The sequence below is a fragment of the Achromobacter aegrifaciens genome (assembly GCF_902859735.1).
GTDB classification, from domain to species: Bacteria; Pseudomonadota; Gammaproteobacteria; order Burkholderiales; family Burkholderiaceae_B; genus Achromobacter; species Achromobacter aegrifaciens.
Map to the genome: position 1 here is coordinate 223,191 of NZ_CADIJY010000004.1, position 56,785 is coordinate 279,975.

The following is a 56,785-nucleotide window of genomic DNA, read 5'->3' on the forward strand; positions in this document are numbered from 1 at the left end:
CGGAGTATCTGCGCGCCTACGCCAAGGCGCGCAAGGACATGGCGGATTTCGGGGAGGAAGAAAAGGAGCTGACCTGCCAGCCCATGCGGGCCATGGCCGGCAAGGACTGAGCCCTCATTGCCATGCACCCGAAGTGGCTGCGCGGCGCCTTGAAACATGGCGCCGGCAAGCGTAGTCTGACACCGCTGATTCTTCCCCCACTGCCATAGCCGGGAGCGATTCATGGCGCAGAAAGAACGACATAAGGGCCGCTTGATAGATCACATCGGGCTGGTGGTGCGCGACCTGCCCGCGAGCAAGGCGTTCTACACGGCGGTCTTCAATGCGTTGAAGATTCCCATCGGCGGTTCCGACGGCCCGGACTTCTGGACGGACGAGCTGTTCATTTCCTCGCGCGGCAGCGCCGAGGTGCAGGGCGAACTGACCGGCCGCATCCATCTGGCGTTCCAGGCGGAAGACCGGGCCATGGTAGATGCCTTCTACCAGGCGGCGTTGGCGCATGGCGGCCGGGATAACGGTCCGCCGGGCGAGCGCGCAAACTACCATGCCGGCTACTACGCCGCGTTCGTGCTGGACCCGGACGGCAACAATATCGAAGCCGTCACGCGCGCGGGCGCCCAACGCAGCGCGGCCTCGGTGCGGATCACCTACTGAACGCGCCGCCAGCGCCCGGGGCTGGACGTCAGGCCGCGCCCCGCGGCGCCTGGATCATCTTCCAGCCATTGCCCGCCGGATCGCGAAAGCCCGCGTCCACGCTGCCGTAGCGTTCGATGGGTTCCTGCGTGAACTCGACGCCCAACGCCTGCAGCCGGGCATAGTCTGCGCGGCAGTCGGCCACATGCAGGACCAGAGGCGGCATCGCGCCTTTGGCGACCATGGCACGCAGCGTCTGCGCCGTGGCCTCGTCGTGGATGGGCGGGCCGGGCGAAAACAGGCCGAGCTGAAACGAGGGCTGGTCCGGATGCTGGACCGTCAGCCACCGGTACGGCCCGTTGCGCACGTCCGTATGGACGCGGAATCCGAGCTTGTCCACGTAGAACGCCAGCGCCGCGTCCTGATCGTCCACGTATATACCCGCCACGTTGATGCCTGAGTTCATGAGACCTCCTTGGTTGATGGCGGAAATTTACCGTCGGTCTCGCGGCGGCGCTTCTCCAAAACAGCGATGTTGAGGTCGGGGCGCTGCGCGGCCTTCGCTACGCAGCCGGGCATGCTGTCCAGTGGCGGCGTCCCCGCCCGCGCCTGTACCCGCATGGCGCTGGGGCTGAGCCCGGTGACGTCGCGGAAAATGCGGCTATAGGTGCCGAGGCTTTCCCACCCGGTCGCATAGGCGATTTCAGTGACGCTCTGCTCGGTGTCCCGCAGCATGGCCACGCTTTGTTCGATACGCCGCGTCAACAGGTAGCGGTGCGGCGGCAGGCCGAAGGCGCGCTTGAAGGAGTGCGCGAAATGGGCCTTGGAGATGCCGCTGACCTCGGCCAGGCGCTCCACCGACCAGGCTTCGTGCGAGGCCGCGTCCATGCGGTCCTTGACGCGCAGCAGGCGGCGCAGCAAGCCCGGATCCTGCTGCGGGCCTGCGCCTGGCGCGGCTTGCGCCAGCAGCGTTCCCAGCTTCAGCAAGGCGTCTTCCTGCACCGTGCTATAGCCCACCACCACACCCGCCGCCAGCTCCACCTTACGGCAGAAGTCCGCCACCGGCTGCATGCCCACGCCCGCGGCCCGCGCCGCCGCCACGGCCTGCGCCACATCCCAGCCCGGGGGCAGCCACCACAGCAGATGAAAGCCGGCGTGTTCGCCACCGACGCGCAATGCATCGCTGCCGACGGCCTGGCGCAAGGCGCGCAGCACGGCGTCGCGCCGGCGCGCGTACACGCCGCGCGCCTTGCGCACGTGGCGCGCGAAACTGCCGTCCTGCAGGAACGCGGCCAGCGTCATTTGCTCGATGATGCTGGGCGAGCGCCCCGCGCGGCGACGCGCCTGCACGAAAGCGGGCGCCAATTCCTTGGGCACCACCGCATAGCCGATGCGCAGCGCGTTGAACAAGGTCTTGTTGAAGCTGCCGCAATGGATGACGCGATCGGCCGTATCCAGGCTTTTCAGGGCGGCCAGCGGCGCGCCGTCGTAGCTGAATTCGCTGTCGTAGTCGTCCTCGACGATCCAGCAGCCGGCCTGCGCGGCCCAGTCCAGCAGCTCCAGGCGGCGGGACACGGGCATGGTGGCGCCGGTAGGCGCCTGGTGGGCGGGCGTGACGTGCACGAGCTTTACGCCGCGCTGGCGCCGCGCCTGCGCAACCGGAAAGCCGCCGGCATCGATGGCCAAGGGAACGATGTGCCGCGTGTACTGGCCGAAGATCGGTTCGGCATTCAGGTAGCCCGGATCCTCGATCAGCACCTTGTCCTGCGGCTGCAGCAGGAGATGGCCGCAGAGGTCCAGGCCGTCGCGGATGCCGCCCAGGACGATGACCTGCTCCGGATCGCAGCTGATGCCGCGCGCCGCGCCCAGATAGCGGGCGATCTGCTCGCGCAAGGGGCGCCAGCCTTGCGGTTCATCGTTGGCAAGCTGGGCCGGCGTGACGCGCCGCGCGCTGGCCATCAGCCCCTTGCGCCAGCGTTCCATGGGGAAGAGCGCGGCGTCGGCGCTGCGGGAGTAGAACTGGGAGTTGGGCTGCAACGGCGCGTAGATCGCGGCCATATGCGGCGCGGCCCCAGGCGGGCTGACAGCGGGCGCGGGCTGCGGCTCGCCTGCTTGCGTTGCCGGCCGCGGCTCCGGGGCCTTGGACGTTGCGGCACTCTCGCCCGGCAACCCCGCCCGGAAAAAGTTGTCCGGAATCACCGCCGCCACGTATGTGCCCGAACCCACCGTGCCCGCGGTATAGCCTTCGCTGCGCAATTGGTCGTAGGCAGCCTCGACCGTGGAGCGCGCAATGTGCCAGCGCGCGGCCAGGCTGCGCGTGGACGGCAGGCGCGCGCCGGACGGCAGCGCGCCCTTCAATATGCGTTCGCGGATCTCGCGGTAGACCCAGGCCTGCTTGGACTCCCCTGGCCGCGCGGCGTCCATCGGCAGGTCCAGGCTGGCTTCCTGGCGTTTCGCTCCTGGCTGCCCTGCGGAAAGTGGCTTGTTCATATTGAGAGAAATGGCTCTATTTCATGTAGCCATTCTATCGGTAGATTGGCTGCCTGAGCCCCATGCGGGGCAAATTTCCTGGAACCCGCCATGACCGCCACTGCGCCCTGCCACACCATCACCCTGGAGACCGGCCCCTTCTTCACGGACGGCACGACCTCGATCCTGGAGGCGGCACTGGCCCAGGGCATACCCGTACCCTTCTCCTGTCAGCGCGGGGCCTGCGGCTCATGCCGCGCCGTGGTCATGGATGGCAGCTATGAACGCATAGCGCCGCCCGCGGACGGCGGCTACCAGACGGCCAGCGACGAACTGCTGATGTGCCAGTGCCGCGCCGCCAGCGACCTGACGCTGCGCTTCCCGCATTGGCGCGCCCCCGAAGAACCCAGTCCGCCGCGCCGCGCCCGCGTCGCGTCGCGCCTGCCGCTGGCCCCCGACGTCACCCAGCTCATCGTCGAAATGCAGGGCGAGGACGACTACGGCTACCTGCCCGGCCAACATGCCCGACTGATCCTGGACGGCGGCGCCCGCCGCAACTTCTCGATTGCGAATGCGCCCGGCGCGGCGGGGCCTGCCCGACTGGAGTTCCACATCCGCCGCATGCCCGGCGGCGCCTTCACCGATGGCATCCTGCCCGGCCTCCAGCCCGGCGACATGCTGACCCTGGACGGCGCGCAAGGCAGTTGCACCTGGCCTGCGGCGATGCCTGCCGGCATCGACCACCTGGTGCTGCTGGCCACCGGCACGGGCTATGCGGGCGTGGCTCCCATCCTTATGGCAGCGCTGCAAAGCCGCGCGCTGAAGACGGTGACCTTGTACTGGGGCGGACGCACGCCGGACGATTGCTACGCCGGGCAGATGCTGGATGCCTTGCAGGGCAAGGGCGACGGGTTCCAGTGGCATGCGGTGCTGTCCCAGGCCGATCGCGCAGATGACCAGCCCCGCCACGTGCAGGACGCAGCCATCGCCGCGGACCACGACTGGTCACGCAGCCTGGTCTACGCCTGCGGCAATCCGGCAATGGTGCTGGCGGCCCGCGACCGGCTGCTGGCGGCCGGCCTGCCCGCCGACCGCTACCGGTCCGAGGCCTTCCACCCCGCGGCGGGAGGCACGGCCGGCGCCGCGCCGCAGCGCGAGGCGCATCCCTGGGAGCGCCTCAGTCCGCGCTACACGCTCGCAGGCATCCTCGACGCGCGCCAGCGCTCCATGCAGGCGGTGGCGGAAATCGCCGCGCTGATGCGCCCCGGCATGACCACGCGCGAGGCCATCGCCGTGGCGGACGAGCACTTGCGCCGGATGGGCGCGTCCAACAACTGGCACCCGACCTATGTGCGCTTCGGCCCAGATACGCAATCCCCGCCCATCCAGCGCACCGACTATGACCGCAAGCTGCAGGAACATGACATCTTCGTGCTGGACATCGGCCCGGTGTGGGACGGTCACGAGGGCGACTATGGCGACACCTTCGTGCTGGGCGCCGATGCAGACCGCCTGCGCTGCGCCGAAGCCGCGCGCGAGGTCTTCCGGCGCGCCCGCCTGGCGTGGCTGGAAGGCCTGACGGGCGCCGCCCTGTACGACCGCGCCTCGGAATATGCGCGCGAGCTGGGCTGCGAACTGGTGCGCGAGATTCCCGGGCACCGGGTATCGGATTTTCCGCATGCGCTGTACGGCAAACATCTGCTGGCGCAGGCGGACTTCGTACCCGCCGACGGCATCTGGGTACTGGAGATCCAGGTGCGGGATGCAGAGCGGCCGATGGGCGCGTTCTACGAGGACGTGTTGCTGCGGTAGCGCGGCGGGCGCGCAGCCCGCGCCCTAGCCCCGCTGGCTCAAGGCCCGGCTGATCCGGTGCTTCGACACGGTGGTCTTCGGCACATGGAACGGGAACCAACTGCGCACGTCCTGGTCCAGCCCGATGCCGTGCATGTAGTTGTAGATGGCCTTCTTCAGCGCACGGCCGAGCGCATCGTGATCCACGCCGGTAGGGTCATGGAAGCCGACGTCGTTCTTGGCGAAGGTGATCGGCGGCAGGGGCTTGAGGGTAACGCCGTATTCCTCGGGGTTCTGTCCCACTGGTGAATGCACCGTACAGGCGAACCGGTGGAAAAAGCCGCTCTGGATGCAGCCGTTGTCGAACAGTTGCCGCACGTACTCCAGCGCGTCCACGGTGTCCTGCACGGTCTGCGTGGGAAAGCCGTACATCAGGTAGGCATGCACCAGGATGCCGGCGTCCGTGAAGGCGCGCGTGACCCGTGCCACCTGGTCGACCGAGACGCCCTTCTTCATCAGGTTCAGCAGGCGGTCCGAGGCGACCTCAAGGCCGCCCGACACCGCAATGCAGCCGCTGTCGGCCAGCAGTTCGCAAAGCTCGGGGCTGAAGGTCTTTTCGAAACGGATGTTGCCCCACCACGAAATACCGGTATCGCGCGCGATCAGTTCGGTCGCAAGCGCCTTGAGCGACTTGGGCGGCGCGGCCTCGTCGACAAAGTGGAAACCGGTCTGCCCGGTTTCGCGCACGATGGCCTCGATGCGGTCGGCCAGCACCGCGGCGGACGCGCCTTCGTAGCGGCCGATGTAGTCCAGGCTGACGTCGCAGAAGCTGCATTTCTTCCAATAACAGCCATGCGCCACGGTCAGCTTGTTCCAGCGCCCGTCGCTCCACAGCCGGTTCATGGGATTCAGCATGTCCAGCAGCGACAGGTAGCGGTCCAGCGGCAGCCCATCCCAGGTGGGCGTGCCCACTTCGGCAAAGGCGATGTCGGGTTCGACCATGTTGACGTAGCGCACCGCGCCCGTGTCCGCGTCGCGCAGGAAGGTGCGCACCAGGCGCTGGCGCGAGCGCTTGCCCTGCAGGTGCTCCAGGAGCGACAGCAAGGGGCGCTCGCCCGCGTCCAGGGTCACATAGTCGAAATAATCGAAGACCCGCGGGTCTTTCAGTTCGCGCAGTTCGGTATTGACGAAGCCGCCGCCCAGCACGGTGACGATGCCGGGATCGTGCGCCTTGATGGTCTGGGCGATGCGGAATGCGGCATAGACCGCGCCGGGGAACGGCACGGACAGGAGCACCACGGTGGGCGTGTGGCGGGCCAGCGCTTCCGAAGTCAGGCTGCGCAGCATGTCGTCCACCAGCGTGGGCGGCGCCGCCAGCGCCTGGGCCAGCGGATCGAAGGTGGGCTGGCTGCCCGCCAGCGATTCGGCGTAGCGCACGAACTCGAAACGCGGATCCACCGCGTCCCGCAGCACATCGGCCAGGTCGTTCAGGTACAGCGTCGCCAGGTGCTTGGCGCGGTCATGCAGGCCCAGGGCGCCGAAGGCCCAGCCCAGCGGATCGCCGCCGTCTTCGTCCAGGTACACGTCCAGCGAACTGAAGCGCGGCCCCTCGGGCAGGAAATGGCGGCCGACGATGCGGTGCGCCAACGTCGAATCGCGGCCCTGCAGGAAGGCGATCACAGGCCCGATGGTCGCCAGGTAGCGCGCCTGCTGCGCCACGAAGGACTGGACCGCGGGACTGTGCTTGTTCGCCGGCAAGGCAGCAACGCGTTCCGCCACGGCGCGCAGGCCGTCGGCCGAAAGCAGGCGCAGCACCAGGGCCAGCGCCAGATCTTCCTGGAACGAGGTCACCTCGCGCGACCGCAGAAAGCCGGTCAGGTAGGCGGTGGACGGATACGGAGTATTGAGCTGCGTCATCGGCGGGATGACCGACAGCACGCGTAAAGGCGGAGAGGACATGAAGCACGGCAAGATTGCCGTCGAAGCGGGGATCGGGGCCATTATAGGCAGCGCGGCAGAACCAGACCCGCCGCCCGGCAACAACCGGCGGGTTGGGCCGGACGCAGGCGTCAAAGATCGCCGAGCACGCGGGGGTCGAATCGCCAGCGGTGGTTGCCATTCACGCAGCACACCGCCATTGTCTTCTTATCTCGCTTCGGACCGATTTCCCTGAGCTTCAATTCGCCATCGCATACCGGGCACTGGCCGCCAATCTCCGTATAGAAAACCTCGCCGGCGCGATTGGCCTCCAGGTTGCACATCATGAAAAACCGCGAATAACGCTTGCGTTTCAGGTCATTGCCGGTATCCAGGCTGATGAAACTCAGGAATATCAGGATGAACCACCACGCCGACATCCCCCAGGCGTAGACGCCCAGGGCGGTGATCGCCAAGCCCGCCGCGCCGGCAGCCAACAGCCAGACCGTCTTGACGGGCTTGCCGCGCAGTCGCAGGGGGACAATGTGGTAGCGCTGGAATGCTTCAGCCCAGCTGCCGCGAGAGGCCGCGGCGGCTGGCGGACTGGCGGCGGGCTGCGGATTCGTCACCGCCGGCGGTGTCTCGTTCGCCGCAAAACTGCCGGTGTCCGATGCGAATATGTTCTTGCTGGGCATGTTGCCCAGCACTCTTGCGCATTCGTCGCATACGCTGTTCTTGCCCTTGTGGGCGGCTCCGCATCTAGAGCAATGCACGCTATCCCCTCGCAGTCGAAACGTTAATCCGGCACCATTATTACCATTATTCTTGGGTTCCCGCCGCAACCCGTCCCGCCAGAAGTCACCCCATGCGCAACCGATCAGACCCATTCGCCCCGCCCCCCAAGCAACGGAACGTCCGCCTCAATTCGCTGCTCTGGATCCTGGAACCGCTGGAGCGCGATGCCGGCTACCTGCGCCGCAAGATGTTCGGCTGCGATGCAGCCTACCTGGACGGCCTGCTGTACCTGGTCGCCGCCGATCGCGAGGATCCCTGGAGCGGCCTGCTCGTCTGCACCTCGCAGGAGCGCCACGAGGCGCTGTTGGCGGAGTTCCCCGCCCTGCGCCCGCACCCCGTGCTGGGGAAATGGCTGTACCTGCCCCAGACCGACGAGGACTTCGAGACAATCGCGGCGCGGTTGGCGCAGCTTGCGCTGGCGCGTGATTCGCGGATGGGGGTGGCGCCCAGCCCGCGGTCGCGACGCCGGACCTGATCCGGGCCGGTCGCGGTCAGCAGTTCACCGCGCTTGCGGCGGCACCCGCCAGCTCCACCCGGTTCCCGCCCAGCGCCTTGGCCTGATACAGCGCCCGGTCGGCCGCGGCCAGCGCGTCGGCCAAGGGTGGAACCTTGTCCTCGAATTGCGCCAACCCGACGCTGACCGTGGCCGGTATGCCCAGACTGTCGTCCCGGCCGGACACCGTTACGGAAAAGCGTTGCGCCACGGCCGCGCCCAGCACCGTTGCGCGGCGCGCGTCGGGACCGGCCAAAAGGGCGGCGAACTCTTCGCCACCGATGCGCGCAAGCAACACGTCGTCGCCCAACACGCAACGCGCGCTGTCGGCGAAAAATTTCAACACCTGATCGCCCGTCTGATGGCCGTACCTGTCGTTGATGGCCTTGAACTGGTCCAGATCGAAGGCCAGCACCGCAACCGGCCCGCGCCCTGCCCCGCCCTCGATGATGCGCGCGCCCTGTTCGAAGAACCAGCGGCGGTTGCCCAGGCGGGTCAGATAGTCCGTCTGCGACTCGCGCAACAGCTGCCCGTGGGTCTCTTCGCGGATCAGCTTGAGCAGCGTCATCGGCAGCACGATGGAATACAGCACGCCTTCGTACATGGTAAGGGTGCTGGCGGTCAGGTGTATGGCCGGCCCGTGCTCCGCCACCCACCAGGGCAGGATGAAGGCGCGCGCGGCGTAGACCAGTGCGTGGAGGGTTACCGCCGCCGTTGCAATGCGCAGCGGCGTCAACGACCTGAGCGACTGGCACCGCAGCAGTTCCCAAGCGGTCACGCCGCTGACCAACGCGATCGGGAATGCGCTGATGTACTTCCAGACGAGATCCTCCCACTGTGCGCCGGCCGCCAGCCAGATCAGCGCCATGACGACCAGCAAGCCGATGGAAGCGCCCCGATGGCGCCTGCCGCTCAACGAGGCCGCGCCGTTCATGATGAGGAGATAGCCGCTGAGGACGATGAGATTGGCGACGGCCGAGCCCAACGGGCTGGGAAGCCTCGCGCGAAACAGCGCGACAGTGCAGCCCACGGCCAGCGTGGCGAAGCCCGCCGCCAGGATGCGCAATGATCCGCTGCGGCTGGGGTGGGTCCGATGCTCCCAGAACGTCAGGCCTGCACTGGCTAGCAGCGTTCCGATGATGATGAAGTAAAGGGTGAGGAGATCGACGTACATCTTCAACGCGTGGATATCGCGCCGCAGCAATCGCCGCAGCCAGCAAGGATTCTACGTGGGAAATGCGTCATGGAAACATAGCGTAACCCCTGTCACAACTTGGTTGCGCGTCATGCAACACCGGACCGCGCAGCCGTCTCTTCAAACGAAAGAATCCCGTGCAAGTGGCAAATTTGCCACTCATCTACAATCCGTGGCGGTGCCGGTTGCCAACTGCAATCGGGCAGTAGCTCACAGGTAGTAATGACGCGCGCGAAGACACCCGCTTCCAAGAAGAGAAGTCCCCCAAGCAGATCCAAGGCCCGGGCCGGTTCCCGATCCAGCGGCCGCTTCCCCCGATTCCTGAAGGCCCTGCTGTTCTCGTCGCTGGCGAGTTTCGGCGCGGCGACCTATATGCTGAATCCGCAGTGGCGGATCCCGGCGCCGGTGCAGGAAGTCATCACGCGCCTGGGATGGCCGCAGCAGCGCCAGACCGCGGCGCCCGCGGCGGTGCCGACCGCAGCGCGGACAGGGGCGCCTGTTCAAACAATGTTTGCCGAATGCCGGCAGTTCTTTCCGCATTCGCGCCCGCCGGAAGTCCCGGGCGGCCAGAAGCTGCGGGAGGTGTGCTTCTCGGCCTTCGCCATCCTGCACGACGGGCAGACCAAGACGCCGGTATTCGTGGCGGAACGCCTGAATCGCCAGATGCTGACCCAGGCCCAGGGGCAGCGCCGCACCGACAAGTTCTACGCCGAAGCGCGGCTGCCGCGAGCCGAACGGGCCGAGCTGGACGACTACCGCGGCTCCGGTTATTCGCGCGGCCACATGGCGCCGGCGGGCGACATGTCCACGCCCGAAGCCATGGCGCAGAGCTTCTCGCTGGCCAACATGGTGCCGCAGGATCAGATACACAACGGCGGCGCCTGGAGCAGCATCGAGCAGGACACGCGCAAGTACGTGATGCGCGCCGCCGGCGACGTCTACGTCTTCACCGGTCCCGTCTATGCCGACAAGCCCAAGACCATAGGCGCGGGCGTGGCCGTGCCCACGTACATCTACAAGGTCGTGTATGACGCGACCACCGGGCGCTCGTGGGTGCATTGGCAGGCCAACGCCGCCAGCACCAAGGCCGGGCCGCCGATCAGTTACGAGGAATTCGTCAAGCGCACGGGCATCCGGGTGCTGCCGGCAGGCAGCTGATGCGCGGACTGACGAGCCCGCTCATAGTTTGGACTCGTAGAACTCGACTTCGATGCGGTCCGCGCTCAGATAGCCGCAAAGATTGGCCGGAAAGCGGGCTCGGCTGCACGCGGTGTAGGCGTTTCCGTACAGCACCGCGGTCTGTAGGAAATTGCGGCTGAGCGCCGTGCTGTCGGAGTGGATGGAGCGCGTGAGTTCGGCTTGCAGCTGCTCGCTCGCCGCGCGCATCGGCCGCAGGATTTCTGATTCGAACTTGCGGGCTACGTTTGCTTCGGCTTCGCTCGCCGGCACGCTGGAATGCTGGGGATCATAAGCGTCCAGCAGCTCGTTCGGAGCGCGGCGCGCGCAATAGAACGCCTGATAGTACGAGCCCGTCGCAGGCCGTTTGAGGCGAGCTTGGGCCAGGTAGACCAAGGAAGGCACGGGGGAACTCCAGGAGATCAAGGTGCTGGTCGTGCCCGGCTTCACCGTGCTCACGTACGCGGGCAGGCAGGCGCCCAGTGGCTCACGCCTGGACCGCAGATCCGCCAGCCTTGCGGCGGCGTAGCGGTCTCCATAGCGCAGCACGTCCTCGTAATTGCCACTGAGATGGCTGCCTATGATTACCCCTTGCACCACCCAGACGCAGTAGCCCTCGACGGTCAGCCCGTCCTGGCAATACGTCGCCAGCGCGCGCTTCATGCTGGGTCCCATCGCCTGGAACCCCAAGTCCAGGGCAGCCGAATATGCCTTGAACAAGGCTTCGCTTCTCCCGTCACCCAAGCCCAGCGGGGCGCCGAGGGTCGAAGAGGCCAGCACCGCCGCCGCCACCGAAGCAAACAATGCCATATCACTTCTCCAGTTGGGTGGCCGACAGCCGGCTGCGGTCGCGCGCGCTCAGCACCGTATCGGGATAGCGGTACGCCCAACGTCCGTCCTTGCATTGATAGACCCGCCCGCCATAGACGACGGTCGAACCTTCGCTGTAGTAGTTCAGATGCGCGGCATCCGAGGGGCGGGTGAAATACTCGCAGGCCTGGCCGGCGTAATCGAGCCCAGGATCCTTGGCGGCGGTCTTGGATGAAGGGGATGGATCCGGCGCGCCGGCGGGGGCATTGCGCGGCTTGTCGCGGCTGGCGGCGTTGTTGCCCCAGGGGTTCAGGGCGGGATCGGTGCTGTAGCGCTCCTTGATCCGGTCGCGGTTGCGCAGGTAGTCGGCTTCCTGCTGTTTCGCCCGGGCCCTGGCCGCCGCGTTCTGCGCATCTTCATATTGCTGCCGCAGCCGGTCCTGCGTCTCCTGGTTCAGCAGCGCATCATCCTGCTGGCTGGAGTCTCGCAGGTAATCGCTCAGGGCGCGTTGCGCCGCATCGATGGCGGCGTCGGCATTGCCGCGCGAGGAAGTCGAGGAACGCGACTTCCCGGTGGCCTCAATGGCCTGCCCCGGTCCCGCGAACGCCGCGTGGCCGATGCCGGCCGACACGATGGCCGCCATAAGGCGGACCGCAAGCGTGGCCATAGGAAAGCTCCCCGAGGATGATCGCGCAAACGCCGCCGCCTCCAGGGACTGGCCGTGCAGATGGCCGGCCCGCGTGCGGTGTATCCATGATAGATCGCGCCATTGCCGCGGGAATCAGCCAAAAGGAGGAATCCTCCCCTACCCCCGCCGCGCAGCCTCGATCGCCGCGATATCGATCTTGCCCATCGTCATCATCGCGTCGAACGCGCGCTTGGCTGTGGCGGGATCGGGGTCCGAGATCGCTTCGATCAGCACGCGCGGCGTGATCTGCCACGACAGGCCCCACTTGTCCCGGCACCAGCCGCATTCGCTGGCCTGGCCGCCGTTGCCGATGATGGCGTCCCAGAGGCGGTCGGTCTCGGCCTGGTCTTCGGTCGAAATCTGGAAGGAAAAGGCCTCGCTGTGCTTGAAGGCCGGGCCGCCGTTCAGGCCCACGCAGGGTATGCCCGCGACCGTGAACTCGACGGTCAGCACATCGCCCTGCTTGCCCGAAGGATAGTCCCCCGGCGCGCGCAGAATCTTTCGCACAGCGCTGTCCGGAAAAGTCCGGGCGTAGAACTGCGCGGCTTCCAGGGCATCCTGGTCGTACCAGAGGCAGACGGTATTTTTGCTGGTCATATTCATACTCCTGCCGATAGCCTTGCAAGCACGACGGCGAGCGAGACTTCGGCGCATGTGGCGAGAGGCCTGGATCGGCCTCTCGCATCCCGCCTTACGGCGTCACGATGTTGAACCAGAACGGGAAATCATCCAGCGCCCCAAACACTTCGGCCAGCTTGGCCTGATCGCCGCTGACCTTGACGTCGCCCTTGGCCATGGCGTCCTTCAGCGTGGTCTGCTTCAGCATGATGTTGTTGAGCGTCTCGCGGGTAAGCGACACGCTGGCGCTGGGATCCTTGGCCGCCTTGCCTTCGGAATGGTTCAGCACGCTGTTGGCCATTTCCAGCATGTACTTCTGCTTCGTGTCGGTGAAATCCACGTTCAGCACGACGTGCTTGCCCTCGGTCTTCTCGCGGTTCAGCCGCACCGCGAAGTAGTCGAACAGCATGTCCAGCGTCATAGCGCGCACGGTGTCCGGGCTGGCGGTGTCCGGCACCGGCAGCTTCTGCACGCCTTCACGCAGTTCCTTCGCGCCGGTCAGGTAGAAGTTGCGCCACGGGCCGCTTTCGGCCTGGTAGCCCAACTGCTCCAGCGCATCGGCCTGTAGGTTGCGCGCCTCCTGGTTCTTCGGATCGGCGAACACCGCGTAGTTGACCACCTCGGCCACCCAGCGATAGTCGCCCTTGGCATAGTATTCGCGCGCCTTTTTCACCACGGCGTCCACGCCGCCCATCATGTCGACGTAGCGCTTGGCGCCCTCTTCGATGGGCAGGGTGTGCAAGGTGGCGGGGTTGCCGTTGAACCAGCCCAGGTAGAGCACGTAGGTCGCGCGGACGTTGTGGTTGACGGAGCCGTAATAGCCGCGGTTGGAGAACTTGCTGGCAATGGACTTGGGCAGCTTGACCTGTTCGGCGATCTCTTCCTTGTTGTAGCCCATGTTGGCCAGGCGCAAGGTCTCGTCGTTGATGTAGCGGTACATGTCGCGCTGCAGGCTCAGCTGTTCGCGCACGTCCTTGTTGTTCCAGACCGGCCAGTGGTGCATGGCGTACATCACTTCGACATCGTCGCCCCACAGGTTCAGGGCCTCGTTCAGGTACTTCGACCAGGCCAGCGGATCGCGGATCTTGGCGCCGCGCAAGGAATAGGTGTTGTGCAGCGTGTGGGTGGAGTCCTCGGCCGTGTTGAGCGCCTTCTTTTCCCTGATGTAGTACAGCATCTCGGCAGGCGCTTCGCTGCCGGGCGCGTACAGGAATTCATAGGTCAGGCCGTCGATGGTGCGCTTTTCGCCGGTCTTCTCGATGATGTCGGTGGGCGGAATCAGCGTGACCGTGCCCGCCGAGGTCGTCGTGCCCAGGCCCGCGCCCACCTGGCCCGTCGCGCTGGGCGGCAGCAGGTTGCCGTACATATAGCTGGCGCGGCGGCTCATGGCCGTGCCGGCCATCACGTTTTCGGCCACGGCGTGTTCCAGGAATCCCAGCGGGGCATAGATCTTGACCTTGCCCGCCTTCACGTCGGCCTCGTCGACCACGCCGCGCACGCCGCCGTAGTGGTCCACGTGGCTATGGGTGTAGATGACGGCCACGACAGGCTTCTTGGGGCGGTGCTGATAGTAGAGGTCCAGCGCGGCCTTGGCCGTTTCGGTGGAGATCAGCGGATCCATGATCGTCAGGCCTTCCTTGCCTTCGACGATGGTCATGTTCGACAGGTCCTGATTGCGGACCTGGTAGATCCCGTCCATCACCTGGAACAGGCCCGAAATATTGATCAGTTGCGCCTGGCGCCACAGACTGGGATTGACGGTGTCGGGCGCATCCGAGCCTTCCTTGATGAAGCCGTACTTGTCCGAATCCCAGACCAGGTTGCCCTCGGCGCCCTTGATCATGCCGGCGGGCAGCGGCGCGATGAAGCCTTTATGGGCCAATTCGAAGGCGGTCTTGTCCGAGAACGGCAATTCCTTCAGAAGGGCCGCGTTGGCCTCCTTGGTGGAGGCCTCGGCGGGCTTGGGTCCATTAGCCGCCCATGCCGGCGCTGCAAGCGCGAACGCCAGGGCCGTCAACGCGGCTGGCGCCGAGCAACGACGGCGCCTGGACGGCAGGCGTTGCTGTGCATGGAAATCGGTCGCGCGGCGAAGCAGCTTCATGATCACTTTCTCCAGACGGGTAGAGGACAAACCGCCCTGAATATGGCGGTCCGGCAAGCAACTGAGTCAGGCGAATGCAGAGGACAAGATCAAACTTGCAGGGGACGAAGCGTGAGGCCGACGCGCCGGAGGAGAAAGGAATCAGCCCGGAAGAGCGATCGCATGCGACGGGGTGTTGGCTGTATCGAACAAAGCCTACACATTTTTCCTTCTAAATCAATCGTGAATTGCAATTAATCACGTTTCGCATTGCGAACGGCGGCGCCTCCATTTATCTTTGTCAGACTGAACGCGGTCGATACCCACCCCAGGCATGGCATATTGCATGGAGCTTCGATGAGCCCCCGGTCTAGCCACGCAGGCATGCGCAAGCGCAAAATCGGCCTGCTTGCGGTACTGGTCGCCCTGGCCGTGCTGAGCGTTGCCGTCGGCTTTTCCAACGCCATGTACTCGAGCTACCAGGTACAGAAGGCGCAGATCATCAAGAACGCGCTGGCCGCCAACCACGCGCGCGCCGAAAAACTGGCCGAGGTCATCGACGTCTATGTCGCCGCGTTGCACCGCCAAGCCCGGAGCGCCGCCGACCGGCTTCCGGGCTCCCTGGGCAAGCCCCAAGCGCTGCAGGATGAGTTGCAGCGCCTGGCCGGCCAGATCGATTCGCTGCACGCGGTCATGCTGGCCGACGCCGAGGGCCGTATCGTCGCCCGTTCCCCCATGGGACAGCTCGCGGATGCCAAGGTCCTGCGTCTTGCCGACCTGGGCATAAGCGCCCAGGGCCCAGCGTCCTGGGTGACGACAATACCCGGGGCGCAAGCCGCGGTGCTTACCGTGGCCGAACCCGTGGAAGACGCGGCCGGCGCGCCCCTGGCCTACCTGGCCATCGCCATCACGCTGGACGCCGGCAGCGGCATGGACCGCATCATCGGCGACCGCGACGAAATCGCCGGCATGTCGGTGTTCCTGGTCGGCAGCAACGGCGACGTGCTGTACCGCAGGCATGCCCCTGCCGGGACGTTCGATCTGGCCAGCCTGGAGCCTGCACGGCACGGCGGCGCCGCCCTTTATCCGAAGGCGGACGGCGGCGCCGTATTGATCGGCTACGCGCCTTTGGCCAAGGGCAATTGGGCCGTGGTGGCTCAACGTTCGCTGGATCAGGTGCTGTCGCCGCTGCGCGAATTGCTCGGGGATGCCCTGCGCTCGGCCATCCCGGCCATCCTGCTCACGCTGTTGCTGGTATGCGGCCTGGCCTATGCCATCGCCTCGCCGCTGTCGCGTCTGACGCGCGCCATGAGCGCGGGCAAATCGCCTGGCGTGGACCTCGGGCGGCTCAACGCATGGTATGCCGAGGCCGACACCTTGCGCGACGCGGTGGAGCTGACGCTCAACCAGCATCAGGACGAGGTGGGTCGCCTGAATACCCAGGCGCTGACGGATCCCATGACCGGACTATTGAACCGCCGCGCCATGACCGACGTGCTGGACGCCTACGCGGCCGATGGCGCATCCGTGGCCGTCATCGCCATGGATCTGGACCACTTCAAGCGCATCAATGACAGCTTCGGCCACATGACGGGCGACAAAGTGCTGATCGCACTGGCCGAGGTAATCCGCGCCGGCCTGCGCGACCAGGATCGCGCCTTCAGGGTGGGCGGAGAAGAGTTCATCGCCCTGTTGCCTACCGGCTCGGCCGAAAAGGCGTGCGAGATCGCCGAGCGCCTGCGCACCGCCGTAGCCCGACGCCTTATGCCGGACAGCGTGGGCCGTGTAACCGTGTCGATCGGCGTCGCGCTCTGGCCGCAGGACGGGGAATCCGCCGCCGACGTCATACGGCGGGCGGACGAAGCGCTCTACGAATCCAAGCAGCTAGGCCGCAACCGCGTGACGCTATGGCGCGACCGCGCCGCCACCGAACAGTCCCCTCCGAACAAGCGCAATTGAACACACGGTGACCAAATGAACTATTCCCTCTTGCTGGCGGGTTTGGCTGTCCTGTTCTTCGCGCTGCTGCTGCTTGCCATGAGAATCGGAAGACGGCTCGGACATGGCGCGGACGACAAAAGCGGCGCGGGGACCGCCGCCATCGAGGCGTCCGTGTTCGCGCTGCTGGGCCTGCTGGTGGCCTTCACGTTTTCGGGCGCGGCCCAGCGCATGGCCGAGCGCCGCGACCTGCTGGTCCAGGAGGTCAATGCCATCGGGACGGCGTGGCTGCGCATCGACATGCTCGATGCCGCCGACCAGCCCAAGCTGCGCGAGCAGTTCCGCCGCTATGTCGACAGCCGTATCGAGTATTACAGCCACGTCGCCGCGCTGGATCAACGCGAAGCGATTGCGGCCCGCGTGGGGGCCCTGCAGAAAGAAATCTGGACCACCTCCATGAGCGCGGCGCGCCATGCCGTGCCGCCCTTTGCCGCGTCGTATGTGGGCGCAGTCAACGACATGTTCGACGTGTCCACCGCGCAGACCGTGGCGCAGAAGGTTCACCCGCCCGTTGCGACCTATGCCTTTCTGGTCTTTCTGGCCCTGGTCTGCGCCTGCCTCATCGGATCGAAACTGGCCTTGTCCCAACGCGACAGCCTGCTGCATCAACTGGTCTATGCCGTGGTCATGACCGCTGCGATATACATCATCGTGGACTTCGAGTTTCCGCGCATAGGCACGATTCGGATCGACCAGAGCGATGCGCTGCTGGCCGCCCAGCGGCAGGCCATGGTTGACCCGCCTGCCGCGGCCAAGTAGATTCGCTGACGCCGCAAGGCCGGCTGCTGTTGGACACGCATTCATTCCGGAGATGACATGCCCCCGCCCGTGATGATGGTGATACGGCGTTCAGGCTGGTTGCTCGCGCTGCTTGGCAGCGCAAGCTTTGCTCCTGCCATGGCCCAGGGCCTGCGGCTAAGCCAGGACGACCTGCAAAAGCGCGCCAACGGGGTGCTCGCCATCATGTCGTTCTCCATCGTGCCCGACATCACGACCAGTTCCCTGAACATAGGCGGAGGCAGCGGATCGGTCTCGGGATCCAGCGAATTCGCCATGACGCAGCTGGGCGGCGGCGACACCATCTCCAAATCGGTCCCCATCTACCTGGAAGGCGTGCTGGCCGCCAGCCGCTACGATCCGACCTTCGTCGCCACGCAGGGCGCCGAATCCCGCAGCATCCCCACCAAGTGGAACAGCTTTTCGGCCACCGGCGGCATAGGCTGGGACTTCAAGCTGACCGACGAACTGAAGCTGCGGCCCATCTTCAATTTTGCGCTGGGCAACGTCACCAGCGACCTGCGCGCCGCCAGCTGGTATGTGGGCCGCCAGACCGGCAAGGACATCAGCTTCCTGGACAAGGGTTCGCTCAACGCCTATGGCCTGGGCGGCTCGCTGATGCTGGACTATGAGCATTACCGCCCCGGTTACGAGGTCGACGTGGAGCTGCGCTATTCCGACATGCGCCTGCAGAGCTTCAACAGTTCTGCCGCCGTCGAGGGCCACGCCACGGCGCAATCGGCCAATCTGTGGGCGCGCTACCGTGCGCCAACGGGATTCGTCATGCTGCAACGGCCGCTGCGCTACGTGCTGGAGCTGACGCACTCTGAGTTCCTGGGCGACCAGCGCGGCATCTTGGGATTCGACCGGCTGACCTCCGTGGGCGCCGGCCTGGAGCTGGATTCCAGCGCCTATGACGTGATCATCACCCGCACCCGGCTGGTGGGCCGCTATGTGTTCGGCACCAATGTGTCGGGCTTCTCCGTCGGGCTGGCAGTGAGCTTCTGAACCGGCCGCCGGCGGAATTGCGCCGGATTTGTTACTCCCCCCTCTCCGCCCGGCGATGCCAGACTGTTTCCAGGCCGCCGAGCAGCCAGTCTGCGCGCAGACCCTTGCGCCAGGGCCTCGGCCCGCGATAAGGAGGTAGGAAATCATGACTGCATCAAGCAATGGCGCGCCCATGCGCACGCCCCCGGTCGTCTCGCCCCAGGACTGGGAAACCGCCCGCCAGCAACTGCTGGTCAAGGAAAAAGCCCACACCCGCGCCCGCGATGCGCTGGCCGCCGAACGCCGGCGCATGCCCTGGACGCCAGTGACCAAGGCCTATGCGTTCGAAGGCCCGTCGGGCATGCTCGCCCTGCCCGACCTGTTCGACGGCCGCCGCCAACTGATCGTCTACCGCGCCTTCTTCGAGCCGGGCGTGTATGGCTGGCCGGAGCACGCCTGCCGCGGCTGCTCCATGGTGGCCGACCAGGTCGCGCATCTGGCGCACCTGAACGCCCGCGACACCACGCTGGTCTTCCTGTCCCGGGCGCCGCAGGCGGACATTGCGCGGCTGAAAGCGCAGATGGATTGGAAGATGCCCTGGTACACGCTGACCGATGGCTTCGATACCGACTTCGGCGTGGACGAGTGGCATGGCACCAATGTGTTCTACCGCGACGGAGACCGCATCTTCCGCACCTATTTCCTCAACAACCGCGGCGACGAGCAGATGGGCGGCACCTGGAACTACCTGGACATCACGCCGCTGGGCCGCCAGGAAGTCTGGGAGGATTCTCCTGAAGGCTATCCGCAGACCCCGACCTACAAGTGGTGGAACTGGCACGACAGCTACGTGCCGGACGCGCCGCCGGACAGAAAATGGGTCGAGATTTCCGATGCGGGCGAGGCCGCATTCCGGGCGCAGAGCGCAGCCGCCAAACGGTGAGCGGGCGGGCGGCTGGCCGGGCGCGGCCGCTTGCCGTATTCATTGGTAATTAAAATAACCAATAGATACACAAGCTCAAACAACAGCAATTATCGGGGTCCGATGACCGTGCTAATTTATGCGCCCGCCGACCTTCGGCCCAGGCGTATCCCCAGCGTCCCCGTCAGGCGGCCGTTGCCGGGCCGCTGCGCCCTCCTACCCCTATTTGACGAGAACCCATGCACAAGAACCTCGAGAGCGACACGATCATCGCCCAGGGAAAAAAGCGGATGTCCGGCCTGCTGCTGGCGGCGGGCCTGGCGCTTGCGGCAACCGCGCCGGCCATGGCCGTACCGCCGATCAAGGCGCACGGCGCGCCTGCCGCTGCACCCGCCACGGCAGCGCCCTCGGGTTCGGTGCAGAAGACCGACATCCAGAACCAGGCCGCCTATGAGCGCCTGATGAACAACAGCGGCATCACCCTGCAATGGCTCTGGTCCGCGCAGCGCGGCCACCTGACCGCGACGGATGAAAACGACGTGGTCCGCATCGAGGGCACGCAGGCCAACCACGAAGGCACGCTGAAGATCAAGGGCGATATCGTCTCCATCGCCAGCGACCGCTTTATCTTCCGCGGCACGATCCTGATCCTGGACGCGCCGGACAAGGGCCGCCGCTGCGAACGCAACGGCGAGTTCGAGTTCCGCGCGACCGGCAAGCGCAAGTACTGGCGCCTGCAGCAGATGGAAGCCTGCGGCGGGCTGACGGACTACGTGGACGTGTACTACTGAGCCCAGCCTGCAAGAAGGCTATGCTTGCGCATCGATGCCGGCGGCCTCCTCATGCCGCAGTCCGCCGGCGCCACGGCGCGCGGCATATCTGAGGAGGTTTACATGATCACCGAAGTGGACAAGAAGCACCTGGCGCGCTGCGTCGAGCTGGCGAAACAGGCGCTGGAAGCGGGCGACGAACCCTTCGGCTCGGTGCTGGTTTCACCCGACGGCGTGGTCCTGTTCGAAGACCACAACCATGTCTCCAGCGGCGACCGCACGCGGCATCCGGAATTCGAGATCGCGCGCTGGGCCGCCAGCAATCTGCCGCCGGCCGAGCGCTCGGCCTGCACCGTCTACACCTCGGGCGAGCACTGCTCCATGTGCGCCTCCGCGCATGGCTGGGTGGGCCTGGGCCGGATCGTCTATGCCAGTTCTTCTGCCCAGTACCGGGAATGGCTGCGGGAATGGGGCGTCGCCCCCACGACCAAGGTGCGGCCGCTGGCCATCGCCGAAGTCGTGGACGGCATACCGGTGGAAGGTCCCGTGCCGGAATTCGCCGAACAGATCAAACTGCTGCACCAGGAAAGAATGCGCCGCCGCGGCTAGGCGGCGCCCTGCACGGTTCGCCGTTACCGCCCGTCTCAATCGTCAGCAGCAATCCGCAGTATTCTCGCTGCACCGCACTATGAACAGGACTCCCGCATGCCCTCTGCCCTGACCAAATGGCTCACCAGCATCGCGTTCGGCCTGCTAGTCGCCTGGGCCAGCGGCGGCGTCGTCAATCCGGTCATGCAGCAGGCGCTCGGGCTGGCGGACTTGACTGGGCTTGCCTATATGGCGGCGCTGGACAGAATGCTGATCACGACGGGCGTCGTGTCGCTGCTGATAGGCGTGGCGCTAGTCGCAGCGCTGGTCCGCATTCCAAATTTTCGCCGCCTGATCGGCTGGGGCTGCGCCATGCTCGGCCTGGCCGTCCTGCTGAACCTGCTCGGCGCCGTGCTTGCAATGGAACCCGGCATCTTCAATCCGGCCAGCGGCGGCAAGCAGGCGGCCAACGACGCCTATACGGCGCTGTTTTTCTGGGCGCTGATTTTCGGCCTGCCTTATCTGGCCGGCGGGCTGGCGCTGACCATAGGCGGCTGGGTCCTGATCCGCAAGAATCCCGGCCCGGGCGCGGCCAGGCCGGCATGACACGGCCGCCGTGCGCCCTTAAAGTGTGAAATTAACCGGAGCTCCGCAAGCTCCCATCTCCCTGTTTTTTCTGGCCCTACTCGCTCCATGTCCAACCTCATCGTCCACGGCGGCACCCCTTTGCGCGGCCGCGTCATCCCTTCGGCCAACAAGAACGCGGTCCTGCCTGTGCTGTGCGCCACCCTGCTGACGGACCAGCCGCTGCGGCTGCACGGCGTGCCCGACATCACGGACGTGCGCAAGATCCTGGACATCTTCCGCACGCTGGGCAGCGAGGTGCGGCTGGACGAGTCCACCCGCACCCTGGACCTGCATCACCGCGACACCGCCTTCGACGCCGCCCGCCACCGGCTGCCCGAGGAAATGCGCTCTTCCATCATGCTGGTGCCGCCGCTGCTGGCGCGCTTCGGGGTCGCGCGCCTGGAAGACAACGTCAAGGGCTGCACCCTGGGCGTGCGCGAGATCGATCCGCACGTGGACATCTTCCGCTCCTTCGGCGGCGAGGTGGAACGCGCCAGCGGCTCGCTGCTGGTCCGCAGCAGCGGCCCGTTGAAGCCGACCCACCACTGGCTGGACTACGCCTCGGTGACGACCACCGAGAACTTCGTGCTGTGCGCCGCCGCCGCGCAAGGCGAGTCGACGCTGACCAACGCCGCCTCCGAGCCGCACGTGCAGGAGTTCTGCCGCTTCATGGCGATGATGGGCGCGGACATCGACGGCATCGGCACCTCGCGGCTGACGGTGCGCGGCGGCGTCAGCCTGGGCGGCGGCGAATTCACCTTCGAGGAAGACTTCCACGAGATCACCACCTTTCTCGCGCTGGGCGCGATCACGGGCGGCGACGTGGTGGTGCGCAACAGCACGCCCGCGAACTTCCCGCTGATCGACCGCACCTTCGCCAAGTTCGGCGTGCAGATCGTGCACGAGAACGGCTGGTCGCGCGCGCTGCGCTCGGGCCCCTTGAAGGTACAGACGCCCTTCACCAGCAATGTGCTGACCAAGGTCGAAGCGGCGCCATGGCCCTATTTCCCGGTGGACCTGCTGCCCATCTTCATCGCACTGGGCGTGTGCGCCGAGGGCAACGCCATGTTCTGGAACAAGGTCTACGACGGCGCGCTGGGCTGGACCGGTGAGCTGTCCAAGTTCGGCGCGCACGTGTTTTCGTCCGATCCGCACCGGCTGATCACGTTTGGCGGCCGGCCGCTGACGCCCGCGGTGGTCGAAAGCCCCTACATCATCCGCGTCGCCATCGCGCTCTTCATGATCGCCAGCAGCATCGACGGCCGCTCGGAAATCCGCAACGCCACGCCGATCCGCCGCGCGCATCCCCGCTTCGTCGAAAACCTGCGCAGCCTCGGCGTGCAGGTGGAATGGACCAGCGAGGAGTAAGCTTTCCAGATACGCACGCCACGGCGCGCATAACGGGAGCGGGCCGACCGGCTCCCGGCGCGGCGCGCCGCCCTCCTTAGGTCATGGCCTCTCACGCAGGAGGCGTACTCCATGCCGCGTCCGAACCCATAGGCGGCCAGGGCCTGCTTCGCAGGCCCCAGTTTCAAAGGTTGTTCACGAAGCAGCACCTTCAAGGAGGTGTGTGATGAGCCAACTTTCCGATAGCGCCCTGGATGATCTGAGAGCCTCAGCCCGAGGCCAGGTCCTCTGCCCGGGCGACCCCGGCTACGACGACGCCCGCAAGATCTGGAATGCGATGATAGACCGCCGGCCGGCGGTGATCTTCCGATGCGCCGGCGCCGCCGACGTGCGCCGCGCCGTGGATTTCGCGCGCGACAACGGCCTGGTCCTGTCCGTGCGCGGCGCAGGCCACAACATCGCAGGCACCGCGGTCTGCGAAGGCGGCATGATGATCGACCTGTCGCCGATGAAGTCGGTGCGCGTCGATCCCGTGCGCGCCCGAGCCTATGTGGAGCCCGGCGCGACGCTGGCCGATTTCGACCACGAGGCCCAGGCTTACGGCTTGGCGACGCCGCTGGGCGTGAATTCCACCACCGGCGTGGCTGGGTTGACGCTGGGCGGCGGTTTCGGCTGGCTGACCCGCAGGTTCGGCATGACCATCGACAACCTGCTCTCAGCCGATGTCGTCACCGCGGATGGCAAGCTGCTGCACGCCAGCGAACAGGACAACCCGGATCTGTTCTGGGCAATCCGGGGCGGCGGCGGCAATTTCGGCGTGGTCACCATGTTCGAATTCCAGCTGCATCCGGTCGGACCCGAGGTTTATGGCGGCCTGGTCGTGCTGCCGCTGGAACAGGGTAAAGAAGCGCTGTCGAAGTACCGCGATGCGCTGGCGACCCTGCCCCAGGAACTGACGGTCTGGGCCGTGCTGCGCCTGGCTCCGCCGCTGCCGTTCCTGCCGCAAGCGGTGCACGGCAAGCCCATGGTTGCCTTCGCCATGTGTTATTCGGGCGATCCGGCCAATGGCCCAGCCGCGGTGGAAGTGGTGCGCGGCTTCGGCACGCCTTATGGCGAGCACCTGGGCCCCATGCCCTACGCCGCCTGGCAAAAGGCCTTCGACCCGCTGCTTACACCCGGCGCCCGCAATTACTGGAAGTCGCACAATCTGGGCGGGCTGGAAGACGGGCTGATCGACGCCATAGTGGCGGCGGTGGAAAATCTGCCTTCGCCGCAATGCGAGATCTTCCTGGGCTACATCGGCGGCGTAGCGGCGCAGGTGCCGGTGTCCGCCATGGCCTATCCGCACCGCTCGGCGCAATTCGCCATGAACGTGCACGGCCGCTGGGACTTTCCGGAAGAAGACGAGCGCTGCATCGCGTGGGCCCGGACGCTGTTCCGGACCACGGAGCCCTATGCGCAAGGAGGGGTGTACGTCAACTTCCTGACACAGGACGAACCGGAGCGGCTGGGCGCGGCCTATGGTCAGAACTTCGACCGGCTGGTCCAGGCCAAGACCCGCTACGACCCGCAGAACCTGTTCCGGCATAACCAGAACATCAAGCCGGCGTCGCCTTGAACCCTGCGGACGCGGCGGGGGATACGGCTAGCGGGCGCCGGACCTCCCCGCCGCGTTCAGGGCCGCGGCCGCTCGGATCAGCGCCGCCAGGGCCGTTTCGTCCAGCGTTTCCCCCTCGCGGATATCGATGGCGCGCCGCGTGTTGCCGTCCAGGCTGGCGTTGAAGAGCCCGGAGGGATCCTCCAGCGCCGCACCCCTGGCGAAGGTCAGTTTCACGGCGCTTTTGTAGGCTTCGCCGGTACAGATGATGCCGTCGTGCGACCACACCGGCACCCGCCATTTCCATTCCTCGACTGCGCCGGGATCGGCCTGCCTGATGATGGCCCTGACCCGCGCGAGCGTCTGGCCGCGCCAGTCGTCCAATTCTCGTATCCTGGCGTCTATCAAGGCGGAGGCCGTCTCTTGCGTTGCCTCTTTGGTTGCGTTGCTCGTCTTGGTGTTCATGCCATGTCCCGGGAAAGATCGCAGACGGATGCGTCAGGAAGAATACCTGCATCGATCCCGGAAAATTTGTTAACTTGGTTAGCAAACCAAAATAGCTAGCACCGTAACGGGGTCACGGAAGAGGAGAATCAAGCGCAATGGCCAATCTGGTTTTGCTGCTGCTGGGCGTGGACTACCTGCGCAAGCGCGCCCGCGGGCTGTATGTCATCGGCGGCCTGCTTTTCATTACAGGCGTCACGCTGTTCATCGACGCGCTCGATAATGCCGTCTATTTCCCGCTGAATTTCTTCGCGGCGCTGCTGGTCCTCGAAGGCCTGGCCACGCTGGTGATCGCCAAGTCCGGCGTGGGTGGGCAGCGGGTGCTGCGCTATGCCAAGGGCGCCATCGTGCTGACGGCGGGCATCCTGGTCCTGATCGGCCACCATCACGGGCATTTCGCGCTGTCCATGCTGTTCGGCCTCATGTTCCTGGTGGACGGCCTGATCCAGTGCACCGCCGCCTACGTGGTGCGCTATGACCGCTGGCGCTATGTCTTTGCCTCGGGCGTGGCCGAAATACTGTTGGCCATCTTCTTTTTCCAGCCCTACCCGACCCATTACGTCGGCACGGTGCCGTACTGCCTGGGCCTGTTCCTGGCGTTTACAGGGCTGCGGCTGCTGTCGCTGGCGCGCCGCGTCCGCCACCTGGACTCCAACCCTGCGCTGGACGTCAATCCGCATCCGGACTTCATGCCCACGCGCGCCGACGCCCATGCGCAAAAGGTGTTCGACGGCCCGCCGCTGGAATCGGAGCGCGCGCTGACCGTGCACGTCTGGACGCCGTCGGGTTCGGCCAAGACCGAGACGCGCAACTATCCCGTGGTGAACCGCTACATCGCCGCCGTCGACATCAACGGCGTGGTGTCGACCGGCCACGCCGCGCTGGAATCGCCGGAAGGCGTGTACATCAGCCTGTATCCGGCCCAGGAGATCGACCACTCTCCGGAACAGTTCGGCACCCTGCTGCGCGCCACGGCCGAAAACAACGTGCCCGGCGTGTACCAGCCCGACTACGCGACCGAATCCAAGGCCTGGACCCCGTCCACGATGCGGGTGCGCATCCGCAACTACGACGCAGCCAAGCTGCAGGCCTTCTGGGACGAATACCGCAAGACCGAGATCTACAACCTGACCCACCGCAACTGCTCCAGCTCCGTGTCCAGCGCGCTGGAAGCGGCGCTGGACGGCGTGGTGGGACGCCTGCACGGCCCGGATGCCGGTTGGCGCGTGCTGCTGCGCCTTTTGCTGACGCCGGAACTGTGGGTGGCGGCGCAGATCCGCAAGCGCGCGCTGACCATGGCCTGGACCCCGGGCCTGACGCTGGACTATGCCCGTGCGCTCAGCATGCTGGCCGACCCGCGCCCGTTCGGCTGGTGGAAGATGTCGCAGGACGCGCTGCGCCAGATCGCGCGCATGCGCGCCGGCTGGCGCAAGCAGGACCGCAAGGCTCAGGCCCGCAATGCGGAGCAGGCCGAGTCCTCGCAAGGGGCGCAATGACGGCCCCGCAACGCGCGTGAAGACGCCATGATTGCGCAGATCGTGAGCGGCGTGGCCATCGTGGCCGGCGCGGCCTGGGGCGCGGCGGCGCTCTGGTTCCAATCGCCGTTCCCCGGCCGCGCGCGCGCCGTCCTGCCGGCGGCCTGGCTCGCGCTCGCGGCCGGCGCACTGATCGGCCTGTCTATCGGACAGCCCTTGATTGCCTGGCTGTTCGGCGCCCTGCTGCTGGCGCTCTTGGCCTGGTGGTGGCTGGGTGTGCGGCCGTCCAACGAGCGCCAGTGGATGCCCGAGGTGGCGCGCCAGACGCAAGGAACGGTCGAGGGCGACATCGTCACCCTGCGCAACGTGCGCAACTTCGACTGGCGGTCGCGCACCGATTACGACATGCGCTGGGAGACCCACAGCTACGACCTGTCACGCCTGGAATCGGTAGACCTGGCGTTGTCCTACTGGGGCCGGCCCGCCATCGCGCACGCCTTGGTGTCGTTCGGTTTTGCGGATGGCCAGTACGTGGTGTTCTCGGTGGAGATACGCCGCAAGCTGCACGACGTATTCTCGGAAATTGGCGGTTTCTTCCGCCAGTACGAGTTGTCGGTGCTGGCCTCGACCGAGGAAGACAGCCTGCGCGTGCGCACCAATGTGCGCGGCGAAGAAGGCTATCTGTACCGCGTGCACATGCCGGACGGCGCGGCTCGCAAGCTGTTCCTGGCCTATGTGGAGACCGCTACCCGGCTGGCGGACAAGCCGCGCTTCTACAACACGCTGACGGGCAACTGCACCACCATCGTGTACCGGCTGGCCGACCAGATCGTGCCGGGGTTGCCGCTGGATTACCGCGTGCTGTTCTCGGGTTATCTGCCCGAGTACCTGTACCGCCTGGATGCTCTGGAAGGAGCGGATAGTCCGCTGGCGTATCGGCAGGCCGGCCATTACACGCAGCGTGCCCGCGCCACCGCGGACGCGGCCGAATTCTCGCGCAACATCCGGCGCGGCGTGCCAGGCGTGCCGCAGGCGCCCGCCCCCGCTCAGGATGGCGCGGCCGTGCCCGGCGCCGGTGCGCGCAGCCGCGCCAAGTAAGCGCCCAGTGTCTCCAGGTGGCTTTCTTCCGAGCGTAGCCCGACATGGCCATCCGCCCTGACGGCCAGCACGAGGATATGCCGCACGCCGAGCCTTCCGGCCACCGAGGGATCCACATAGCCGTCCACGCCATCGACATCCGCATTCGCCGTCAGCGCGACCACGGCCTCGATGATGGCGCCGTCCGATAGCGGCTCGATCGCGGCGCGAACCTGGGCAAGCGCATCCGCAGACGTCCGCGGGCCGCCCAGGATGAAGACTGTATGGCCCTTGCGGTGGGCGCTCTCATGCAACATCCCCGCGCCGCCCGCCGCAAGGCGTATCGGGATCTGGTCGGGCAGCCGCTGGCCCGGCGAAACCGGGTCGTGCCGGTCTCCCATGACGATGGGCGAATCGCGGTAATCGATGTCCAGCTCCGCCTCGGCAACGGCCTCGTGGTGCTGCGAGGCGCCATCCTCGAAGGCTTTGCGGATGGCGGCATTGCGCTCGCGCAGCACGTCCGGGTCAGTGGCCAGCTGGGCGCTCTCGGCCTCGTCGCCCGACGCCAGCACGCGCTGCGCGGCCGGCCGGCGCTCCGCCTGGTAGCTGTCCAGCAGACTGTCCGAGCACTGGCCGCCGCAGACCAGCGCAAGCTTCCAGGCCAGGTTGACGGCGTCGTGCAGGCCGCTATTCATGCCATGGCCTTGGGCCGGACTGCAGGTGTGCGCGGCGTCTCCGGCCAGCAGGATGCGACCGGCCCGGAATTGCCGCGCGACTTTGGTGTAGCAACGGAAGCGCGCCGGATGGGCCACGTCCTCGAAATTCGCCTCGGGCAGATAGCGCCGCAGCGTGGACAAGGCATCGGCCACCAGATCGGAGTCTTCGGCAGTAGGCCGCAGATACACGCGCCAGCGCTGGCCCGGCAGCGCCGTCAGGATCACCGGGATCCTGTCCAGGTAGGCGTAATTGGCCTCGAAGATCTCGGGCCAGCCGCTGATCGCGGCGTCGAACACCGCCCAAGGCTGGCTGATGTCGTGGCCGTCCTGCTCGATGCCTGTCAGCTCGCGCACCGTGCTGTGGTGGCCGTCGCAGCCTATCACCCACTCGGCCAGCACTTCGATTGCGCCGCCCGGCTGCTCGATCCTGGCCAGCATGCCGTCCGGCCGTTCCTGCAGATCCACCAGCTTGCTGGCCCGCTGGACGGCGCCGCCGTGGCTGGACAGATAGTCGGCGAGGATGGACTCCGTGACCTCTTCCGAAATCCCGATGTTGTAGGGGTAGCGGCTGCCGCAAAGGTCCAGATCGATCTCGCCCAGCACCTTGCCGTCGGCATGGATGCGCGCGCCGCGCTGCTTCACGCCCGCGGCCAGCAGCGGCTCGACGATGCCCAGCGAATCGAAGATCTCCAGCGAGCGGGGGTGGACCACCGTTGCGCGGTCCCATTCCAGCGGCCGCTCGTGCGCATCGATCAACAGGCACTGCACGCCGCGCCGTTGCAGCTCGGCGGCGGTGAGCAGGCCCGCCGGACCGGCGCCCACCACCAGGACTGTCGTTGCAATCACCATGATGTCGCCTCGAGAAATTTCGAGGCGACCTGGATTGCGCCTCGGCACGAACCAAAAAAAGTAAGGCCGCGCATCGCTGGCCGTCAAAGATATTGAGGCTTACGCCGCTGGCATGACGCCGCGGACGGACCTCAACCTTTTGGACCGATCCCTGGCGACTCAGCGGTGGCCGGCCAGCTGCGCGGCCTCGCCCAGCAGCGCGTCCAGGAGGCGGCGCGCCGGCACCGTCAGCGGCGCATCGGCGCGGTGCGTCACGTAGATGACGGTCTTGGGCAAGGGATCGATGATGTCCAGCCGCACCAGCCCCAACGCCGGCCCGTAACGGTCCAGGAACCCTTGCGGCATGATGCCGATCAGGTCCAGCTGCGGCATCAGCGCCAGCAACGTGGAAAAGGACTCGCATTCCAGCTGCAGGTGCAGCGCGCGTGCCTGCGTTTCGTCGCTGTACAGCGCCCTGGGATCGCCGGGCCCCTGCGCCGGCCCGGTCAGCACCCAGGCGGCTTCGGCCAGTTCGCTCAGGCGCCGGGCGCCGGCCAGCGGATGCGACGCCCGCGCAACGATGACCGACTGGCTTTCGAACAGCGGCTGCACGGCCAGGTCGCCTCCCCCGCCCGCTTCGGGCAGCGGCCCCAGCGCCATGTCAAGTTCGCCCGAACGGATGCGCTCCAGCGCCTGCGGATACAGCGTGTCGCGCACCCGCAGCCGCACCTGCGGCCAGCGCGCGCCGTAGCGCGCCACCGCGCCCGGCGCCAGCAGGATGGCGGCGGCGGGCGATACGCCCAGGGTCACCTGGGCTTCGGCGCCGCGCAGGTGCCAAGCCAGGTCTTCATGAGCCTTCTCGATTTCTCGCATGACGACCGCGGCGCGCGCCGCGAGGATCTCGCCGGCCTGCGCCAGCCGCACGCCCTTGGGCGTGCGCACCACGAGTTCGGCGCCGACCTCTTCTTCCAGCTGGCGCAGCGACTTGGTCAGCGCCGGCTGCGACACGTTCAGGACCTGCGCGGCGGCGCGCATGCTGCCAGTCCGGGCCAGGGTGAGCAACAGGTTCAGATGCTGGAGTCGCAAGCCGCCTCTCCGGCCGATTACCTGGGGTAATCGACATCAAAACAATTCAAGGGATGCGCGCGCAGGCCGTCGATAGAATTCCTGCATGCCCCAATCGGAGACAGGAGCCTAGCATGACCCGAGGCGTGAAGAACATTCTCTTCATCATGTGCGACCAGCTGCGCTACGACCATCTTTCCTGTTTCGGCCACCCCAGGCTGAAGACCCCGAATCTGGACGCGCTGGCCGCGCGCGGCGTGATCTTTGACCGCGCCTTCGTGCAGTCGCCCGTTTGCGGCCCGTCCCGCATGAGCTACTACACCGGACGCTACGTGCATGCGCACGGGGCCAGCTGGAACTTCGTGCCGCTGAAGGCCGGCGAGATGACCATCGGCGACCATCTGCGGCCGCTGGGCGTGCGTTCCGTGCTGGTGGGCAAGACCCACATGCGCGCCGACATGGCCGGCATGTCACGGCTGGGCATAGACCCGGCCTCCGTCATCGGCCGCCGCATTGCCGAATGCGGCTTCGACGCCTACGAGCGCGACGATGGCATCCATCCGTATTCTGGCCACGACCCGGACCCGCGCTACAACGACTATCTGCGCGCGCAGGGCTACGGCGGCGACAATCCCTGGGAAAGCTGGGCCAATTCCGCCGTGGACGCGGACGGCACGGTGCGCTCGGGCTGGTTCCTGAAGTACTCCAACCTGCCCGCGCGCGTGCCCGACGAGCATTCGGAGACGCCGTACATCACGCGCCGCGCGATGGACTTCATCAGCGAGGCGGGCGAGCAGCCCTGGTGCCTGCACCTGTCCTACATCAAGCCGCACTGGCCCTATCTGGCGCCTGCGCCCTACGCCGGCATGTACAACGCGCAGGACGCGCTGCCTGTGGTGCGATCGGAGGCCGAACGCGCCGACCCGCATCCGGTGTACGCCGCGATGATGCAGCATCGCGTGTCGGCGACCTTTTCCGAGCCCGGCGTGCGCGAAGCCGTCATGCCGGGCTACATGGGATTGATCAAGCAGATCGACGACCAGCTCGGCGCGCTGTTCCGCTTCATGGAGGCGCGCGGACTGTTCGACAACACCATGATCGTATTCACGTCCGATCACGGCGACTATCTGGGCGACCACTGGATGGGGGAAAAGGACCTGTTCCATGAACCCGTCATCCGCGCGCCGCTGATCGTCTACGACCCGGATCCGCGGGCTGACGCCGCCCGCGGCACGCGCTGCGCGGCCATGGTCGAAGCAATAGACCTGGCGCCGACCTTCCTGGAGGCCTGTGGCGGCGTGCCGGTGCCGCACATCATGGACGGGCGTTCGCTGCGGCCCCTGCTGTTCGGCCAGACGCCGCCGGATTGGCGCGACCACGTCATCTGCGAGTACGACTACGCCTTCCAGGATTCGCGCATCGCGCTGGGTACGTCCGCGCGCCAGGCCTGGCTGCGCATGGTGCGCGATGAACGCTGGAAGTACGTGCTGGCCGAAGGCTACCGGCCGATGCTGTACGACCTGCAGGAAGACCCGAACGAATTCGTCGACCTGGGCGCCTCGCCCGCGCATGAGGCGGTGCGCAAGCGCATGGAGGAATTGCTGTTCCGCTGGGCGCGCCAGCCGCGCCAACGCGCCACGGTGGCCGACGGCACCATCGAATCGATCGAAGTCCAGCCGCGCATTTCCGAGGGCGGCATCCTGATCGGCTATTGGGACGAAGCCGACCTGGCCCGCGCCAGGCAGACGTTCAAGCCCCGTTTCGCATCATCCAACCCGCTCGTGAAGCCGACGCTGGATCGGCTGTCGCAATCCTGAGGAGTGCAGCATGATTCTCGAAACCCCCGACATCACCCGCGCCCAGGCCGGCCTGGACGGCGTCTCCTGGAACATCCTGGGCCAGGTGTACGTGCCCAAGCAGGTCAGCCTGGACAGCATTTCCTGGCACGCCACGTTTCCGGAAGAGAGCTTCGTGCCGCCGCACGTGCACCCCAACCAGGACGAGTACATCTTCGTGCTGGACGGCCGCATCGACCTGCTGCTGGACGGCAAGAAGACCTCGGCCGGCCCCGGCGACCTCGTGCGCATGCCTCGTGGCGTGCCGCATGCCTTCTTCAACAATTCCGGCGTCGCCGCCACCGCGCTGTTCTGGGCCGCGCCCGCGGGCAAGCTGCTGGAGCTTTACCGGCGCATCCACAACATGTCGAGTCCGGCGGAGGTCGTTGCGGTGGCGCCGGAGTACGACGTGATCTTCATGCCGCCTGTCTCGTCAGCGGCCTGAACCATGCGCCGCCGCACGCTACTGAAGGGCCTGTCCGGCGCCCTGGCCTGTACCCTGCCCTGGGCCGCCCGCGCCGCGTACCCGGACAAGCCCGTACGCATCATCGTGCCGCTGCCGGCGGCCAGCCCGCCCGACGTGCTGGCGCGCGTGATCGGCGAAAGGCTGCAGCGCCTGTGGGGGCAGCCGGTGGTGGTGGAGAACCGGCCCGGCGCGACCGGCATGATAGGGCTGGACGCCGTCGCCCGCAGCGCCCCCGACGGTTACACCGTGGGCATCATGTTCCTGACGCATACCGTGCTGCCGGCGCTGTTCGGCAAGGTGTCGTACCGCACGGATGGCGACTTCGCGCCGATCGCGAACCTGGTCTGGCTGTATAACGCCCTGCTGGTGGCGCCAGGCAGCGAGTACGCCGACGTCCGCGGCCTGGTCGAACAGGCGAAGCGCCAGCCCGGCAAGCTCAGCTACGGTTCCGGCGGCAACGGCTCGCCCGCCCATCTGCTGGGCGCGGCCTTCTGCCAGGCGGCCGGTATAGACATGCTGCACGTGCCATTCAAGGGTCCTGCGGAAGCGGCGCAGGCGCTGATGGGCGGCTACGTGCAGACCATGTTCGCCACCGCTTCCGTCGCAGTGCCGCTGGCGCAGTCCGGCAAGCTGCGCGCGCTCGCCGTCACGCGTGATGGCGGCATGGCCGCCTTGCCCGGCGTGCCCACGCTGGCCGAGGCCGGCGTGCCTGCGTTCAACCTGAAAGAATGGGAGGGAATCGTCGCTCCCGCAGGTACGCCGCCGGACCTGATCGCCAAATGGAACGGCGCCATGCAGACCATCCTGGCCGACGCCGAGGTGCGCGACAAACTCGCCGGCCTGGGCATGGAAGCCGCCCAGGCCAACACGCCGGCCGAGTTCACCGGGCTGATACGCGGCGAGCTGCAACGCTGGTCGGCGTTCGTGTCGGAACAGAAGCTGCGCAACGGATGACGGGCGGGCGGCCAAGCCCGGCCGCCTACTTCGCCACGCCCCCCACCCTGCCCAGGAACTCCAGCACCGCCAGATAGGAGCCTTCGTTGCCCGCCGCGTTGGCGCTGGGCGTGCCGCCCGCGTCCAGCAGCAGGCCGGACATGGCGTGCGGCTTGCTGATCAGGGTCGCGGGCAGGCAGGGATAGTGCACGTGATGGCCGGCGCCCATGCAGACATGGTGGAAGGTGGGCAAGCCATGTTCCTGGCGCCGCCGCATGACGATTTCAGAGTACGCGGTGCTGGGCCAGAAGCCGTCGTCCGACGCGCTGACCAGCAGCACCGGACCAGGATAGTTCTCGACCGGAATGCGGGCGCGCTCGAACGCCGCGCTGTCGCGCGTGGCGCTGAGAAAGGCGTGCGTCTGGCGGTACGGCGGCTGGGACGCGTAGGCGGCGTCCCAATTGGCGCTGGCGTTGTCCTGCCACAGGTGCGGCAGCGGCTCGCCGCCCTTGGTCCAGACCTGCGCGTCGCGGCCGGTGCCGGGCGCGCCAGCGCTGACCACGCCGTGCATCACGGGCGAAGGCACATAGGCGACCACTGCGCTTACCAGGTCCGGGTAATGCGAGGCCACCAGCAGCGAGGTCTCGCCGCCGCGGCTGATGCCGGACAGGGCCACGAAGCCGTCGCGCGGCTTGAGCTCCGCGCGTGCCCAGCGCAGCGCATGCTCGAAATACTCCAGCGGCATGTCGTTCAGATACTTGGGGCGGCCTTCGTAGTTGAAGATGGCCAGCGCCAGGCATTGGTAGCCGCGGGACGCGAACAGCGCCGCGCGCGGCGCGTTGACGCCGCCGGACGAGCCGTTCATGTAGATCACCAGCGGATGCGGGCCCGGTCCGGCGGGGGTGTAAAGCTCGCCCGACAGCGTCATGCCGCCGACTTGCTCGCGCACGCTGCGGTGCGTGACGCCTTCGGCCTGGAATTCCTGCACCAGGGTCGCCGCGGCGGACTGGCGTCCGTCGCTGGCTTCGATGCGGATGACGAGCGGCTCGGTCCGGTCCGGCGGGAACACCACGCTGGCCACGTCCTCGCAGGCCATGGACCAGACGATGCCCATGGCCGCGGGTTCGGCGTAGCTGCCGGACACGGGGCAATCGCGGGACAGGTCCAGGCTGCCGTCATGGCCCGCCACGAATACCGCTTGCGAGCGCCATGGCGCGCCGCACATCGTCATGCTGGCCGTGACCGTGATGAAGGCGTAGGCCGGAAAGCCGCTCACGCGGATCTCGCGCGTCACGTCGATCAGGGCGCGTTCCGGGGTGACGGTGATGCTGGGTTGTTCTGCCACGGTGGCTCCTTAGCTCTTCAGGTCGGTCTTGGGCACGCCGTTGGCCTTGATGACCTGGGCCCACATGGCGGATTCATCGGCGATGACCTTGTCCAGGTCGGCCGACGAGGTGAACTCCACGGTCACGCCCTGGTCCGCGAACTGCTGCACCAGGCTGGGATCGCGCGTGCCTTCGCGCACGGCGTTCTCCAGCGCCGCGACCACGGGCGCCGGCATGGCGGCCGGACCCGAGATCATCATGCGGGTATAGAGCTCGAAGCCGTCCACGCCCGCTTCCTTCATGGTGGGAACGTCGGGCAAGCTGGACAGGCGCTTGTCGGAGGTGACCGCCAGCACCTGCAGCTTGCCAGACTTGATGTTGGGCAGCGCCGAGGTCGGGAAGTCGAAGGTGCTCTGCACCGTGCCTGCCATCAGGTCCAGCAGCGCGGGGCCGCTGCCCTTGTAGGGCACGTCCTGGAACTGCGTGCCGGTCTTGGACTGGAAATGCAGCAGCGCCAGGTGGTTGATCACGCCGCGGCCCGCATGCGCGCAAGTGATGTCGCCGGGCTTCTTCTTGGCCAGCGCAATGAATTCCTGCACGTTCTTCACGCCCAGGTCGGGATGCACGATCAGCAGCATCGGCGACTTGCCCATGGAGCCCAGCTGCTTGAAATCCGATTGCTGGTAAGGCAGGTTGTTGTAGAGCAAGGGATTCAGGATCATGCCGTTGGTGCCGGCGAAACCCAGCGTGTAGCCATCGGGCTCGGCGCGCGCCACCGCCACCGTGGCGATGATGGCCTGGCCGCCGGGACGGTTTTCCACCACTACGCTCTGCTTCAAGGTCTTGCCCATGCGCTCGGCCAGGGCGCGCGCCGCGATATCGGTCAGCCCGCCAGGGGCAAAGCCCACCAGCAGGCGCACGGGACGGGTCGGAAAGGTATTCTGGGCCCAGGCGGGGCGCGAGATAAGGGGCAACGCGGCGAGCGCGCCCAGGGCATGGCGGCGGGTAAATCGCATACAACTCTCCAGGCAAGGACAACGCCCCCGCGCCCGGGAGAGGCCGCGGGGCAAAGCAATCGAAGGGAAAGGACGCGCGGCCCGCTCACCTTACGGCGAGCTGTCACGGCGTCAGTATGTTGTATGCAATACCGCGGACGGGCTATCTAGGGATATCCCGAGGCTCTCCGTGGAGCAAGCGAGCGCTTTATTCCGAACAGCGGTATTTGGTATGCGATCTGAGGGCGCTAGGCCTTGGTCATCAGCTTCTTCCAACCTTCCAGCCCCAGCCGCTTCATCGTATCGATGTTCTTCTCGTAGATTTCGGCGGCGTCCGGGAAGGACTCCACCGCGCGGTCGATGCTGTCTTCGCGCAACAGGTGCAGGATCGGGTACGGCGACCGGTTGGTGTAGTTCTCGATGTCGTCCGGCTGCGTGTCGGCAAACTGGAACTGCGGATGGAAGGTGGCCACCTGCAGCTCGCCCACCAGACGCATGCGCTTGAGCAGACGGTCGGACAGGTCTTCGAAGTCATTGAAATCAATGAAATCGTCCAGCGCGTCGGGAATGATCAGCAGCGTGGTGTCGATCTTTTCCGGATCGGCTTCGGCCAGCAGCGCCAGTTCGTCCTGCAGGTCGGTCAGAACGCCTTCGGCGTCGGTGGCATCGCTGACGGCAAAGCGGATCTGGTCCTTGACCTGCACCGCCTTGGCGAAGGGACAGAGGTTCAGGCCGATCACGGCCTGGTTCAGCCAGTGCTTGGTCTCAGCGACCACGTTGGCGTAGGCGTCGGAAGTGGAAATCATGGGTGTCCGTCCTGGAAAAAAGAAAAGCGCGGGCGTTGCGGCCCGCGCTTTGAAGAGCGTCGCCGCCGCTTACGCGGTGGGCATGGCGGCCATGGTCTGGGCCACGGCTGCGGTCAGTTTCTTGCCGTAGGGCACGTGCAGGAATTCATTGGGGCCGTGGGCGTTGGACTTGGGGCCCAACACGCCGCAGACCATGAACTGGGCCTTGGGAAAGCCCTTCTGCAGGATGCTCATCAGCGGAATGGTGCCGCCCTGGCCAATGTAGCCGCAGGACGCGCCGTAGTATTGCTGCGAAGCCGCATCCAGCGCCTGGGTCAGCCAGGGCGCCGAGGCCGGGGCGTTCCAGCCGGTGGCGGCGCCTTCGTTGGCCTTGAAGATCACCTTGGCGTTATAGGGCGCGTCGGCTTCCAGCAGGGCCTTGATCTCTTGCGAGGCGGCCACGGCGTCGATCAGCGGCGGCAGGCGCAGCGACAGCTTGAATGCAGTGCGCGGGCGCAGCACGTTGCCGGCGCTGGACAGCGGCGGCAGGCCTTCGGCGCCGGTCACCGACAGCGTCGGACGCCAGGTGCGGTTCAGCAGCGCCTGCTCGGGTTCGGTCGTCATGGGCAGCACGAAGCCGCCGTCGGCACCGCAGCTCCAGGGGAAACGGCGCCAGACTTCGTCGCCCAGGATGCGCGCGGTGGCGTGCACTTGTTCCACGCGTTCGGCGGGGATCTCGCAATGCAGGCTCTGCGGCAGCAGGCGGCCGGTGCTGCTGTCTTCCAGGCGGTCCAGCAGATGGCGCAGGATGCGGAACGAGGACGGCACCACGCCGCTGGAGTCGCCCGAGTGCACGCCTTCGTCCAGCACCTGGACTTCCAGCGTGCCCGACACCATGCCGCGCAGCGAGGTCGTCATCCAGAGCTGGTCGTAGTTGCCGGCGCCGGAGTCCAGGCACACCACCAGGGCCACGTTGCCCAGACGGTCGCGCAGCGCGTCCACATAGGGCAGCAGGTCGTAGCTGCCGGATTCTTCACAGGTTTCGACGATGCCCACGCAGCGCGGACGCGGAATGCCCTGCTTGTCCAGCGCCATGATGGCGGTCAGCGAGGCGTACACGGCATAGCCGTCATCGGCGCCCCCGCGGCCGTAGAGCTTGCCGTCTTCGAGCTTGGGGGTCCAGGGGCCGAGGCCTGCGCGCCAGCCGGAGAATTCGGGCTGCTTGTCCAGGTGACCGTACAGCAGCACGGTGTCGCCGTTGTCGCTGCGGGTGGCGGGCGCGTCAAAGAAGATGACGGGCGTGCGGCCCGGCAGGCGCACCACTTCCAGCTTCAGGCCGGAGACTTTTTGCGCCTCGACCCACTGCGCGGCGTCGCGCACCACGCGCTCGATGAAAGCGTTCTTTTCCCAGTCCGCGTCGAACGCCGGGCTCTTGGCCGGGATGGCGATGTAGTCGGTCAGCGCCGGGATGATCTCGTTGTCCCATTTCTCGTCGACGAAAGCCTGCAGGGCCTTCGGGTCCAGGGTGGGAGGAAGAGCGTCTTCGGGGATGCGTGCGTTCATGGCGCGGGATCCTGTGTGCGGGAGGGGGTAGGCAATCCGCTATTTTATGCCTGTGTGGCGCGGCTGGCACCTTTTGTCCCTGGTTGTTGTCGGCGCCGTGAAATGGTGCCGCCATGTGGTGCCGCCCTGTGGGCCGCAGATCTGGCCCATGAACAAAGCCCCCAAGGCGCAAACACGCAGGGGGCTTTGGTTCAGTTCACGGCCAGCCCTCCGGGCCGGCCGCCTTATGGGCCAAGGTCAGCGACGCAATCAGGCGCCGAGCAAAGCCGGTTCGCCGTTGCGGCCCACGGCCGGCGCGTCGGCGTCGATCACGCGGCCGGTCTGCAGCTTGAACACGGCCACGGCTTCGCGCAGGCGCTGCGCCTGGGTTTCCAGCGAGGCTGCGGACGCCGCGGCCTCTTCGACCAGCGCGGCGTTCTGCTGCGTCACGCTGTCCATCTGCGACACGGCCTGGTTGACCTGCTGGATGCCCTGCGACTGTTCTTCAGATGCGCTGGAAATTTCGTTGATGATGTCCGTCACGCGACGCACCGAGACCACGATTTCCTGCATGGTGGCGCCGGCGGCTTCCACCTGGTCCGAACCGACCGATACCTTCTGCACGGAGTCGTCGATCAGGCCCTTGATTTCCTTGGCGGCGGCGGCGCTGCGCTGCGCCAGGGCGCGCACTTCGCTGGCAACGACGGCGAAGCCCTTGCCCTGCTCGCCGGCGCGCGCCGCTTCCACTGCGGCGTTCAGCGCCAGGATGTTGGTCTGGAAGGCGATGCCGTCGATCACGCCGACGATGTCGGCGATGCGGTTGGAGCTGTCGGCAATGCCGCGCATGGTGCCGACCACGTCGCCCACGGCCTGGCCGCCGCGCGTGGCCACTTCGGACGCCGCCACGGCCAGCTCCGAGGCGCTGCGCGAGCTTTCCGCGTTGTTGCGCACGGTGGAAGACAGTTCATCCATGCTGGCGGCGGTTTCTTCCAGCGAGGCGGCCTGCTGCTCGGTGCGCGAAGACAGGTCGATGTTGCCCGCGGCGATCTCGCGCGCGCCGGTGTGGATCTCTTCCACGCCCAGCCGCACGGCCGACACGGTACGCGCCAGGCTATCCTGCATGCGCTTGACGGCGGCGTAGAGCACGCCGATTTCGTTGTTGCCGCGTTGCTCGATGCGGTTGGTCAGGTCACCGCCGGCGATGCGGTCGAACAGACGTCCGGCTTCATGCAGCGGACGGAACACCGCGCGGCCGAACACCGCGTACAGGCCCACCACCAGCGCGGCCACCACGACCAGCAGGCCGATCAGGACGGCGATCGCGCCGTTGATGCGGGTGGAGGCGTCGCGCGCCACGCGCTGGCCGACTTCGTCGGCGTAATCCACGTACTTCTGGATGGCGGCGGTAAAGGTCAGGCCCAGCGGCGTGACTTTTTCCAGGTTGAGGCGGTTGGAATCCTGTGCGTTACCGGCACGGATGGCCGCGATCATGGGCACAATGGCGTCGCGGTGATAGACGTCGTAGGCCGCCAGCGCCGCGTCCAGCAGGGGCTTGCCCTGGGGCGAGGTTTCGGGTGTCTTGCGCGCTAGGTCGATCAGCTCGCCGGCCTTCTTGGTGTAGCCGTCCAGGCGCTGCATGCTGGCCAGGTTGTCCAGGCTTTTGCCTTCCATCAGCGCGGTCTGCGCGGCCAGCAGCACCAGGCGGGCGCGCAACAGTTCGGCGCCAGCGCCGTTCACCGCATTGGCGCGGACCAGGTTGGTGTCCAGCAGCACTTCGATGGAATTGCGGTTGGAGGTCAACTGCTGGTGGACGGCGATGCCGGTTAGCAGGAAAAGCGCGAAGAAAACGGCTAAAGCGGTCGTCAAGACCGCGCGAATACTGAGATTCTTGAACATTGGGGTCACTCCGGGTTGCGTGTAGCGGCTACCTATGCTTTACGACAGGTTGCAATGAAAAGTTAAACATCTCATTTGATTGCATGAGGCATTTCGTTCCGCGCCGCGCTTGTCCAACACAATTAACAACGATTATCATTTGCAGTTTTGGACCTGACGGGAACCCATCGTGACGGCGGCCACCCAGCCCACGGCGCACCATGCCTTGAACCTGCTCTACCGCGACCATCACGGATGGCTGGCGGGCTGGCTGCGGCGGCGGCTGGGTTGCGCCCACGATGCCGCGGACCTGTCGCACGACACCTACGAACGGCTGCTGAACTCGGGCCGGCTGCCCGAAGCCGGCCAGGCGCGCGCCTTTCTCACCCAGATCGCCCGGGGCCTGGTGGTGGACCTGTACCGCCGCCGCGCCCTGGAAAGCGCCTACCTGGACGCCCTGGCCAGCTTGCCCGAAGCGCACATGCCATCGGCCGAGGCGCGCGCGCTGGCGCTGGAAACGCTGATGGCGGTGGACGCCGCGCTGGACGCCCTGCCCGCCCGCGCCCGCCAGGTCTTCATCCTGTCCCGGTTCGAGGGCCGGACCTATTCCGACATCGCGCAAAGCCTGGGCGTGTCGGTGGCGCTGGTGCGCAAGCACATGCTGCGCGCCGCCCAAGCCTGCCTGGCCGCGCTGTGAGCGCCCGGCACGGGGACATCCCGGAACCGATACTGGCTCAAGGGCTGGAATGGCTGGTCATCCTGTGGTCCGGCGAAGCCAGCGCCGACGAACGCGCGGCCTGGCAGCGCTGGCGCGCCGCCCATCCGGACCATGAGCGCGCCTGGCAGCAAGTGCAGCGGATCGATACGCGACTGATGGACGTGTCGCCCGAGGCATCGGCCCAGGCTCTGGCCCGCTCGGGCCGGCAGGCGGGACGCCGCAAGGCCCTGCGCTTGATGGGCTGGGCGGTGCTGGGCGCCGGCGCCGCGGGCCTGGCGGCCCAACGCCTGCCTTGGCAGGCCTACGCCGCCGACTACCGCAGCGCCGTAGGCGAACGGCGCGAAATCACGCTGGCCGACGGCACCCGGCTCGTACTCAACGGCGACAGCGCCGTGGACATGGAATACACCGCCGACACACGCCGGCTGGTCCTGCGCCGCGGCGAGATCTACGTGCAAACCGGCCACGGCCCGGCCGCCGCGGGCCGCCCCTTTTTCGTCGCCACCGCCTTTGGCGACGTGCAGGCGCTGGGCACCCGGTTCACGGTGGAGCAGCAGCGCGACCGGATACGGGTCGGCGTCTATGAAGGCGCGGTGGAGATCCAGCCGTTCCGGGGCCGCCCCCTGCGCCTGGACGCGGGCCAATCCGCCGCGTTCACGCCGCTGGCGGCCGAGCCGATGCTGGACGCCTTGCAGCAGGCGCCAGCCTGGCTGCGCGGCCAACTGGTGGCCGAACGCCTGCGCCTGGCCGATTTCCTGGAGCAGGTCGGACGCTACCGGCGCGGCGTGATCCGCTGCGACCCGCGCGTGGCCGACCTGATCGTGTCGGGCGTGTACGCCCTGGACGACACGGACCGGATCCTGGCCTCGCTTGCAAGAGCCCTGCCGCTGCGCGTGTCGCGCTACACGAGCTACTGGGTGGTGGTGGAACCCAGATAGCCCTCCACAAAAAAATTTCGCGAAAACCGTAGCACTTTTTATTTCTCGTTCGGGATACCTGCATATCCGCAGCATTCACGTCCGCAACGAGGAACCCACTACATGCAAGCCCGCTCCACTCCCAAGCCCGCCCGCAGCACGCTGGCGCTGGCCCTGACCGCTTTGGCGCTGGCCGCGCCCCCCGCCGCCATGGCCGCGGAACCGGGCGCCCCCTCGCCCCAGGAGCGGGCCGCCAGAAGCTACGACATTCCCGCCGGCCCGTTGGACCAGGTGCTTAACGCCTATTCGCAGCAGGCGGGCGTGACCATCACCATCGACGGCGCCCTGACCGCGGGCCGGCGCAGTCCCGGCCTGCGCGGCGCCTATGGCCTGAACGCGGGCTATGCCGCGATCCTGGCCGGCAGCGGCCTGGCGGCGCGCCTGGAAGGCGGCGGCTACGTGCTGCGTCCGCTGCCGCCCGGCGCGGCCGGCGTCTCCACGCTGGAGCCGGTCACCGTGCGGGCCTCGAGCGTAGCGCCCGACAGCTACGTGGCCGAGGAAACCCGGGCCGGCACCAAGACCGACACGCCCATCCTGGAAGTGCCGCAGTCGATCTCGGTGGTAACGCGCGCGCAGATGGAAGCGCAGAACGCGCAAAGCGTGACCGAAGTGCTGCGCTACGTGCCCGGCGTAACGGTGGAAACCTACGGCGTGGACCCCAAGGGTTTCGATTGGGTCATGCTGCGCGGCTTCAACGCCCAGGCCACCAGCGACTATAAGGACGGCCTGCGCCAGGCGACCTCCGGCTACACCCTGTTCCGCAGCGAACCCTATGCGCTGGATCGCATCGAGGTGCTGCGCGGCCCCTCTTCCGTGCTGTACGGCCAGGGCGACGCGGGCGGGGTCATCAACCGCGTGAGCAAACTGCCCTCGGCCACGCCGCACTACGAGGCCGAGCTGGAGTACGGCAGCTTCCAGCGCAAGCAGGCGGCGGTCGACCTGACCGGCCCGGCGACCGAAGACGGCACGCTGATGTACCGCGTCATCGGCGTGGCGCGCGACGCCAACACGCAATTCACCTATCCGAACGGCGACCGGATCTCCGACGACCGCCTGTTCCTGGCGCCTTCGCTGACCTGGGCCCCTTCCGCCGCGACCCGCTTCACGCTGCTGACGGAGTACCTGCGCGACCGCTCCGGCGGCACCATCGGCACGGTCACGGTCAACGGCAAGCCCACCAATCTGCGCAACGGCGATCCCAATTTCAACCGCTACGACCAGGACCAGAAGAGCATCGGCTACCTGTTCGAGCACCGCTTCAACGACACGCTGCAGGTACGGCAGAACCTGCGCTACGGGCGGGTCGATTCGATCCTGGACAACATGTTCCTGGCCGGCCTGACGCCCACCGGCATCGCCCGCACAGCCCGGCGCTACGACGAAAGCATGACCGCGCTGGCGTTGGACAACCAGGCTCAGTTCGACCTGCGCACCGGCCCGCTGGCCCATACGCTGCTGCTGGGCCTGGACTTCAACCGCAGCAGCGCCGACGTGTCGCGCACCATGGGGCCGGCGCCCAGCCTGAACCCGTTCGACCCGGTCTATGGCGTGGACGTGCCCACGCCAACCATACCGCTGGCCAACTACCTGGAGCGCACGCACCAGACCGGCCTGTATCTGCAGGACCAGGTCCGCTTCGATGAACGCTGGGTGCTGACCCTGGGCGGCCGCTACGACTGGTACAGCCAGAAGACCGAAAACCGGATCCTGAACAACGACACCGATCAAAGCGGCAGCCGCTTCAGCGGCCGCGCCGGCCTGAACTACGTCATGCCCAACGGCATCGCGCCCTACGTCAGCTTCGCCCAGTCCTTCCTGCCCAATACCGGAACCTCTGCGCCGGCCAATGGCAGTTCTCCGTTCGCGCCCTCGCGCGGACGCCAATGGGAAGGCGGCATCAAGTTCCAGCCGCCCGGGTCGAATGCGCTCTACACGCTGGCGGTCTTCGACATCAAGAAGAGCAACGTGCTGACCAATGACCTGCAGAACCCCGGCTTCCAGGTCGCCTCGGGCGAGGTGCAATCGCGCGGCGTGGAACTGGAAGGCAAGTTCAGCCTGGGCGATGGCTGGGACTTCACCGGTTCCTATACCTATGTGCGTGCCCGGATCACCCGCGCCAACAACGGCACCGAAGGCAACCGTCCGGCCCTGGTGCCCGAGCACAGCGCCTCCGGCTGGCTCAACTACACGGTGCGCAACAGCGCCCTGGCCGGGCTGAGCCTGGGCGCGGGCCTGCGCTACGTGGGCTCGACCTACGGCGACAACGCCAACACGCTGAAGATCGCCGGGCGCACGCTGGTGGACGCGGGCGTGTCCTATGCGGTCGACAAGCACCTGACGCTGTCGGTCAACGCCACCAACCTGTTCGACAAGGAATACCTGGCGACCTGCTCCGACCTGAGCGATTGCTATCCGGGCAGCCGGCGCAGCGTCATCGGCCGGGTGAAGTACCAGTTCTGAACTCCGCAATGAAAACGCCCCGCCAAATAGCGGGGCGTTTCGCGCAGGCGCCGGGAAGCTCATCCCGGCGCGAGCGGTTGGCTTACTTCAGCCAGACGCGCGCGTTGCGGAAGATGCGCATCCAGGGGCTGAACGCGCCGCCCTTGTCCGCCTTGCCCCATTTCTCGGGCGCCCACGACATCATGACGTTGCGCGTCACGCGTTCCGGGTGCGGCATCATGACCGTGAAGCGGCCGTCGGCGGTGGTGACCGAGGTCAGGCCGCCCGGGCTGCCGTTCGGGTTGAACGGGTAGGCTTCGGTGGCCTGGCCGCGGTTGTCGATGTAGCGTGCGGCAGCCAGCAGGCGGCTGGCGTCGCCCTGCTGCGAGAAGTCCGCATAGCCTTCGCCGTGCGCCACGGCCACCGGAATGCGCGCGCCTTCCATGCCGGCGAAGAAGATCGACGGCGACTTGGCCACTTCGACCATCGCCAGGCGGGCTTCGTACTTTTCCGACAGGTTGCGCGTGAAACGCGGCCAGAACTCTGCGCCCGGGATCATCGGCGCCAGCGCAGCCATCATCTGGCAGCCGTTGCAAACGCCCAGCGCGAAGGTGTCGGGACGCGCGAAGTAGGCGGCGAACTGGTCCGACAGCTTGCTGTTGAAGCGGATGGTGCGCGCCCAGCCTTCGCCGGCGCCCAGCACGTCGCCGTAGCTGAAGCCGCCCACGGCCACCAGGCCTTGCACCTGAGCAAGATCCACGCGGCCGGACAACAGGTCGGTCATGTGCACGTCGACGGCTTCAAAGCCGGCGGTGTCGAAGGCCCAGCCCATTTCCACCTGGCTGTTGCAACCCTGCTCGCGCAGGATCGCCACGCGCGGACGCTTGCCGGTGTTGATGAAGGGCGCAGCCACGTCTTCCTGGGGATCGAAATCCACGTTGGGGCTCATGCCCGGGTCCGTGGCGTCGTTCCAGACGTCGAGTTCGGCCTGGGCGCAGGCCGGGTTGTCGCGGCGCGACATGATGCGGTAGGACACTTCGCTCCAGGCGCGGCCGAGTTCGGCGCGCGGCTGGCCCCAGACCTTCTTGCCGTCGCGGTAGAACTCGACTTCGTCGGCGCCGTTCAGGCCGCCGATGACATGCGAGTGCGCCGACAGGCCCGCGCCGCGCAGCACCTGCATGACGGCGTCGCGCTGGGCGGCCGGCACCTGGATGACGGCGCCCGCTTCTTCGGAGAACAGCGCCTTGAGCGTCAGTTCCTCGCGCTGCACCGCCACCTGCTCGGGGCGGATCTTGTAATCGCCCCAATCCGCCGATTGCGGATCGAAGGTCAGCATGTCCAGGTTGACCGAGATGCCGGTGCGGCCGGCGAAGGCCATTTCGGTCAGGGTCGCGAACAGGCCGCCGTCGGAACGGTCGTGGTAGGCCAGGATGGTGCCGGCCTCGGCCAGGGTGCGAATGGTGACGAAGAAGGCGCGCAGGTCTTGCGGCGCGTCGATGTCCGGCACGGTTTCGCCGACCTGGTTATAGGCCTGCGCCAGGATCGAGCCGCCCATGCGATGGCGGCCGCGGCCCAGGTCGATCAGGATCAGCACGCTGTCGCCAGCGTCGGTGCGCAGCTGCGGGGTCAGGCTGGCGCGCACGTCGGCCACGGGCGCGAATGCCGTGACGATCAGCGACACCGGCGCCACCACTTGGCGCTGTTCGCCGTCCTGTTCCCAGGACGTCTTCATGGACAGGGAATCCTTGCCCACCGGGATCGACAGGCCGGTGGCCTGGCAAAGTTCGCTGACGGCCGACACGGTGTCGTACAACGCGGCGTCCTGACCGGCAACGCCGCAGGCGGCCATCCAGTTGGCCGACAGCTTGATGTCTTCCAGGCGCGCCACGTCGGCGGCGGCCAGGTTGGTCAGGGCCTCGGCCACGGCCATGCGGCCGGAGGCCGGCGCGTCCAGCATGGCGATCGGGGTGCGTTCGCCCATGGACATGGCTTCGCCGCGGAAGCCCTCATAGTCCGCCAGCGTCACGGCGCAATCGGCCACCGGCACCTGCCAGGGACCGACCATCTGGTCGCGGCTGGACAGCCCGCCCACGGTGCGGTCGCCGATGGTGATGAGGAAGGATTTGTTGGCCACCGTGGGGTGGCGCAGCACGCGGTAGGCGGCTTCGGTCAGGTCGATGCCGGCCAGGTCCAGCGGCGCGGACACGCCGGGCAGGCGCGTGACGTCGCGGGTCATGCGAGGCGGCTTGCCCAGGATGACGTCGATCGGCACGTCCACCGGACGCACTTCGGCTTCGCCCTGCGGACGGATCGTGTCCAGGCCAGGCAGGCCCTCGCCGTCCACCACGCGCAGTTGGCGCTCCTCGGTGGCCACGCCCACCACCGCGTAGGGGCAGCGTTCGCGGCGGGCGATGGCGTCAAAGCGTTCCAGGTCCTTGGGCAGGATCGACAGGACGTAGCGTTCCTGCGATTCGTTGCTCCAGATTTCGGCGGGCGACAGGCCCGATTCTTCCAGCGGCACGCGCTTCAGGTCGAAGATGGCGCCGCGGCCGGCGTCGTTGACGAGTTCCGGGAAGGCGTTGGACAGGCCGCCCGCGCCCACGTCGTGGATCGCAATGATGGGGTTGTTCTCTGCCTGCTGCCAGCAGCGGTCGATGACCTCCTGGGCGCGGCGCTCGAGTTCAGGGTTGCCGCGCTGGACGGAATCGAAGTCCAGCTCGGCCGAGTTGCTGCCCATGCTGATGCTGGAGGCGGCGCCGCCGCCCATGCCGATGCGGAAGCCCGGACCGCCCAGCTGGATCAGCAGCGCGCCCGGAGGAATCACGTCCTTGTGCGTCAGGCCGGCGTCGATGCTGCCCAGGCCGCCCGCGATCATGATGGGCTTGTGGTAGCCCCAGCGCGTGCCGCCGGCGGTCTGCTCGAACGAACGGAAATAGCCCAGCAGGTTGGGACGGCCGAATTCGTTGTTGAACGCCGCACCGCCGATAGGGCCGTCGATCATGATGGACAGCGGCGAGGCGATGCGCTCGGGCAGGCCATGATGGTCGGCTTCCCAGGGTTGCAGCGCGTCGTCAAAGCGCAGGTGCGACACGGTGAAGCCGGTCAGGCCGGCCTTGGGCTTGGAGCCGCGGCCGGTCGCGCCTTCGTCGCGGATCTCGCCGCCCGCGCCCGTCGAGGCGCCGGGGAACGGCGCGATCGCGGTCGGGTGGTTGTGGGTTTCCACCTTCATCAGCGTGTGCACGGTGGTGTCGCGGCGGATGTACCTGGCGCCTTCGACGCCCTCGCCCGTCACGCCCGGCACGCCGGCCTGGAAGCGCTGGGCGGGGCCGCCTTCCATGATGGCGGCGTTGTCCGAATAGGCGACCACGGTGCCTTCGGGCTGCGCCTTGTGGGTGGCGCGGATCATGCCGAACAGCGTGTTGGGCTGTTCCTGGCCGTCGATCACCCACTGGGCGTTGAAGATCTTGTGGCGGCAGTGTTCGCTGTTGGCCTGCGCGAACATCATCAGTTCCACGTCGGTCGGATCGCGACCCAGGTCGGTGAAGGACTTGGCCAGGTATTCGATTTCGTCGTCCGACAACGCCAGGCCCAGCGAGATGTTCGCCTCGGCCAGGGCTTCGGCGCCGCGCGCCTGCACGTCGACCGTGCGCATGGGCTTGCCGGCCAGCGGCTGGAACAGCGCCTGGCCGTCGAAGCTGGCGTCCACCACGGTTTCCGTCATGCGGTCGTGCAGGCAGTCGGCCGCGCGCGCCAGCATGGCGTCGTCGAAGGACTTGGTACCCAGCAGGCCGCGCTCGGGAGTGATCACGTAGCGCACGCCGCGTTCGATGCGGTGCACAGACGCCAGGCCACAGTTGTGGGCGATGTCGGTGGCCTTGCTGGCCCAGGGCGAAATCGTGCCCAGGCGCGGAATCACCAGCAGGGACAGGCTCTTGGCCGGCGCGTCGCCGGTGGCGGGAGTGCCGTAGTCCAGCAATTGGGTCAGATGTTGCTGCTGTTCGGCCGTCAGGGCCGCGTCGGTGCTGACGAAGTGCTCGTAGCGGGCGGATATGTCGGCCACCGGCAAGCCGGCTTCCTTCAATTGCGCCAGGAGGCGATCGCGACGGAAGGAGGACAGGACGGAGGAACCAGGCAGATGCTGAACTAGGGACACGATGCGGGCGCCGTATAAAGAGAGGAGAGCAAAAAGAGATTTTACCTGTTTAGGGGGTTTTCCCGGAGCCGTTGTTCAATCGATCCCGAACGCCCCTGTTTCGGCCATTGTTACAAAAGAATTCCGAAGACCGCGCACCGGGATGGTGCAAAGCAGCATCCGCGCCAACTCCGCGTCGCTGCGAATCTTTCCCAATACCGCGCGGCGCCCTGCCTGCGGTTTTATATTGCGTCGCAACATGTTGCGCTCATCCCGCACCGCGGGAAAACACGAACTTCCGGTCCCACGGCGCGACGGTAGGATGCAGCGACCCCCATTAACGCATGGCGCCTACCCGCGCGCCGGCCGCTGCCTCACATGTCCCGCCCCGAAGCCCCCGCCGAGCCTGTCGAACCGATCATTCCCGCAGAAGCAGATCCCGCAGTCAAAGTACCGCTGGCCATCGAGGACTGGCTGGCCGTGATCCTGCTGGCGACCCTGGCCATCATCACCTTCCTGAACGTGCTGGTGCGCTATTTCACCGACCAGTCCTTCGCCTGGACGGAAGAAATCTCGGTGTTCCTGCTGATCGTGCTGACCATGGCGGGCGGCAGCGTCGCCTTCGTGCGCAACCACCACATACGTATCGAGATCCTGGCGGACTCCGGCTCCCCGCGCCGCCAGCGCATCATGGCGCTAATCTCCAACGGCTGCGTGCTGGCCTTCTTCCTGCTGCTGACCGTGCTGTCGGTGAAGCTGGTTGCCGACGAATATATCTACGAAGAAACCTCGCCCGCCATCGGCGTGCCTACCTGGTGGTATTCGATCTGGCTGCCCGTGATGGCCGCGGCGATCTCGCTGCGCACCATCGGCACGCTGCGCCGCATCGCCAAGAGCGGACGCGCCGCCGGGCAGGATCAGCAATGATCGCCGCCATCCTCTTCATTGTCTTCATCGTCCTGATGCTGATCGGCGTGCCGGTCGGCGTGGCCCTGGGCCTGGGCGGGACCGTGGCCATCGTGCTGTCCAACCTCGACACGCCCTGGTATGGCCTGTTGACCGTGCCGCAGAACTTCTACGCCGGCCTGGCCAAGTATCCGCTGCTGGCCATCCCCATGTTCGTGCTGGTGGGCTCGATCTTCGACCGCTCCGGCGTGGCCAAGCGGCTGGTGGATTTCGCCATTGCCATCGTCGGCCGCGGCCCGGGCATGCTGCCGCTGGTGTCGATCGCGGTGGCCATGTTCCTGGGCGGCATCTCCGGCTCCGGCCCGGCCTGTGCCGCAGCGGTGGGCGCGGTGATGATCACCGCCATGTCGCGCGCCGGCTATCCGGGCTCGTTCTCGGCCGCCGTGGTCGCGGCCGGCGCCGCCACGGACATCCTGATCCCGCCCTCGGTGGCCTTCATCATCTACTCGGTGCTGGTGCCCGGCGCCTCGGTGCCGGCGCTGTTCGCCGCCGGCATGATCCCCGGCATCCTGGCCGGCATCGCCCTTATCGTTCCGGCGGTGTGGCTGGCGCGCAAGCACAAGATGGGCGCGCTCGAAGCCCACCTGCCCCGCCCGCCCTTCTGGGCCAGCCTGCGCGAAGCCTCATGGGGCCTGGCCGCACCCGTCCTGATCCTGGGCGGCATGCGCATGGGCTGGTTCACGCCCACCGAAGCGGCCGTGGTCGCAGTGTTCTACGGCCTGTTCGTGGGCATGTTCATCCACCGCACCATCAAGCTGCGCGACCTGTACACCATCCTGCGCGAAGCCGCCGAGCTTTCCGCCGTCATCATGCTGGTGGTGACGCTGGCCGGCATCTTCGCCTGGGCCCTGTCCACGCTGAGCGTGATCGATCCCATCACCCACGCCATCGTCAACTCCGGCCTGGGCGAATGGGGCGTGCTGGCGCTGCTGATCCTGCTGCTGATGACGGTGGGCATGTTCCTGGACGGCATTTCCATCTTCCTGATCTTCGTGCCGCTGCTCATGCCCATCGCCAACGCCTATGGCTGGGATCCGGTGTGGTTCGGCGTGATCCTGACCTTGAAGGTCGCCCTGGGCCAGTTCACCCCGCCGCTGGCCGTGAACCTGATGGTGTCGTGCCGCATCGCGCGCGTGCCGATGGAGTCCACGGTGCGCTGGGTGGTGTGGCTGCTGGGCGCGATGTTCCTGGTGCTGGTCGCGGTGCTGATGTTCCCGCAGCTGGCGCTGTGGCTGCCCAAGAAGCTGGGTTATTGAAAGGGCTGAACGGGGCGACCTCAAGGGGCGCCCCCAAGGCCGGCGGTACCAGTATTCATTACAACAACAGACACGCAAAGAGAGGAGACGCAACATGAAATTCCGCAACCTGATCGGAGCAGCCCTGTGCGCGGCTGCCGTCGTCGGCATGGCGCCCGCGCACGCGCAGAACTACAAGTCCGAGTACAAGCTCTCCATCGTGGTCGGCACCACCTTCCCCTGGGGCCAGGGCGCCGAAATCTGGTCCAACCTGGTGCGCGAGCGCACCCAGGGCCGCATCAACATCAAGGTCTATCCCGGCACGTCGCTGGTCCAGGGCGACCAGACGCGCGAGTTCACCGCCATCCGCCAGGGCGTAATCGACATGGCCGTGGGCTCCACCATCAACTGGTCGCCGCAGGTCAAGCAGTTGAACCTGTTCTCCCTGCCCTTCCTGATGCCCGACTATGCCGCCATCGATGCGCTGGTGCAGGGCGACGTGGGCAAGGAGATGTTCAAGCTCATCGAGAAAGCCGGCGTGGTGCCGCTGGCCTGGGGTGAAAACGGCTATCGCCAGCTCAGCAATTCCAAGCACGAGATCAAGAAGCCCGAAGACATGAAGGGCCTGAAGCTGCGCGTGGTGGGCTCGCCGCTGTACATCGACACCTTCACCGCGCTGGGCGCCAACCCCACACAGATGAGCTGGGCCGATGCCCAGCCGGCGCTGGCCAGCGGCGCAGTGGACGGCCAGGAAAATCCCCTGTCGATCTACACCGGTTCCAAGCTCTACACCGTCGGCCAGAAGTACCTGACGCTGTGGAACTACGTGGCCGACCCGCTGATCTTCGTGGTCAACCGCGAGGTGTGGAATTCCTGGTCCGAGAAGGACCGCGACATCGTGCGCCAGGCCGCGCTGGACGCCGGCAAGCAGCAGATCGTGATCGCGCGCAAGGGCGTGACGCCTGAAGACCCGTCGCTGCTGAAGGAAATCGCCGGCCACGGCGTGACCGTGACCTCGCTGTCGCAGGCGGACCACGAGGCCTTCGTCAAGGTGACCAAGCCGGTCTATGACAAGTGGAAGAAGCAGATCGGCGAAGACCTGGTGAACCTGGCTGAAAAGTCGATCGCCAGCCGCAAGAAGTAAGCCCGCTAGAACAAGCAGCAAGCCCCAGGGGAACGGCGGCGCAAGCCGCCAACCGAGGCAGGGACGTCAGATCCCGCCCACCAACGGGCGCCAGCCACAAGCTGGCGCCCGTTTTCTTTCATGCGGGATAGCTGACTTCCAGGATGTCCAGCTCTTCGATACCGCCGGGCGTGCGCAGCACCACGGTGTCGCCCTCCTTGGCCTTGATCAGCGCGCGCGCCACCGGCGAGATCCAGCTGATCTTGCCCGCCAGCGGCTCGGCCTCGTCGACGCCCACGATGGTCACGTTGTGTTCCTCGCCGGCCTTGTCCGAATACAGCACCGTGGCGCCGAAGAACACCTGGTCGCGGTTGGGCTGCGCGGCCGGATCGACCACTTCGGCGATATCCAGCCGTTTGGTCAAGAAGCGCATGCGGCGGTCGATCTCGCGCAGGCGCTTCTTGCCGTACAGATAGTCGCCGTTCTCGGAACGGTCGCCGTTGGACGCGGCCCACGACACCACCTGCACGACAGAGGGGCGCTCCACGTTCATCAGGTGCGTGAGCTCGCTGCGCAGGCGCTCGTAGCCGCCGGGCGTCATGTAGTTCTTGGTGCCGGCAGGCAGCGCCTGGGCTTGCGGCAGATCGTCGTCGTCCTCGTTGTCCGACTCTTTGACAAAGGCTTTGTTCATGGCGGTTGCGCCGGTCGGGCGCGATTACAGTCGATTGTGTGCAAGGGCTGGCGACATGGCCGCCGCCTGCGTCAGAACCAGTCGTGCCAGACCGGTTTGAGGTCGGGCGGCAGCGCCGGCAAGCGGCCCAGGTCCACCCGGCTTTCCTTCGGACTATGGAAGTCCGAACCGCGCGACGCCAGGAATCCATAGCGGCGCGCCACATCCGCATAATAGCGGGCCTCTTCCGGGGTATGGCTGCCGGTGTTGACCTCGATGCCGAGGCCGCCCAGCTGCAGGAATTCGTCGAACAGCGCGGCGAACTGTAGCGGCGTGTACTTGTAGCGGCCGGGATGCGCGATGACGGCGATGCCGCCCGCGCCGCGGATCCAGCCCACGGCTTCCGCCAGCGTGGCCCACTGCATGGGTACGTGGCCCGGGCGGTCGTCGCCCAGGTGCTTGGTGAACACGGTCTGCACGTCGGGGCAATAGCCGGCTTCGACCAGATAGCGCGCGAAGTGCGTGCGGCTGATGAGTTCGGGGTTGCCTGCGAACGGCAGCGCGCCTTCGTAGGCGCCGGGCATGCCCATTTCCGCCAGGCGTTCGCCGATGCGCTTGGCGCGTTCGGCGCGGCCGGAGCGGGTCTTGCGCAGGCCTTCGGCCAGCGCGGCGTTCTCGGGGTCGAAGCGCAGGCCCACGATGTGCACGGTGACGCCCGCCCAGGTCACGGAGATCTCGACGCCGGTGGCGAAGTCCATGTCCAGCTCGCGCGCCGCGCGGGCCGCTTCGGCCAGGCCGCCGATTTCGTCGTGGTCGGTCAGGGCCCAGACGTCCACGCCGTTGGCATGCGCGCGCTGCGCCACGTCGCGCGGCGCGAGGGCGCCGTCCGAGACGGTGGAATGGCAGTGCAGGTCGATATTCAATGTGCGCGCGTTCATCCAGCTATTGTAGAGAAGGCCCGGCAGCGTGGATAGCGCCGAGCCGTCCCTTGTTTACGGCGCGGTCAGGACAGCAGAAAGGACGCGACCGGATCCACCTGCTCGTCCGAGATCAAGGTGGGCGCATGGCCCACGCCGGCCACTTCATGGGCCTGCGCCCGCGGATTGCGCTTGAGCATTTCCTCGACGGTGGCGCGCGTCAGCAAGTCGGATTCCGCGCCGCGCACGATCAGCACGGGACACGGCAGGGAATCATACGAACGCCACAGGATCTGTTCGCCGGCCGCCAGTTCCTCGGGAGTCTGCGCGGCCAGGGCCTGCGACAGCGCCAGGTCGTAATGCTTGACCCATTTGTCGCCCTGCTGGGGATACAGATAGCGCGCCAGGTCCGCCCACTGCGCGTCGGTATGCGGGCCGAACGTGACGGAGTTGGCGCGCATGGTGGCCACGGCCTCTTCGAAGCTCGCGAACTCACCCGGCTCGCCCACATACTGGCCTATGCGCGCCAGGGCGCCCGTCTCCAGACGAGGCCCGACGTCGTTGAGCACCAGTTTGTCCAGATGGAAGCCTTGCTCGGGCGGCAGCATGCCCGCGTGCGGGCGCATGGCCAGCATGGCGCGCGCGAACACCGCCGCGCCCGACAACGCCAGGCCGATGAGCCCGCCCATGGACGTACCGACCCAGGCCAGCCGCGCCGGCTTCAGGCGCGCCAGCAGGGTCACCATGTCCGAGACGTACTGCGGCACCGTGTAAAACGCGGGATTGGCCAGCCAGTCGGAACGGCCGCGTCCCACCACGTCCGGGCAGACCACGCGATAGCGCCCCGCCAGCCGCCGCGCCAGCGTATCGAAGTCCCGCCCGCTGCGGGTCAGCCCATGTACGCAGACCAGCACCTGGTCGTTGCCCGGGTCGCCCCATTCCCAGTAGGCCATGCGGTGCAGGCCCGCCGGGCTGGCGCATGTGACGAAATCCAAACGGGGTTCCAGGCTGGCGTCCACCATCGATACACTCCACGAGTCGTTGCGCGCCATGGCGAAGGCGCGCCAGGCCGGTATCTTATAGGACGGCAGGCTGCGCCGCCGCAACACCCGGCGGTGGGGTTCTGGACTATCGGCCCGGTCGTCGCTACGATCCTTGCATCCGGATCGCCGCCCCCACCTCCACGCACCGCGGGGTGCCTTTGCCTATCGAGGCGATCCAATCATTAAATTGGAGTTGCGGACCTGTTAGGATCAGACTCGGAAGTTTCAAGCATTGCCAGATCAGTCATCCCAAAATTGATATGGAGTCCGTATGCAGCAGAGCAGTCCTTCCTCGCCGTTGGCCGCCGGCCATCAATCCGCCAGTTCCCCTCCCCCCGAACCTCCCAAAGTGCTCCAGGACGTCCTGGCCCGCGCCGATGTCCGCATCAACGGCAACCGCCCCTGGGACATACAGGTTCATGACAAGCATATGTACGAGCGCGTCTTCGCCAGCTGGTCGCTGGGCCTGGGCGAATCCTACATGGACGGCGAATGGGACTGCGACCAGCTCGACGAACTGTTCACCCGCCTGCTGCGCGCCGACATGGGGTCGGCGGCGCTGGGCCTGGCGCGCGTCAAGCTGATCGCCGAGCACCTGCGCCACAAGCTGTTCAACCTGCAGTCCAAGAACCGCGCGTTCGAGGTCGGCGAACAGCATTACGACGCGGGCAATGACGTGTTCGAGGCCATGCTGGACAGCCGCATGATCTACTCCTGCGCCTACTGGGAAAACGCCCAGACGCTGGAAGAAGCGCAACTGGCCAAGCTGGAGATGATCTGCCGCAAGCTGCAGCTGCGCGAAGGCGAGACGCTGCTGGACATCGGCTGCGGCTGGGGCGGACTGGCGCGCTTTGCCGCCGAACGCTACGGCGTCAAGGTCACCGGCGTGACCGTGTCCAAGGAGCAACTGGCCCTGGCGCAGGAAAGGGTCCAGGGCCTGCCCGTGCAACTGCTGCTGCAGGATTACCGCGACCTGCAGGGTAGTTTCGACAAGGTGGTGTCGGTGGGCATGTTCGAGCATGTCGGCCCCAAGAACTACGACACCTACTTCAGCAACGTGCAGCGCCTGATGGCGCCGGACGGCGTGTTCCTGCTGCACACCATCGGTATCGCCTCCACCAGCCAGAGCACCGATCCCTGGATCGACCGCTACGTCTTCCCCAACGGCAAGCTGCCGTCCGCGCGCGAGATCGCCGCCGCCGTGGAAGGCCGCTTCATCATTGAAGACTGGCACAACTTCGGCGCCGATTACGACCGTACCCTGATGGCGTGGTGGGACAACTTCGAACGCGCCTGGCCCGGACTGGAATCGCGCTACGGCAACCGCTTCTACCGCATGTGGAAGTACTACCTGATGTGCTGCGCGGGCTTTTTCCGCTCGCGCGAGGGCCAGCTCTGGCAAGTGATGCTGACCCACCCGCAACGCCAGGAAATGTACCGTTCGCTGCGCTGAACGCGGTGACGCCATCGCCAGAAAGCCGCCCTTTAAGGGCGGCTTTCTTTTCTGCCGCGCCCACGGTAGATTCAGCGCCCTGCAGCGTCCTCGCGGATCATGTCGGCGGCCCGCTCCGCGATCATGATGGTCGGCGAATTGGTGTTGCCCGACGTGATCAAAGGCATCACCGAGGCGTCGGCCACACGCAGGCCCTCCAGGCCATGGACGCGCAGCCGCGCGTCCACCACCGCCCCGCCGTCCGCGTCGCGTCCCATCGCGCAGGTCCCTACCGGATGGAAGATGGTGGTGCCGATCTTGCCGGCAGCTTCCCGCAACTCGGTGTCCGTCTGGAACGCAGGTCCCGGCAGCCACTCCTGCGGCTGGTAGCGCTGCAAGGCCGGCGCCGCCGCGATCCGCCGCACCAGGCGGATCGAGTCCGCCGCCACGCGCAGGTCTTCCTCGGTGCTCAGATACCTGGGCGTGATGGCCGGCGCGCCCTGCGGCCCCTGCGCATGCACGCTGCCGCGCGAGGTCGGCCGCAGATTGCACACGCTGGCGGTGAAGGCGTCAAAGCCATGCAGCGGTTCGCCAAACGCGCCCAGCGACAGCGGCTGCACGTGGAATTCGACGTTGGCGCGTGCCTGGCCCGGATCCGACTTGGCAAACGCGCCCAACTGCGACGGCGCCATGCTCATCGGGCCGCTGCGCTTGAGCAGGTACTCCAGGCCGATGCCGGCCTTGCCCAACCAGGTGGAGGCGATGCGGTTCAGCGTCTTCACGCCCTGCACCTGGATGATGACGCGCAGTTGCAGATGGTCCTGCAGGTTCTCGCCCACGCCCGGCAAGGCGTGCTGCAAGGCGATGCCGCTTTCGCGCAGGCGCGCGGGCTCGCCCACGCCGGAGAGTTCCAGCAGGTGCGGCGTGTTGACCGCGCCAGCCGCCAGCACCACCTCGCGGCGCGCGCGCAAGGTAGCGCTCTGGCCGTTGCGGCGCAGCTGCACGCCGACGCAGCGCTTGCCCTCGAACACCAGTTGCTCGGCATGGGCGCCCGTCATCACGCGCAGGTTCGGACGCTTTTGCACCGGCCGCAGGAATGCCTTGGCGGTATTCCAGCGCCAGCCGCCGCGCTGGTTCACTTCGAAATAGCCGCAGCCGAAATTGTCGCCGCGGTTGAAATCCTGCACGCGCGGGATGCCCTCCTGCTCGGCCGCGCCGGCAAAGGCTTCCAGGATGTCCCAGCGCAGGCGCTGCGATTCCACGCGCCATTCGCCGCCTGCGCCATGGAATTCGTCCGCGCCGCGGTGATAGTCCTCGCTGCGCTTGAACACCGGCAGCACCTGGTCCCAGCCCCAGGCGGGGTCGCCGGACAGTTCGGCCCAGTCCTCGTAGTCCTGGCGCTGGCCGCGCATGTAGATCATGCCGTTGATCGAT

The 56,785-nt window shown here is 66.9% G+C and carries 49 protein-coding genes (2 of these 49 only partly in view); 26 read left to right on the top strand and 23 right to left on the bottom strand.

Annotation, left to right across the window (positions count from 1 at the left end; all coding sequences use genetic code 11):
* Both HV766_RS14075 and HV766_RS14080 read left to right on the top strand, forming a co-directional pair.
* Positions 1-110, top strand: the final stretch of a protein-coding gene (locus HV766_RS14075) for a hypothetical protein (protein WP_125472354.1). 229 nt of this gene lie to the left of the window's left edge; 110 of the gene's 339 nt are visible here — the last part of the coding sequence; its start codon lies beyond the left edge, outside the window; the stop codon is at positions 108-110.
* Between the two features lie 112 nt (positions 111-222).
* Positions 223-654 (top strand): VOC family protein, encoded by a 432-nt coding sequence (locus tag HV766_RS14080; RefSeq protein WP_054456277.1) that lies wholly within the window; start codon positions 223-225, stop codon positions 652-654.
* A gap of 28 nt (positions 655-682) precedes the next feature.
* Here the strand turns inward: HV766_RS14080 and HV766_RS14085 are convergent, their stop codons facing one another.
* On the bottom strand, positions 683-1,099 hold the full coding sequence (locus HV766_RS14085) for a VOC family protein (RefSeq protein WP_175181367.1): 417 nt from the start codon (positions 1,097-1,099) through the stop codon (positions 683-685).
* Positions 1,096-3,123, bottom strand: coding sequence for a MocR-like pyridoxine biosynthesis transcription factor PdxR (pdxR, locus tag HV766_RS14090; RefSeq protein WP_175181368.1), 2,028 nt, complete (start codon positions 3,121-3,123; stop codon positions 1,096-1,098). Before pdxR ends, HV766_RS14085 begins: the two co-directional genes overlap by 4 nt.
* A 90-nt stretch (positions 3,124-3,213) precedes the next feature.
* Between pdxR and HV766_RS14095 the strand changes: the two genes are divergently transcribed.
* The gene (locus HV766_RS14095) at positions 3,214-4,914 is read left to right on the top strand and encodes an NAD(P)H dependent flavin oxidoreductase family protein (RefSeq protein WP_175181369.1); all 1,701 of its coding nucleotides are present in this window, start codon (positions 3,214-3,216) and stop codon (positions 4,912-4,914) included.
* A gap of 24 nt (positions 4,915-4,938) precedes the next feature.
* Here HV766_RS14095 and HV766_RS14100 read toward each other — a convergent pair whose 3' ends face one another.
* Positions 4,939-6,852, bottom strand: a complete 1,914-nt coding sequence (locus HV766_RS14100) for a B12-binding domain-containing radical SAM protein (RefSeq protein ID WP_175181370.1) — start codon at positions 6,850-6,852, stop codon at positions 4,939-4,941.
* Between the two features lie 110 nt (positions 6,853-6,962).
* On the bottom strand, positions 6,963-7,505 hold the full coding sequence (locus HV766_RS14105; RefSeq protein ID WP_175181371.1) for a hypothetical protein: 543 nt from the start codon (positions 7,503-7,505) through the stop codon (positions 6,963-6,965).
* Between the two features lie 170 nt (positions 7,506-7,675).
* Here HV766_RS14105 and HV766_RS14110 point away from each other — a divergent pair, with 170 nt between their 5' ends.
* A complete protein-coding gene (locus tag HV766_RS14110) occupies positions 7,676-8,080 on the top strand; it encodes a hypothetical protein (protein WP_175181372.1) in 405 nt (134 codons plus the stop codon).
* A 16-nt stretch (positions 8,081-8,096) separates the two neighbouring features.
* On the opposite strand, the gene HV766_RS14115 is transcribed toward HV766_RS14110, so the two are convergent.
* Positions 8,097-9,272, bottom strand: coding sequence for a GGDEF domain-containing protein (locus tag HV766_RS14115; RefSeq protein WP_054456489.1), 1,176 nt, complete (start codon positions 9,270-9,272; stop codon positions 8,097-8,099).
* Between the two features lie 243 nt (positions 9,273-9,515).
* Between HV766_RS14115 and HV766_RS14120 the strand changes: the two genes are divergently transcribed.
* Positions 9,516-10,451 carry a DNA/RNA non-specific endonuclease gene (locus HV766_RS14120; protein WP_082401132.1) on the top strand — a complete coding sequence of 312 codons (936 nt, stop codon included), beginning with the start codon at positions 9,516-9,518 and terminating at the stop codon, positions 10,449-10,451.
* Between the two features lie 21 nt (positions 10,452-10,472).
* Here HV766_RS14120 and HV766_RS14125 read toward each other — a convergent pair whose 3' ends face one another.
* The 4 genes from HV766_RS14125 to HV766_RS14140 all read right to left on the bottom strand — a co-directional run bounded on the left by HV766_RS14125 (position 10,473) and on the right by HV766_RS14140 (position 14,686).
* A complete protein-coding gene (locus HV766_RS14125) occupies positions 10,473-11,279 on the bottom strand; it encodes a hypothetical protein (protein WP_054456270.1) in 807 nt (268 codons plus the stop codon).
* 1 nt (position 11,280) lies between these two features.
* Positions 11,281-11,946 (bottom strand): hypothetical protein, encoded by a 666-nt coding sequence (locus HV766_RS14130; RefSeq protein ID WP_125472362.1) that lies wholly within the window; start codon positions 11,944-11,946, stop codon positions 11,281-11,283.
* 138 nt (positions 11,947-12,084) lie between these two features.
* A complete protein-coding gene (locus HV766_RS14135) occupies positions 12,085-12,564 on the bottom strand; it encodes a VOC family protein (RefSeq protein WP_054456268.1) in 480 nt (159 codons plus the stop codon).
* Between the two features lie 94 nt (positions 12,565-12,658).
* Positions 12,659-14,686: an alkyl/aryl-sulfatase gene (locus tag HV766_RS14140; RefSeq protein ID WP_254593319.1), complete on the bottom strand. Its 2,028-nt coding sequence runs from the start codon at positions 14,684-14,686 to the stop codon at positions 12,659-12,661.
* Positions 14,687-15,049: 363 nt separating this feature from the next.
* On the opposite strand from HV766_RS14140, the gene HV766_RS14145 reads away from it, so the two are divergent.
* From HV766_RS14145 to HV766_RS14185, 9 genes are all read left to right on the top strand, one after another.
* The gene (locus HV766_RS14145; RefSeq protein ID WP_175181373.1) at positions 15,050-16,624 is read left to right on the top strand and encodes a GGDEF domain-containing protein; all 1,575 of its coding nucleotides are present in this window, start codon (positions 15,050-15,052) and stop codon (positions 16,622-16,624) included.
* Positions 16,625-16,639: 15 nt separating this feature from the next.
* Positions 16,640-17,422, top strand: a complete 783-nt coding sequence (locus tag HV766_RS14150; RefSeq protein ID WP_054456266.1) for a bestrophin-like domain — start codon at positions 16,640-16,642, stop codon at positions 17,420-17,422.
* A 57-nt stretch (positions 17,423-17,479) separates the two neighbouring features.
* A complete protein-coding gene (locus HV766_RS14155) occupies positions 17,480-18,448 on the top strand; it encodes a hypothetical protein (protein WP_175181374.1) in 969 nt (322 codons plus the stop codon).
* 172 nt (positions 18,449-18,620) lie between these two features.
* Positions 18,621-19,370 carry a DUF899 domain-containing protein gene (locus HV766_RS14160; RefSeq protein ID WP_217472161.1) on the top strand — a complete coding sequence of 250 codons (750 nt, stop codon included), beginning with the start codon at positions 18,621-18,623 and terminating at the stop codon, positions 19,368-19,370.
* Positions 19,371-19,588: 218 nt separating this feature from the next.
* On the top strand, positions 19,589-20,140 hold the full coding sequence (locus HV766_RS14165; protein WP_119451278.1) for a hypothetical protein: 552 nt from the start codon (positions 19,589-19,591) through the stop codon (positions 20,138-20,140).
* A gap of 102 nt (positions 20,141-20,242) precedes the next feature.
* Positions 20,243-20,728: a nucleoside deaminase gene (locus tag HV766_RS14170; RefSeq protein WP_054456486.1), complete on the top strand. Its 486-nt coding sequence runs from the start codon at positions 20,243-20,245 to the stop codon at positions 20,726-20,728.
* 96 nt (positions 20,729-20,824) lie between these two features.
* Positions 20,825-21,313, top strand: coding sequence for a hypothetical protein (locus HV766_RS14175; RefSeq protein ID WP_125472369.1), 489 nt, complete (start codon positions 20,825-20,827; stop codon positions 21,311-21,313).
* Positions 21,314-21,400: 87 nt separating this feature from the next.
* Positions 21,401-22,702 carry a UDP-N-acetylglucosamine 1-carboxyvinyltransferase gene (locus HV766_RS14180; RefSeq protein WP_054456262.1) on the top strand — a complete coding sequence of 434 codons (1,302 nt, stop codon included), beginning with the start codon at positions 21,401-21,403 and terminating at the stop codon, positions 22,700-22,702.
* Positions 22,703-22,907: 205 nt separating this feature from the next.
* A complete protein-coding gene (locus HV766_RS14185) occupies positions 22,908-24,299 on the top strand; it encodes an FAD-binding oxidoreductase (RefSeq protein ID WP_175181375.1) in 1,392 nt (463 codons plus the stop codon).
* 27 nt (positions 24,300-24,326) lie between these two features.
* On the opposite strand, the gene HV766_RS14190 is transcribed toward HV766_RS14185, so the two are convergent.
* Complete coding sequence (locus HV766_RS14190) at positions 24,327-24,743, bottom strand: DUF1801 domain-containing protein (RefSeq protein ID WP_175181376.1); 417 nt, start codon at positions 24,741-24,743, stop codon at positions 24,327-24,329.
* Between the two features lie 137 nt (positions 24,744-24,880).
* Here HV766_RS14190 and HV766_RS14195 point away from each other — a divergent pair, with 137 nt between their 5' ends.
* Together HV766_RS14195 and HV766_RS14200 are read left to right on the top strand one after the other, a co-directional pair.
* Positions 24,881-26,278, top strand: coding sequence for an HdeD family acid-resistance protein (locus HV766_RS14195; protein ID WP_054456259.1), 1,398 nt, complete (start codon positions 24,881-24,883; stop codon positions 26,276-26,278).
* Positions 26,279-26,305: 27 nt separating this feature from the next.
* Positions 26,306-27,355, top strand: coding sequence for an Lnb N-terminal periplasmic domain-containing protein (locus HV766_RS14200; RefSeq protein WP_175181377.1), 1,050 nt, complete (start codon positions 26,306-26,308; stop codon positions 27,353-27,355).
* Here HV766_RS14200 and HV766_RS14205 read toward each other — a convergent pair.
* Together HV766_RS14205 and HV766_RS14210 are read right to left on the bottom strand one after the other, a co-directional pair.
* Positions 27,304-28,899: an FAD-dependent monooxygenase gene (locus HV766_RS14205; protein WP_175181378.1), complete on the bottom strand. Its 1,596-nt coding sequence runs from the start codon at positions 28,897-28,899 to the stop codon at positions 27,304-27,306. The genes HV766_RS14200 and HV766_RS14205 overlap by 52 nt on opposite strands.
* A 159-nt stretch (positions 28,900-29,058) precedes the next feature.
* Positions 29,059-29,964 carry a LysR substrate-binding domain-containing protein gene (locus HV766_RS14210; RefSeq protein WP_054456256.1) on the bottom strand — a complete coding sequence of 302 codons (906 nt, stop codon included), beginning with the start codon at positions 29,962-29,964 and terminating at the stop codon, positions 29,059-29,061.
* A gap of 113 nt (positions 29,965-30,077) precedes the next feature.
* On the opposite strand from HV766_RS14210, the gene HV766_RS14215 reads away from it, so the two are divergent.
* Genes HV766_RS14215 through HV766_RS14225 form a run of 3 tightly spaced genes read left to right on the top strand, consistent with a single transcriptional unit; the run spans position 30,078 to position 33,198 of the window.
* On the top strand, positions 30,078-31,760 hold the full coding sequence (locus HV766_RS14215) for an alkaline phosphatase family protein (protein ID WP_175181379.1): 1,683 nt from the start codon (positions 30,078-30,080) through the stop codon (positions 31,758-31,760).
* 10 nt (positions 31,761-31,770) lie between these two features.
* Positions 31,771-32,223, top strand: coding sequence for a cupin domain-containing protein (locus HV766_RS14220; protein WP_054456254.1), 453 nt, complete (start codon positions 31,771-31,773; stop codon positions 32,221-32,223).
* A 3-nt stretch (positions 32,224-32,226) separates the two neighbouring features.
* Positions 32,227-33,198, top strand: coding sequence for a Bug family tripartite tricarboxylate transporter substrate binding protein (locus HV766_RS14225; RefSeq protein ID WP_175181380.1), 972 nt, complete (start codon positions 32,227-32,229; stop codon positions 33,196-33,198).
* 25 nt (positions 33,199-33,223) lie between these two features.
* On the opposite strand, the gene HV766_RS14230 is transcribed toward HV766_RS14225, so the two are convergent.
* The 5 genes from HV766_RS14230 to HV766_RS14250 form a co-directional block, all read right to left on the bottom strand.
* Complete coding sequence (locus tag HV766_RS14230) at positions 33,224-34,522, bottom strand: acyl-CoA thioester hydrolase/BAAT C-terminal domain-containing protein (protein ID WP_175181381.1); 1,299 nt, start codon at positions 34,520-34,522, stop codon at positions 33,224-33,226.
* A gap of 9 nt (positions 34,523-34,531) precedes the next feature.
* The gene (locus HV766_RS14235; protein WP_054456251.1) at positions 34,532-35,518 is read right to left on the bottom strand and encodes a Bug family tripartite tricarboxylate transporter substrate binding protein; all 987 of its coding nucleotides are present in this window, start codon (positions 35,516-35,518) and stop codon (positions 34,532-34,534) included.
* 227 nt (positions 35,519-35,745) lie between these two features.
* The gene (locus tag HV766_RS14240) at positions 35,746-36,303 is read right to left on the bottom strand and encodes a DUF1415 domain-containing protein (RefSeq protein ID WP_054456250.1); all 558 of its coding nucleotides are present in this window, start codon (positions 36,301-36,303) and stop codon (positions 35,746-35,748) included.
* A gap of 69 nt (positions 36,304-36,372) precedes the next feature.
* Positions 36,373-37,845, bottom strand: a complete 1,473-nt coding sequence (locus HV766_RS14245; protein ID WP_054456249.1) for a M20 family metallopeptidase — start codon at positions 37,843-37,845, stop codon at positions 36,373-36,375.
* A gap of 249 nt (positions 37,846-38,094) precedes the next feature.
* Entirely contained in the window at positions 38,095-39,720 is a 1,626-nt protein-coding gene (locus HV766_RS14250; RefSeq protein ID WP_054456248.1) for a methyl-accepting chemotaxis protein, read from the bottom strand.
* Positions 39,721-39,889: 169 nt separating this feature from the next.
* On the opposite strand from HV766_RS14250, the gene HV766_RS14255 reads away from it, so the two are divergent.
* From HV766_RS14255 to HV766_RS14265, 3 genes are all read left to right on the top strand, one after another.
* Positions 39,890-40,396, top strand: coding sequence for a sigma-70 family RNA polymerase sigma factor (locus tag HV766_RS14255; protein WP_054456247.1), 507 nt, complete (start codon positions 39,890-39,892; stop codon positions 40,394-40,396).
* Positions 40,393-41,355, top strand: a complete 963-nt coding sequence (locus HV766_RS14260; protein ID WP_175181382.1) for a FecR domain-containing protein — start codon at positions 40,393-40,395, stop codon at positions 41,353-41,355. Before HV766_RS14255 ends, HV766_RS14260 begins: the two co-directional genes overlap by 4 nt.
* A gap of 102 nt (positions 41,356-41,457) precedes the next feature.
* On the top strand, positions 41,458-43,854 hold the full coding sequence (locus tag HV766_RS14265; RefSeq protein ID WP_175181383.1) for a TonB-dependent siderophore receptor: 2,397 nt from the start codon (positions 41,458-41,460) through the stop codon (positions 43,852-43,854).
* 82 nt (positions 43,855-43,936) lie between these two features.
* On the opposite strand, the gene purL is transcribed toward HV766_RS14265, so the two are convergent.
* Positions 43,937-47,986, bottom strand: coding sequence for a phosphoribosylformylglycinamidine synthase (gene purL / locus HV766_RS14270; RefSeq protein ID WP_175162249.1), 4,050 nt, complete (start codon positions 47,984-47,986; stop codon positions 43,937-43,939).
* A gap of 75 nt (positions 47,987-48,061) precedes the next feature.
* Positions 48,062-48,226 carry a hypothetical protein gene (locus HV766_RS14275; RefSeq protein ID WP_175181384.1) on the bottom strand — a complete coding sequence of 55 codons (165 nt, stop codon included), beginning with the start codon at positions 48,224-48,226 and terminating at the stop codon, positions 48,062-48,064.
* 117 nt (positions 48,227-48,343) lie between these two features.
* Between HV766_RS14275 and HV766_RS14280 the strand changes: the two genes are divergently transcribed.
* From HV766_RS14280 to HV766_RS14290, 3 genes are all read left to right on the top strand, one after another.
* Positions 48,344-48,892 (top strand): TRAP transporter small permease, encoded by a 549-nt coding sequence (locus HV766_RS14280; RefSeq protein ID WP_054456244.1) that lies wholly within the window; start codon positions 48,344-48,346, stop codon positions 48,890-48,892.
* Entirely contained in the window at positions 48,889-50,187 is a 1,299-nt protein-coding gene (locus HV766_RS14285) for a TRAP transporter large permease (protein WP_175181385.1), read from the top strand. Before HV766_RS14280 ends, HV766_RS14285 begins: the two co-directional genes overlap by 4 nt.
* A gap of 94 nt (positions 50,188-50,281) precedes the next feature.
* The gene (locus HV766_RS14290; RefSeq protein WP_119451268.1) at positions 50,282-51,310 is read left to right on the top strand and encodes a DctP family TRAP transporter solute-binding subunit; all 1,029 of its coding nucleotides are present in this window, start codon (positions 50,282-50,284) and stop codon (positions 51,308-51,310) included.
* 118 nt (positions 51,311-51,428) lie between these two features.
* On the opposite strand, the gene greB is transcribed toward HV766_RS14290, so the two are convergent.
* The 3 genes from greB to HV766_RS14305 form a co-directional block, all read right to left on the bottom strand.
* Positions 51,429-51,980, bottom strand: coding sequence for a transcription elongation factor GreB (gene greB, locus HV766_RS14295; protein ID WP_119451267.1), 552 nt, complete (start codon positions 51,978-51,980; stop codon positions 51,429-51,431).
* 71 nt (positions 51,981-52,051) lie between these two features.
* Positions 52,052-52,897 carry a 3',5'-nucleoside bisphosphate phosphatase gene (locus HV766_RS14300; protein WP_175162247.1) on the bottom strand — a complete coding sequence of 282 codons (846 nt, stop codon included), beginning with the start codon at positions 52,895-52,897 and terminating at the stop codon, positions 52,052-52,054.
* A 65-nt stretch (positions 52,898-52,962) separates the two neighbouring features.
* A complete protein-coding gene (locus HV766_RS14305) occupies positions 52,963-53,898 on the bottom strand; it encodes an alpha/beta fold hydrolase (protein WP_119451266.1) in 936 nt (311 codons plus the stop codon).
* A gap of 292 nt (positions 53,899-54,190) precedes the next feature.
* On the opposite strand from HV766_RS14305, the gene cfa reads away from it, so the two are divergent.
* On the top strand, positions 54,191-55,372 hold the full coding sequence (gene cfa / locus HV766_RS14310) for a cyclopropane fatty acyl phospholipid synthase (protein ID WP_119451265.1): 1,182 nt from the start codon (positions 54,191-54,193) through the stop codon (positions 55,370-55,372).
* Between the two features lie 71 nt (positions 55,373-55,443).
* Here cfa and HV766_RS14315 read toward each other — a convergent pair whose 3' ends face one another.
* Positions 55,444-56,785: the 3' portion of a GMC family oxidoreductase gene (locus HV766_RS14315; RefSeq protein WP_175181386.1), read on the bottom strand. Its footprint extends 263 nt past the window's final position; only the last 1,342 of its 1,605 coding nucleotides appear in the window; the start codon falls outside the window, past its right edge; the stop codon is at positions 55,444-55,446.

What these genes read in the sequence shown, in the direction of transcription:
- HV766_RS14080 (WP_054456277.1), top strand. Translation starts at nt 223, where the DNA reads ATGGCGCAGAAAGAACGACATAAGGGCCGCTTGATAGATCACATCGGG.
- HV766_RS14085 (WP_175181367.1), bottom strand. Translation starts at nt 1,099, where the DNA reads ATGAACTCAGGCATCAACGTGGCGGGTATATACGTGGACGATCAGGAC.
- pdxR (WP_175181368.1), bottom strand. Translation starts at nt 3,123, where the DNA reads ATGAACAAGCCACTTTCCGCAGGGCAGCCAGGAGCGAAACGCCAGGAA.
- HV766_RS14095 (WP_175181369.1), top strand. Translation starts at nt 3,214, where the DNA reads ATGACCGCCACTGCGCCCTGCCACACCATCACCCTGGAGACCGGCCCC.
- HV766_RS14100 (WP_175181370.1), bottom strand. Translation starts at nt 6,852, where the DNA reads ATGTCCTCTCCGCCTTTACGCGTGCTGTCGGTCATCCCGCCGATGACG.
- HV766_RS14105 (WP_175181371.1), bottom strand. Translation starts at nt 7,505, where the DNA reads ATGCCCAGCAAGAACATATTCGCATCGGACACCGGCAGTTTTGCGGCG.
- HV766_RS14110 (WP_175181372.1), top strand. Translation starts at nt 7,676, where the DNA reads ATGCGCAACCGATCAGACCCATTCGCCCCGCCCCCCAAGCAACGGAAC.
- HV766_RS14115 (WP_054456489.1), bottom strand. Translation starts at nt 9,272, where the DNA reads ATGTACGTCGATCTCCTCACCCTTTACTTCATCATCATCGGAACGCTG.
- HV766_RS14120 (WP_082401132.1), top strand. Translation starts at nt 9,516, where the DNA reads ATGACGCGCGCGAAGACACCCGCTTCCAAGAAGAGAAGTCCCCCAAGC.
- HV766_RS14125 (WP_054456270.1), bottom strand. Translation starts at nt 11,279, where the DNA reads ATGGCATTGTTTGCTTCGGTGGCGGCGGCGGTGCTGGCCTCTTCGACC.
- HV766_RS14130 (WP_125472362.1), bottom strand. Translation starts at nt 11,946, where the DNA reads ATGGCCACGCTTGCGGTCCGCCTTATGGCGGCCATCGTGTCGGCCGGC.
- HV766_RS14135 (WP_054456268.1), bottom strand. Translation starts at nt 12,564, where the DNA reads ATGACCAGCAAAAATACCGTCTGCCTCTGGTACGACCAGGATGCCCTG.
- HV766_RS14140 (WP_254593319.1), bottom strand. Translation starts at nt 14,686, where the DNA reads ATGAAGCTGCTTCGCCGCGCGACCGATTTCCATGCACAGCAACGCCTG.
- HV766_RS14145 (WP_175181373.1), top strand. Translation starts at nt 15,050, where the DNA reads ATGCGCAAGCGCAAAATCGGCCTGCTTGCGGTACTGGTCGCCCTGGCC.
- HV766_RS14150 (WP_054456266.1), top strand. Translation starts at nt 16,640, where the DNA reads ATGAACTATTCCCTCTTGCTGGCGGGTTTGGCTGTCCTGTTCTTCGCG.
- HV766_RS14155 (WP_175181374.1), top strand. Translation starts at nt 17,480, where the DNA reads ATGCCCCCGCCCGTGATGATGGTGATACGGCGTTCAGGCTGGTTGCTC.
- HV766_RS14160 (WP_217472161.1), top strand. Translation starts at nt 18,621, where the DNA reads ATGCGCACGCCCCCGGTCGTCTCGCCCCAGGACTGGGAAACCGCCCGC.
- HV766_RS14165 (WP_119451278.1), top strand. Translation starts at nt 19,589, where the DNA reads ATGCACAAGAACCTCGAGAGCGACACGATCATCGCCCAGGGAAAAAAG.
- HV766_RS14170 (WP_054456486.1), top strand. Translation starts at nt 20,243, where the DNA reads ATGATCACCGAAGTGGACAAGAAGCACCTGGCGCGCTGCGTCGAGCTG.
- HV766_RS14175 (WP_125472369.1), top strand. Translation starts at nt 20,825, where the DNA reads ATGCCCTCTGCCCTGACCAAATGGCTCACCAGCATCGCGTTCGGCCTG.
- HV766_RS14180 (WP_054456262.1), top strand. Translation starts at nt 21,401, where the DNA reads ATGTCCAACCTCATCGTCCACGGCGGCACCCCTTTGCGCGGCCGCGTC.
- HV766_RS14185 (WP_175181375.1), top strand. Translation starts at nt 22,908, where the DNA reads ATGAGCCAACTTTCCGATAGCGCCCTGGATGATCTGAGAGCCTCAGCC.
- HV766_RS14190 (WP_175181376.1), bottom strand. Translation starts at nt 24,743, where the DNA reads ATGAACACCAAGACGAGCAACGCAACCAAAGAGGCAACGCAAGAGACG.
- HV766_RS14195 (WP_054456259.1), top strand. Translation starts at nt 24,881, where the DNA reads ATGGCCAATCTGGTTTTGCTGCTGCTGGGCGTGGACTACCTGCGCAAG.
- HV766_RS14200 (WP_175181377.1), top strand. Translation starts at nt 26,306, where the DNA reads ATGATTGCGCAGATCGTGAGCGGCGTGGCCATCGTGGCCGGCGCGGCC.
- HV766_RS14205 (WP_175181378.1), bottom strand. Translation starts at nt 28,899, where the DNA reads ATGGTGATTGCAACGACAGTCCTGGTGGTGGGCGCCGGTCCGGCGGGC.
- HV766_RS14215 (WP_175181379.1), top strand. Translation starts at nt 30,078, where the DNA reads ATGACCCGAGGCGTGAAGAACATTCTCTTCATCATGTGCGACCAGCTG.
- HV766_RS14220 (WP_054456254.1), top strand. Translation starts at nt 31,771, where the DNA reads ATGATTCTCGAAACCCCCGACATCACCCGCGCCCAGGCCGGCCTGGAC.
- HV766_RS14225 (WP_175181380.1), top strand. Translation starts at nt 32,227, where the DNA reads ATGCGCCGCCGCACGCTACTGAAGGGCCTGTCCGGCGCCCTGGCCTGT.
- HV766_RS14235 (WP_054456251.1), bottom strand. Translation starts at nt 35,518, where the DNA reads ATGCGATTTACCCGCCGCCATGCCCTGGGCGCGCTCGCCGCGTTGCCC.
- HV766_RS14240 (WP_054456250.1), bottom strand. Translation starts at nt 36,303, where the DNA reads ATGATTTCCACTTCCGACGCCTACGCCAACGTGGTCGCTGAGACCAAG.
- HV766_RS14245 (WP_054456249.1), bottom strand. Translation starts at nt 37,845, where the DNA reads ATGAACGCACGCATCCCCGAAGACGCTCTTCCTCCCACCCTGGACCCG.
- HV766_RS14250 (WP_054456248.1), bottom strand. Translation starts at nt 39,720, where the DNA reads ATGTTCAAGAATCTCAGTATTCGCGCGGTCTTGACGACCGCTTTAGCC.
- HV766_RS14265 (WP_175181383.1), top strand. Translation starts at nt 41,458, where the DNA reads ATGCAAGCCCGCTCCACTCCCAAGCCCGCCCGCAGCACGCTGGCGCTG.
- HV766_RS14275 (WP_175181384.1), bottom strand. Translation starts at nt 48,226, where the DNA reads ATGTTGCGACGCAATATAAAACCGCAGGCAGGGCGCCGCGCGGTATTG.
- HV766_RS14280 (WP_054456244.1), top strand. Translation starts at nt 48,344, where the DNA reads ATGTCCCGCCCCGAAGCCCCCGCCGAGCCTGTCGAACCGATCATTCCC.
- HV766_RS14285 (WP_175181385.1), top strand. Translation starts at nt 48,889, where the DNA reads ATGATCGCCGCCATCCTCTTCATTGTCTTCATCGTCCTGATGCTGATC.
- HV766_RS14290 (WP_119451268.1), top strand. Translation starts at nt 50,282, where the DNA reads ATGAAATTCCGCAACCTGATCGGAGCAGCCCTGTGCGCGGCTGCCGTC.
- greB (WP_119451267.1), bottom strand. Translation starts at nt 51,980, where the DNA reads ATGAACAAAGCCTTTGTCAAAGAGTCGGACAACGAGGACGACGACGAT.
- HV766_RS14300 (WP_175162247.1), bottom strand. Translation starts at nt 52,897, where the DNA reads ATGAACGCGCGCACATTGAATATCGACCTGCACTGCCATTCCACCGTC.
- HV766_RS14305 (WP_119451266.1), bottom strand. Translation starts at nt 53,898, where the DNA reads ATGGTGGACGCCAGCCTGGAACCCCGTTTGGATTTCGTCACATGCGCC.
- cfa (WP_119451265.1), top strand. Translation starts at nt 54,191, where the DNA reads ATGCAGCAGAGCAGTCCTTCCTCGCCGTTGGCCGCCGGCCATCAATCC.